Below are 57671 nucleotides of genomic sequence, written 5' to 3'. Positions count from 1 at the left end.
TAAGAGGATTCCTCGTCTCGGGGTCCTGTCGCTGCAGGTATCCCACCGTGCTCGCAAGCTGCGCGCGGTAGGAGCCCTCCTTCCGCGCCACCCCTCGACCAAGATCGTTACCTGTCAAAATTAGGCGGGCCACTGCACTTGGTCAAATAGATCCCCAAAATGCGCTATCTTCTTTCCCCTGGACGTTGACCAAGCTCCTTTTTGGATAGATAGGATAGCATATAATCCAGCATTCTTACGCTCAGTACTCGTTTTAAAAAAACAAATAAATGGGCAGGAAAAGTAACTCGATACTTTGTTTTGGGGGCGTTTGACTCAATAGCATGAATCAATTTACTTATTACCACATCCGTTTTACGAGTAAAGATAGATTGATTTTTTTGCTGCTGGAATCCATTTAACATCACTTCGTATTGATCACGAAAATGACTTTTCTCATGATTAATCTTTTTTAATGAATGATTAATGACGTTGTCTCTAAAACGACTTTCAATAGGACCAGGCTCAATTGTTATAACTTGAATGCCAGAGGGTTTGAGTTCAAGACGCAATGTATCGCTCAACCCCTCCACTGCATATTTAGAAGCATTGTATGCACCCCGAAATGGCATGCTAACTACCCCAAGAATGGAACTAATGTTGATAATGCGTCCGTGTCCTTGCTTGCGCATAACAGGTATTGCCAATCGCGTTAGATCCATAAGACCAAAAACGTTGGTCTCGAACTGAGAGCGCAAGGCATCACGAGGTACATCTTCCAAAGCACCAGCCTGGCCATAGCCTGCATTATTAATCACAATATCCAAACGGCCTGAGGTTTTTTTAATGATGTCATAAAACGCCAAAGCAATGGAATGCGTGTCATCCATATTCATCTGTACCGCTTCAAGGCCTAAAGCTTTAAGTTTTTTGACATCACTTTCCTTGCGACATGCAGCGAAAACATGATGTCCGCGCTGTGCCAAAGCCAGTGCACCATCATAACCAATACCACTTGAACAACCGGTAATTAAAATAACTTTTGGTTTCATGTTTTGTTACCGTTTTATTGTGATAGGAATTATTATCTTAGCAAGAGATGGTATGATAAGCACCCATTCATACGATTCTGATTTTATGACGAAACATGAGCTTGAAATTGATGGTATTTTCATAGAAATACAGCGAAAAGCAATCAAAAATATGCATTTGCGGGTTTATCCTCCTAATGGACAAGTTAAGGTTAGTGCTCCTTTTAAATTTCACTTGGATGACATTCGTCAGCAACTTGAGGCACGACTCCCCTGGATTCATCAGCAACGAAAACGCTTAACAACTCATCAACCACAAACCTTTACTACCGATGAAACGCTCAATTTCATGGGACAACCCTTGCGTTTACTTGTGCACGAGACAACAAAACGCTCCCGCATTTTGGTTGACGGCGAATTTATACACCTTCAAATGAAAACCAACGGGACGATAAAAGAGAAACAACAGCTTTTGCAAAATTGGTATAGACAACAAATGAAAATCATACTACCTGACATGATAAAAAAATGGGAGAGCATTCTCAACGTAGCCGTAAATAGGTGGGGAATAAAAATAATGAAGACAAGGTGGGGTTCATGCAACATACGTTCGCGCCGAATTTGGCTAAACTTAAGTTTAATAACAAAACCGTTATCTTGTTTGGAGTATGTTTTAGTGCATGAAATGATTCATTTATTAGAAACCAATCATACGAAACGATTTTATGCATTAATGGACAAATTCTTGCCAGAGTGGAGGGTACAGCAAAGCCTCCTTAGCATGAGTTGAAATGTATCTCAAGTTACAGCACCCAAAATGGGTTACCACCTAGTGACCATTACTAGTCTATGATTTCTCAAAATTTTTCCCAAAATTCTTACTTTGTTTGAACCCTCATAACCCATGATGATTTTCATTTGATCATGAAGATTAATTTATATTATGATGCCATCTAATTTGTCAATGTAGTCAATCATTATGCCATTTAAGATCGATTTACTCACAAAACAAACCACCAAGATGTGGACTTTCAAAAAAACGGATGCCGCACTTGAGCTACAAGACTTATTAGATAAAGGGAATAGAAAAGGGTATATACAACGCCTGACTGAACTCACCGGGGATGAGACAAACCCACACCAGTTTATTAGAACGAGGGGTGAGGTGTACGAAATGTTCGATGAAGGCGAGACCGCAACGGTGCCAATCAAATTTGAAGTAAAGGGTCCAGTTATTACGTGGTTTTTTATTGCACCAACGGATAGAACTCATCAATCATTTCGTGATTTGGTATTTAATACGGCAGCTAAGGCCCACACCCATGTTAAGAACGCATGTGAAACCTATTATCGCGGTACGGATAGCCTTCATTTCAAGGAGATGCATCTTTATCCAGGAGAAGCACTGTTTAATCATAATCATTACCGCACAGCAGATAATAGCCCCATAACTCCTGTTGAAGTATACGAACATTTGCTTGCTTTTTGTGCACAAATGGAAGGAAAAATATTTATTCCCACTGCAGAGGAAAGAGACGGAATCATTTTAAAGTTCGCTATCTTTTGGGCTGACTACGATTTGGATATCAAATACGTCGCCTTTTCAGGTATAAAAGGAGAAGGTGGATTAGAGAAAATGCTCCTGCAACTTAAAGATATTGCAATCGCAGGAAAACTAACACCCGATCAGGCTGACAGACAATTAGATGAATTTTTTGCCTCTGAATATGGGAAAAGTATGTTCAAATTAGCAGAAGGATTTGGTTTTCCTGAGAACGATAAGAAAAAAGAGGACATAAAAAATTTTCTAAAGAAGAACTACCGCATCTTATATGCACAATTTGCTCCCAAATTAGAACAAGAGATTCTTCTAGACAAGGAACTCGAATCGCCAAAAACATTTCTCTCTTTCAGCTCTGGCTCCAGGAGATCTAGCCCTCGAGAAGAATATTGCAAATCACCTGATCAAATACTCGACGAGATAGATCTCATGGAATATGAGACATTCGCAGCGGATCTTACCAAGCATTGTCGTAGTATTAATAAACAGTTGTTACAGGATTTAGAATTTGAAGATTTCAGAAAGGGAATTTTGCTATACCACGCACTTCGTACTGCTCAGAAAGTAAAAAAACTAACCCCAGAAAAAGGATTGCGTTTTCATCCCGATCTCATTACGCATGAACTGATAGAAAAAATGGTTGAGGAATTGCCCTCACTCCAATTAGGATCAACTGAAGATAATATTGGACCGACATTGCTCAATCGCTTGCTAGAATGGGTCCAAAAAGCACCGCCCGCACTCGATGAATGGATAAAGAGGGTAAAAGTCAATGGTTCACGTGCCTTAGGTGCCGAGTTATCCCAAGTGCGACAAGAAAATGGGGCAGTCGATCTGAGACACGCAATTCCTCAAGGAGACAGAGGCAAGGACAGTAACATTGCTGAAATAGATTTGGACAATGTCGATTTACAGAAGATATTCCTTCCAGATGTTAAAACCCCCAGTACTGGCGAGTTAGAAGAGATTAGACAGTTAAAGGAACATTTATCAAAAGAAATGAAGAAAATCATTCAAAATCAAAGTTCAAAAAATCCATTCAGCAAAGAGGTATTTCAGTCTAAAATGGCAGTGATTGACACGGCGTTTGCCGTATTATCTGGGAAAGCCAACTTGTCTGCACTTAAATGCACCATTGAAAAAAATAAAGGATGGAATAGTGTGTCATTGCAATCGTCAATAAAAAGCTCATTGGAAAAGAGTATTGAAGATGTATTTAGCTTAGGTGCTAAACTTACACAGGAAAATAAAAACACCCACCAAGTTCAACGCACGTTAGCTTTTTATTAAAATAGTAAGGAGTTGTTGGCAATTCATTTATTCATAGAAAGCATTTTAAAAGGAAAAACTTATGAAATTGAAGTGCTTATATAGATATATTATTTATCCCTTCATAATTTTATTTAGCTATTATGAGATAGGATATACTGCAACTCTCCAGACATTACAGCCTGATCAATTGACTGTAGGAACCTATTTCACCAACCCACCTCTAGAATTCTTACAAAAGAATAAGCAAGTTGGTTTTGAAATTGATCTAATGAACGAAATTTCCAAGCGCCTTCATTTAAAGCCTATATATGTTAATACCTCGTGGGAAGTAATTATTCAGCAATTGGAGAATAATAAATATGATGTAATCATGGGGGGTATTACTATTACACCTGCTCGGGAAAAGATTGTACCTTATACCATACCTTATATGACAACGACATTAAGCATTTTAATTAATATTAAGAAGACACCAAACATTAAGTTCATGAATGATTTACAGAATCAAACGATAGGTGTCCAGTCAAAGACGACTGACTATGATATTGCTTTACAAATGCAAAAGTCTGGAAAAATAAAAGAGATAAAAATTTATCCTTTTGCAGATTTCAATGAAGCTATTCAAGATCTAATAACCGGAAAAGTTGGGGCTGTCATGAAAGTATTTCCTGTCGCTAATTATTATACCCAGCTACATCCTGAAATACGTATTCTTACAGCTGTACCCAATCATCCACAACCACTAGGGTTTGGTGTAAATCCGCGCAATAAGCTGCTATTGCAAGTACTGAATAAAACCTTAGAAGAAATCAAAGCAGATGGAACTTATAACAAATTTTACGAAAAATGGTTTACTCAATAAGAGGTTCAGCCGTGCTCTCCGAGCAGAAGTATATATAAGAGCAAAAAGGCTAACTTAGTTAGCCTTTTTATTTAAAAATAATATAATAAAAAGCCAAAACCATTGGTCTGTGAGTTTTAATGACAAAACAAAAGGATGAAAAATTACCGTCAACTATTGAGTTAACTGATAGCCAAGCTCCTTTAATATCTCAAAAAGATACATCAAATCCACAACACCATACTTGGTTATCCCTTCAAGGCGGCAGCTACAATCATGTCTGGAGATCAAATTTTGACTCACCTCAAGCTTTAGTGCCGGGCGAGTCATACCAAGGCCCATGGGTGCTTAAATACGCAATCCCCTCAAAAGATCCAGTATCTAATGCCATGAATAACAAACACAGAGCCGTTCGACTCTGGAATGAAATCAATCCTAAGCTACCCAAAGCTGGATTGTATAAAAGAGGTTGGGTCGCTCCTTATTTAGAGAACAGCAGACCTGCGACAGATGATGAAATTGCGCAAAAACTAGTAGAAATTTTCCGTGACACAAGAAGAATCACGGTTGATGCTGCAACCAAAGGTAATTTTATTACTTTAAAGGATACCGGAGAAGTTGTTTTAGTGGATATGGACTTGGCCCTTAAACGAAGAACTTCACTAGCTAGTATTGATTTTGCTAAAAATTTAAACACCCGCTTTGCTACTTATTGGATAGATCCCCAACTTCATCTCAGCATGCCCAAAACCCTTGAGGTTACTCGAAATTTACTTTATCTAGAAGATAGTTTAGATGATAATGAAATGGATATACTTTGCCAAGACAGCAAAATTTCGCTAAAAAATATCCAAGCATTGACATGGTTTCGAACCAATAAAGTAAAACTTACTTATAATCTATTTCATCAAATAAGCGTACTAAATGATTCTGATGTCCCACTTTCAGAAACGCTCCTCGAAGCACTGAGTGTTTATAGTCAAAAAAGTGTGATTGACCCCGAGATTGAGTCACCCAGGAAACGTGGTTTAAGATATGAATTTTTCTATCCAGAACCGAGAAAAAGGAACCATTTTGATGATGAGTTACCTGAGGCTCAGGCTAGATTAAGTTAATTATTAGAAACTGTAACGAGTAATGAAGTTATGGGTTATGCGCAACAAATTGTGGATGATATTTATGAACAGGGCTTTTACATTAGCGACAATTTCTTAAATCCTCATGATTTTCAAAATTTAGCAGCTACTGCTATGTCGTTATATAGTAACGAACAATTCAAAACAGCCAAAATTGGACGACAGCAAGCTGCAACATTGAATGGAGAAATCAGGCAAGATGAAATTTACTGGCTAGAGAGAAGTAAAGATCAAGCAATCAATACCTACCTCAACAAAATGGACGAGATTGCCAAAATACTTAATCATTCCTTATTCTTGGGGTTGTTCGATTTTGAATCTCATTTTGCGATTTACCAACCTGGTTCATTTTATAAAAAACACATTGATCAATTCACCAGTACCAATGATAGACGGATTTCTTGCGTATATTATTTAAATGAGACTTGGGAAGAGGCTTATGGTGGGGAACTAAAACTTTATGACAAAAATGAAAACTTACTGTCGAGCATCTTACCCGTGGGCAATCGCTTTATCTGTTTTCAGAGCGATCTCCCCCATGAGGTTTGTACCACCCAACAAACACGCTACAGCATTGCTGGATGGATGAAGGCCCGATCGTTGAAGTAAGGCGTAGAATGCGAAAAAACAATATCTCTATCTACCTTGCTGTGTTTTTGATCAGTTTTTCCACATTACTCTTGGAAATTACGCTGACAAAAATTCTGTCTGTAACGCTATGGTACCATTTTTCCTTTTTGGTCATTTCCTTAGCCATGTTTGGCATTGGTTTTGGTGGGTTGCTTGTCTATTTTTTAAAAGAACATTTTCAATGCAACATAAGCGCAAACTTGTGCGCTCTCTCTCTTGCCATGGCGATTAGCATCCCACTCAATTTACATACCACTCTCTCATATTCCTTACCAAACTCATTGAGCATTATCGAGATCCTTCGCATGCTATGGGTCTATCTAATATGTACCGCTCCTTTTGTACTGAGTAGTATGATTTTTTCTATCCTATTTTTAAATTGGACAGAGAAGGCTAGCTTGATTTATGGCGCCGATCTGCAAGGTGCAGCTATAGGATGCTTTGGTTGTATCATTTTAATTAGTTATTTTTCCGGCCCACAAGTCATTTTAATATCAAGTTTGACATGCATCCTAGCAGCCATCTTATTTGATTTTTCACAGATGCGAGTATTGTCGTTATTGCTTTTGCTATGCATAATCTTACTGCTTGCGTTCGGTAATTCCTTATTCAAGGTAACCCAAACAAAAAAATATTCAGAAAAGATCTTTCCGCCTATATTTGAAAAATGGTCCCCTCTTGCACGGATTACCGTATACCCCCAGATTTTTTTCCGCGGTGAAGGTGATGAACCCTTTGGTTGGGGAATGAGTAGCGTTTATAAACCAACCACTCGTTTTAAGCAATTGTGGATTGAGCAAGATGCCTCCGCAGGTACTCCCATTGTGCCTTTTGATGGTGATTACTCCAAGGTTGATTATCTGAAATATGATATTACCGCCTTACCTTATTACTTAAAGAAAAATGCCAAAGTCTTTATCTTAGGTACAGGGGGTGGTCGCGATGTTTTAACCGCTTTGCTCTTTGGAAATAAAGATATCACGGGTGTTGATATCCATCCTATCATTGTTGATTTGGTCAAAAATCGTTTTGCAGCATTCTCAGGGCATATTTTTAACCTTAACCATGTAAAAATTGTGGTAGCCGAAGGCAGGAGCTTTCTTGAGAACACCAAACAGCATTTTGATTTGATACAAATACCACTGATTGACAGCTGGGCAGCTACTGTCTCAGGTGCTTTTGCGATGACAGAAAATAGCCTATATACCCTGGAAGCTTTTGTTACCTATTTGCAACACCTAACAGCAAATGGCATTCTCAGTTTGACAAGATTTTATTACATCCCCGATACGCAAACTATAAAAGTTGCGATTCTTGCACGAGTCGCCTTAGAAAGGCTTGGTGTTTCTTCTCCGGAAAAACATATCATTGCTATTAGAAACACGACAAAAATGGGTGACCATGCGGTGGCAACCATCCTGGTCAAACGCAGCCCCTTCTCTTCAGAGGAGCTAAAGCAAATTAAGCAAATCGCGAAAAAGTTGGTATTCCCTATATTGTATCTGCCGAATAATCAACATAATGAGCCCTCATTTCAAACAGCCTTAACCACAAAAAATTTACACCAATTTCTGCAGCAATCTTATTTTGACCTTCGACCAAACAGCGACGATAGGCCCTTTTTCTTCCAAATGATGTATTTTTCAAAAATAACTGACTTATTCAAGATGAGGGATATAACAGGTCAATATATCAATTTTTTTGGTGTTGGTGTTCTATTTTGGCTGCTCATTTTGTCTGGCGTATTCATTTTATTGTTTTACTTTGCTCCTCTTCTTTTATCCCAAAGAAAACATACAATTTCACTATCCTGGGGAGTTTATTTTATCTTATTAGGCCTAGGCTTTATGTTGCTAGAAATACCATTTATACAACAGGGAGCAATCTATTTAGGAAGTCCTATTTATGGCTTATCTGTTAGTCTATTTAGCTTATTATTTTTTGGTGGTATTGGAAGTATATTCAGTACTCGTTATCAACATAGACAATTAATGAAATTACTTTTCGTGAGCTTAAGCGTTGTGGCTGTAATGGCCTTTTTGTTTCCCTTGGGTTTCTATCTCCTTAGAGAGTATACCTATGAGGCCTCATGGGTTATAAAATGCTTAGCGTTTGTTTTGCTATTATGCCCAACCGCCCTGGCTATGGGAGTAGCCTTACCCTCAGGATTGCGTTTAGCTCAACAAAAATTTGCGTCCAATATCCCTTGGTTTTGGGCATTAAACGGTGCGGCATCCGTTTTGGGATCCATCATTGCCATGGCCTTAGCGATTGCTTACGGCTACAGTGTTACTTTAATTTTAGGCGCAATAGCCTATTTCCTCGCCCTGATGGTTATATCAAATGATGCACAGCTAAATCGTAGCTGTTAGTTGTCCCAACTTATCTGTCAATTTCACGTTTTCTGAATAATCAACAGGACAATCAATTAATACAATTTCATTAGATGACAATGCCGCATTTAAAGTGGGCAACAGCTCCTTGGCCGATCGGATCGAATGGGCTTGAATGCCAAAACTTTGCGCATATTTCACAAAATCAGGATTAGTAAATGTGACATGAGAAGAGTGCCCAAACTCTAAATCTTGCTTCCATTCAATCAAGCCATAAGCGTCATCTCGCCAAATTAAGATAACAAAAGGAATTTTTTCGCGTTTTGCCGTTTCAATTTCTTGCGAATTCATCAGGAAAGAGCCATCTCCCATAACGGCAATTACTTTTTTATCGCGATGCACCAACTTAGCCGCAAGCGCCCCTGGAAGACTAAAGCCCATGGTTGCCAAACTATTAGAGATGATACAGGTATTCGAGTGATAGCAGGGGTATAACCGTGCCATCCACATCTTAAGAGCACCTGTATCACAAAGAACAATGTCTGACTCACCTGCAGCTTTTCGCAGATCCGAAATAATGCGCTGAGGTTTTAGCGGAAAGCTTTCATCCTGCTCGTGCTCACTAATCTCTTTTTCTGTCATCTTTCTTAGGGAACGAGTATGAGAAGCGAGGTGTTCACGTGGTTTAATTTCTTTAGCCAAGGCATCCAGGGCAGCAGTAATACTTCCTTCAATACCTACGGCTAATACGTAATTTGTATCGACTTCCGCCACTGAACCATGGATATGGATTATTTTCTTATCTCCTTTGGGGTTCCAAGATTTAGGAGAATACTCCACGAGGTCATAGCCCACGGTAATCACTACATCAGCCTCATCAAAGCCAAAATTGGTGTAGTCATGACGCATAAAACCTATTGTGCCAATGACTAAGGGATTATGCGATGAGACAACACCTTTTGCCATAAAGGTAGTAGCCACCGGTATTTTAGTTTGATTGACAAAGCGCGTAAGACCTTCTTCTGCTTCTTGCCGATAAATACCTGCCCCCGCCAAAATGATGGCATTTTTGGCATCATTAATATAATTAGCCGCTTTTTTGATTTGATCCTGGTTTGGCATGGTTAATTTGGGCGATTGTGGCTTTAAAGGGAGGGTGGATGGAGTCGGCTCTTTAGCTATATCTTCCGGAATAACTAAAGCCACAGCACCTGTTCGTTCGGCTTGCGCCAATTTGAAGGCTTTACGAACCAATTCAGGGGCCACTGATGGCAGGGAAATCATGGCACTCCATTTCGTCACGGGAGAAAATAAACGTACCAAATCAATGATTTGATGAGACTCCTTATTTAAACGATCGAGTGACGCTTGTGCCATAATGGCGACCAAGGGAGAGCTATCTAAATTCGCATCGGCTGTTCCTAATAAAAGATTAATGGCTCCGGGGCCTAATGTGGCCAAACAAACACCAGCTTTACCGGTTAAACGACCATAAATATCAGCCATGAAGGATGCAGCTTGTTCGTGTCGGGTTAGAATAAACCGGATTTTTTTGGAATGAGATAGTGCCTCAATAAAGTCAATGTTTTCTTCACCGGGCAAGCCAAATATATATTCGACACCTTCCTCTTCCAAACATTTGACAATTAATTCTGCAACCTTCTGCTCATTGAGTTTGTTCATAATATGCCATCCTAACATCCATCGTCCCTTTCTAACATTCTAGATGTTGTACCAGCTTTTACAACTTATTCCTTTTTCATATTTCGAATATACATCTTACTTAAACGCGTACCAAACCACCCCGTCACCCCTCGATAGAGATCGTAGGTAACTTAGAAATTAGACAAGATTCTTTATGGTGTTACTTTATCACTGTATAATGAAGTTTTATTTAAAAACCACCCCTATGTACGCTCTGGAAATTAAACAGTTACGTAAAATTTATGCTAATGGGGTTGAAGCCCTAAAAGGGATTGATTTACTTGTAAGACAAGGCGATTTCTTTGCTTTATTAGGTGCAAACGGAGCCGGGAAATCAACAACGATTGGCTTAATTACTACCCTCCTCACCAAAACATCAGGTAGTATTCATATTTGTGGACATGACCTGGAAGCGAGACCGGATTCGGCTAAATCTTGTTTAGGCTTGGTGCCACAAGAATTTAATCTCAATATTTTTGAATCTTGTGAACAAATCTTGATTAACCAAGCTGGTTACTATGGCATTAGGCGCAAAGAGGCGACCTCTCGCGCAAGAGCGCTACTGGAACAATTGGGTCTATGGGACAAAAGACGAGCCATTGTGCGTCATTTATCGGGCGGTATGAAGCGGCGTTTGATGATAGCTCGCGCTTTAATTCATCGCCCCAAAGTGTTAATTCTTGATGAGCCTACTGCCGGTGTAGACATTGAAATTCGTCGTACCATGTGGGATTTTTTAACACGTACAAATGAAGAGGGCACAACCATTATTCTAACCACTCACTATTTGGAGGAGGCTGAACAGCTTTGTAAGCATATTGCCATCATTGATCAAGGTCAAATTATAGAAAATACGTCGATGAAAAACCTGTTAAAAAACTTACGCCATCAAACATTTATCCTTAATACCATTAAACCAATCAACAAATTACCTGAGATGGAGGCCTTCGTTGCAACGTTAATTGATAACAATAGCTTTGAATTGCGAGTGGACAATCAATGGTCTTTGAATGACGTTTTTGCTGAATTGAGCAAGCATGGGCTAGAAATCTCCAGCATGCGAAATAAAACGAACCGCTTAGAAGAATTATTTCTGGATTTAATTAATCATGGCCATTAAAGAACAAGTCATTGCCCTCTACACGGTTGTACGCAGAGAATTGGTAAGGATGTTTCGTATCGCAAGTCAAGTGTTCTTACCACCTGTTATTACCACAGCCTTATATTTCCTCATTTTTGGTAACCTGATCGGTGAGCGTATTGGTCCAATCCAAGGCGCGACTTATACCCTATTCATAGCGCCTGGACTCATCATGATGTCTGTGATTACCAATGCTTACAGCAATGTTTCTACGTCTTTGTTTAGTACTCGTTTTCAAAAAAGCATTGAAGAAGTATTGATCAGTCCTATGCATGATAGTTTACTGCTCTTAGGCTATGTTTTGGGTGGCGTGCTTCGTGGACTGCTCGTAGCGATATTAGTCTTCTTAGTCTCGTGTTTCTTCCTAAGAATACATTTCACCAATTTACCATTGAGCTTACTCGTTGTTTTATTAGTGTCTGCCCTTTTTTCACTGGCAGGCTTCACTAACGCCATGATAGCCCGTAATTTTGATGATGTGATGATTATCCCAACATTTCTGTTAGCTCCTTTGACGTATTTAGGAGGAGTATTCTACGCAACAGATATGCTTTCGCCTTTTTGGCAAACCATCTCTCATTTAAATCCTGTTCTCTACATGGTTAATGCCTTACGTTATGCGATGATCGGCCAGCAGGAAGTAAGTATATCGGCTGCGATGATCATTATTTGCGCAATGGTTGTTCTACTGGCTTGGCTGAATATGGTTTTATTAAGAAAAGGTGTGGGGCTCCGAGATTAATGAATTATTTTAATTATTTAAAGGACGGACTCATGTTAAGAGGGAACGCTAGTTAATAAAATGTCAACTCAAGACAATGACTTAGTTAAATGTGTCGATAATGCCTTTTGGCAATTTTCTTTGCACGTTTATCAAAACCCCGATGTCAAAGAATGTTGTTTAAACCTACAAAATAGCACAGGAGTAAATGTGAATTTACTCCTGCTGTGCTGTTGGCTTTCTAGTTATACCGAAGCTATTGAACAGGCTGAGTTTATTGCAGCCTGTCGATTAGTTGAAGACTGGCATAAACAGGTTACAGAATCCTTACGCCAAGTCCGTCGATTTTTAAAAAACAAGCAATCAGAGTCTTGGGTCAATCTCTTCTACCATACAATATTGAATGCCGAAATAACGTCGGAGGCTTATCAACAGCAACTCCTCTTTTCTTACTTTAAACACAGAACCGCAGTGGACATGTCAGTAAATAAGAATTCGAGCATCATATCGCAGACACAGTCCTCTGCTGCAATAGAGTTGCGAAAGAAGTCTAATGAAGAAATAGCGCTCGGTTATCTACACTGGCTATTGAACGATATGGATATAGAAATAAATAGCCAGCTTAACAGGCAGCTCGTCGATTTCGTGAAAAATACACTTCGTTCGTGCCACTGTACTAGTTCTTTTATTAAATAACTTATTGACTACCATGATCACAAATCATACCATTTGGACAATTATGATCTTTATGGTGAAATAATGCCTAAAAATACCCTTTACAACTTTCTTGAGCATTGTGTTTATAAAAACAAAAAACTTCATATGGGTAATGATGTTTATCTTATAAAAGCACAGGATAAGACAAAACACCCTTATTTTCGTTTTGATTTACCCATTAAACACCCCATTTCCTTCAAACTTAACGAATTGGAATTAAATTTAGCAAAACACCACATTAGTGTTTATAAGGGTGAAACCTCAGCTAACCCTTCACTAAGCCAATTTCATTATTCTGGTTATTTTAGGGATAAAAATAACCAAGAATATGTGCTACATGTATATTTTAATGACAGAAACCAGTTAACCCAATCACCAATACTTGCCAAAGTGATTAATAATGATGAAAAAACTTCTATAGAAATAGAGGAAGAGTTATCCGATCAATTGATTACTTTAGCAAAAGAGAAAGTCGATCCTATTATCTCTGAGATGCAGCGAAGAAAAAGTGAAAAAATTAAGCAATTAAAAAACCAATATGAGAAAGATGAGCGTCTTGCGTCAGAACTATCAGCAGATTTAAAAGCAAAAAAATCAGAGTACAATAGTATCGTTCAACGCATGATAAAAGTGCTTAAAGAGTTGAACCCATTATTCAAACATGATTCTTATATTAAAATTGCTAAATGGCTTGAATCAACGCCTCAGCTACCACAAGCGTCTAATCATGCTCAAACCAAACATTCAGTACCTGAAACAAAAGAAGCTGAACCACCAAAACAAAAACGCGAGCCAACACGACATAAAACCACAAAAAGGCCATCTAAATCTAAAGTCAAAACATCCTCGAACTTTGAAGCCGACTTGCTAGAAGCTATTGCAAAATTTAACATTCTAGAAAAAGATGACATTAAAGCTGCTAGCGAAATTTGTGATTTATATGCATACGTAAATTCCATTTCGCTTTTAAGTGATAACAATACTGAACTTCCTAAAGGATTTATTGCTAACGTTAATAAATTACAGTTACAAATCGACCACAGAGGTACGTATTTATTGCTTAGCTTACTAACACAAAGACAATTTGAATCTGCAAAGACCCTTTCTCCTTTTCATTATAAGTTAGATGAGAAACTAATTGTTCAGGCCCTTGAACAGGCAGATGCAGAATTGTTGGATTTTTTGTTGAGTTATGGTGAGTATACCCTCGATAATCAACCCATAAGAATAGATGGACAAACTTATAAATCTGCAGTTCACTATTGTTTTAGCACCTGTCAAAAAAAATCAATGGCTCCTTGTTTATCTGTCTTGATTCGCCATGGGGCTTCCATTTTAGTTAAAGGAACAAATGATTTACCAATAGCTCATACAATTCTTTCGACGCCAAAACATCCATTGCTCCCAGCATTAGAAGAAAATAAATCCTCAACGTTACAATCCAGATATTTTTACACTCAATTAGCCAATTTAATGCAAAATTTTCTGGATACTCATGACGTTGATGAAGAAAGAAAGAAGGCGTTAACTAAGCATATTGAGTCTTATCGTAATACAGCCACTTCATTAATTTTATCCAGAGAGCTTGATAATGGACGAGGAAAAGCTCTTCGTGAGCAAATCGGCCAATTTGAACAGGAAATTAAACATCGATCAGGTGTAGAAAATTTACTCGAGGAAGAAGGCTTTCAGCAAGCAATAAATTCTTTGTTTAGCGAAGCACTACGCAGCTCTAAAAAAGCGAGCCATACGCGAAGGATTAATCGAATTTTTAAAGAAGCTACCAAATTTGTCCAAGACGGCAAGGTTGATACCTGGGATAGTGAAAAAAACGAAGAATTAACTAAACTATTTGGTATAAAACCTAGCTAAAGTTAGGTTACGCTTGCTAATATACAACACCTATCCGTCCACAACAAAACCGCGTTTAGCCTAAGACTTGACCCGTATTTTGTGCCATCATGTCAATTAAAAAATATCCCTCTAAACTTGAAAAGAGAATGTATTTTTAGACGCTATAAACTTTAAAAAAGGTGCTTGATGAATATTACGGAGATTCATATTGCGCAATTAACTATTCCATTAATTCGCCCATTCATAACTGCCGTAAGACGTACCGGATGCGTTGAGGATGTGGTGGTAATGATTAAAACGGATAGCGGCAATCTGGGTTATGGTTCAGCAGCCTCAACTCCAGCCATCACTGGAGACAGTACGGAATCTATTGTTACTGCAATTAAAACCATTATTGGTCCACAGTTAATTGGACGAAGTATTTCTGAATTGAATTTATTACTCCAAATGAATAATCAGGCCATAGTAGGAAATACTTCTGCAAAAGCTGCCATTGATATCGCATTGCATGATTTATTTGCCCAATATTGTGGCTTACCTCTTTATAAATTGCTGGGAGGTAATACGAACAGTATTAGCTCGTGTATTACTTTAAGCGTCAAAGAGATTGACGCTATGGTGCAGGATGCTATTGAGCTAGTCAATCAAGGGCACCAAACAATAAAAATAAAATTAGGAGTAAATCCAATTGAAGACATTAAGCGTGTCCATGCTATTCGTCAAGCTGTAGGCAATTCTATTACTTTACTTGTAGATGCCAATCAAGGTTGGTCTTATGAAAGTGCCTTAAAGGTTATTGATTCATTGAAACAACAGCATTTGAACATCGCTTTGGTCGAACAACCTATTAGTGCTCAAGATCTACAGCACTTAAAGGCTATTAGCGAAAAGGTTGACTGTCTTATCATTGCAGATGAGGCTTGTTTTTCCCCTGAAGATACTCTGAATATTGCCAAAATTAATGCTTGTGATGGGGTCAATATTAAGTTGATGAAATCGGGTGGCATTGAGAATGCTCAAGCGATTTATAATATTGCTAAAACAGCACAAATGAAAATAATGGTCGGGTGTATGCTGGAATCACCCATTGGAGTTGCTGCTATAGCCAGTTTTGCTTTAAGTAAGCCTGATATCTTGTATGCGGACCTTGATCCTATTTATTTGATTCGTGACAATTATATTCTGGGCGGCGCACAACGTATCGGCAATAAAATTATTTTGTCAGACAAACCTGGTTTAGGAATTGAAGGTATTACCCAAGGATTAAATCAGATTGGAGTGATCCATTAATGTCTTTTTACATTCAGTTAGCCAGTTTATCCATTATTGTTCTTTATGCCGTGATGTTATTTCGCAATGTTGACCCTTTAGTAGCAACTGCACTCTGTGTTGGACTGGGCTATTTGTGGAATCTAAGCAATCCAATTGACATCGGAAATTCTATGGCTAATGCTTTAGGCTCATTCATGGCCCTAGTTGGTTTTATTATCATGCTAGGGCATGGCTTAGGCGAGATCTTAACGCATACTCAGGTCAGTCATACCTTGGTGCACCAAATTGTTTATGGGATTGGGATTAATACTCAACGACGCGCTAAAATTGGTATTGTGCTTTCATCTTTTATCATTGTAGGTTTGCTTGGCACCTTGGCTGGAGGATTAGCTATTTTAGCACCCAGTTTACGCCCTATTGCAGGTTCTGTTGGACTATCACGCCCCAGTTTGGCTGTATTAATGCAGGCTTCAGCTGAAGAGGCCTTAATTCTTGGACCTTTTGCCCCTCCAGTGGTGGCTTTACTGGGCGTTACAGGACTAAGTTATGAGGCCGTACTTCTTTATGCATCTCTTCCAGTGGCCCTGGTGACTTTAATTACCACATGGGTTATGGCTAACCGATTACAACGACAGTATGCGAATGAATCTTGCGAAGACGAGGACACCTCAGAGCCATTTGCTCCCAATAAACAACAAAAGCGCACCACTTTACTCTTTTTGATCTCCTTTGTGGCTTGTGTAGCCTATGGATTATTTGCTCAGGCAAAAACTACTTATGTTATTTTTGTCATGTTATTTCTAGCGCTTATTACTGGATTGGCGCATAAATTAAGCTTAAATCAAATTTTTAAATTGTTCGTTGAGGGAATGCGAAAAAGCCTGCATATCTTCTTTTTGTTTATTTTATTTGATCCTTTTATGGTTTTAATTCATCAAGCGGGAGGATTTAATGCACTAACAAAACTATTAACCCCATTAATTAATTTAGGTGGAAAACCTGTATTATCGATGTTAATTGGGTTCACTGGAGCTTTTGGCATGCCAGGCGCTGCTGAAGCAACCATTAAAATGCTGCATCAGCTCTTTTTACCTAGTGTGCTTCAGATGCAATTGCCCATGATAACTTTTGCTTTGTGCATGATCTTCGCGACCCGTGTTACTAATTATGCCTATCCTGGTGCTAATATGTTTGCTGCAATGGGTTTTGCTGGAAGCGAGAATGTCAAAGCAATGATACAAAACGGACTAACCGTGACTGTGGTACAAGTCTTATTTCTAATTGTATATAGTTTATTCCTATAATTCTGAGTGTTTACAAGTATAATGGTTGAGATCTTGCCTTTTGCCTATTAATTTAAAAAAGCAAAAGGCAAGGCCTCTCGTTTAAGATCATTACCCATCAGATTAGGTTATCACTGCACGATACTCTTGAAGAAATCGAGCCATTATCTCGATTGAGGAATTTTCAGATACGGAAAATCCATTTGCAGAATTTGTAAGGTTTTGTTCAGTAAAGCCTTGCTTTTCAGAATCAAAACAACGGTATCATCTCCGGCAATACTCCCAAGAATCCCTGAGGTATTTTCCTGATGAAAAGAATAACTAACGTATCTTTTATCAAAATATAGGGCCAGGCTACTCGCATTTCCTGGGTGAGTATGTAAGACGATTAAACCGGAATCAGAAACTTGTAAGTTAAGGATGAGGGGCAGATTCGGGGTCGAAAAGTCAACTACCCTATATACGCCAGCTACCTTCGCAATGTTTAATTTCTTAAGTTTACGAGATAAAGTAGCCTGAGGGATATCATAGCCTCGTTCTTTAAGGCAATTTTGTAAGTCAATTTGTTCAGTAATCTCCTGCGTATGTACAATGCTTAAAATATGAGCATCAAGGTCTCTATCGTAAGACATGCTTTCTCCATTATGAATTCAAAATCATTTTTATGAAATTATATCCATTAGTTGTTGACAACACAACAAAGACTAAGTATAGTCATAAAATGCATAAAAAATGGATACAAAACCATGAGAATATTAATTATCGCTTTATTTTCCCTTGCCGCCATCGGCCTTTCCGGCTGTAATGAAAGCAAAAAAGACGACAATGTCATTCATTTTGCCATTGCCGCAGAATATCCACCTTTTGAATATCAAGAGCAAGGTAAGCTTAAGGGTTTTGACATTGATCTTGCAAACTTGCTAGCCCAGCATTTGGGCAAGCAAGCGGTGTTTGACAATATGCAATTCAGTACTATTTTGCCTGCACTCACATCAAATCAAGTTGATGCGGCTATTTCAACCATAACCATTACCGAGGAGCGCAAAAAAAATTTCGATTTCAGCGAACCTTATTATTTTGAAAAAATGGCCGCTGTTTCCAGAAAAGACAACCCTGTAGCGATTCCTCAGCAATTAGAGGGAAAAAAAACAGCTTGTCAGCTCGGCAGTACAATGGAAATCTGGCTGAAAAAAAATTTCCCAAGTGAAAACACAATCGCGATGGATAATAATAACCAAGCGATAGAAGCTCTAAAAGCAGGTCATGTTGATGCCGTTCTCATGGATGGGGCACAAGCGGTTATCTTCAGTCAAAAAAACCCTGGCTTATCCTACGCCTTTATTGCTCACTCTGATGATGGCTATGGTATCGCATTCAAAAAGCATTCTTTACTCACCGGTCAAATCAACCGTGCTTTAAATACGCTTAAAGCCAACGGTGAAATCGAAAAACTCAAAAACAAATGGTTCCTAGGTGCATGATGATAGAATTAGGACAAACGCTTTTATTTATCGGTCAGGGTACACTTCTAACATTGGAACTTTTAGCAGGGGGGATGTTTATTGGCATTCTCCTTGGAACTTTACTTGCCATCTCCCGTTACAAAGGATTTGCGAAACCCCTCATCAATCGTTTCATTTCTCTGATGCGCGGTACCCCCTTAATTCTACAACTTAGTTTTATTTATTTTGCGCTACCCAGTTTGCTCGGTTTAAGACTTAGTATTCTTATAGCGGGAATATTGACTTTTGGCCTTAATAGCTCTGCTTACATCGCCGAGATCTTAAGATCAGGGATCGAAAATATCCCTAAAGGGCAATTTGAAGCAGCAAGGACATTGCAAATCTCAACATTTTATTTGTGGAAAGATATTATTTTACCGCAAGTGATTAAAAATATTCTTCCTGCATTGATCAATGAAATGATAGCTCTTCTTAAAGAAACCGCTTTAATATCCACCATTGGTGGTATGGATCTAATGCGCAAAGCCCAATCTGTAGCCGCGGAACAATTTACTTATTTTTTGCCCCTTTGTATTGCAGGACTATATTACTACAGCATGGTCTTGCTGATTGAATACCTGGGGAGAAAAATTGAGCAAGGGGGTCAACATGTTGCAAATTAACAACGCCTATAAGAACTTCGGCCCTCAGCGAATCCTGCAAGATATTAATCTGAGCATTCAACCCTCAGCAGTCGTTGGACTGGCAGGTTCCTCAGGTAGTGGTAAGTCCACCTTGCTAAGGTGTATTCAACAGCTAGAAAAATTAGACGCGGGCTCGATTCATTTTGAGGGAACAAGTGGCTTTATGTTTCAAGATTTTCAGCTTTTTCCTCATATGACGGTACTGCAAAACTTAACTTATGCTCCAAAGCTAAAAAATAAATCGCATGATCATGATATCGAAGCATTTTCTTTACTTCACAGTTTAGGTATTGCACAGAAAGCACATGTCTTTCCACAGCAATTATCAGGCGGACAAAAACAGCGTGTGGCTTTGGCCAGGAGCCTGATGATGCGTCCTTCTCTATTACTTTGTGATGAGCCTACCTCAGGTTTGGATTTGGCCGCAATTGAAGATGTCATAACCCTGTTACATTCAATCAAAACAGCGGGAATGATCATGATAATTGCTTCTCACGATCTCGATTTTCTGACTAAAATGACTGAGCGCTTGCTCATCCTCAAACATGGTCAATTAGTAGCTGATGTCAAACCCAAAGACCTCATCCATCCCGTCCAAGCATTAAAAAAATATTATCAGGAGGAATCGATATGACACATGCCATTCACAAAATTGTACTAGCCTATTCTGGTGGACTTGATACGTCGATCATGATCCCTTGGCTTAAAGAACATTATGAACAAGCCGAGATCATCGCTGTAATCTGTGATCTTGGGCAGAAAGAAAATCTGGCTGCCATTAAGCAAAAAGCCCTCAACAGTGGTGCTGCAAAAGCTTATGTCGTTGATGTACAAGATGAATTTGTCACAAACTACCTATGGAAATTGATTAAGGCTGGGGCTCTATATGAGAATCAGTATGTTTTAGGGACCATTTCTAGACCTTTAATTGCGCAAAAATTGGTTCAAATCGCTATAAAGGAAAAAGCAGATGCTGTCGCTCATGGTGCAACTGGTAAAGGAAACGACCAGGTGCGTTTTGAATACACGATTAAAGCCCTGGCGCCTCAACTCACAGTGATTGCTCCCTGGCGAATTTGGACAATAAAATCCCGACAAGCAGCTATAGATTATGCAAAAGATCATGGCATAGAAGTCCCTGTCACCCCCAAATCACCTTATTCACGAGACCATAATATTTGGTATATTTCTCACGAGGGTGGTGTGCTGGAAGATCCAAGCCAGGAGCAGCCTAATGATCTGCTATTAATGACTACGGCACTTGAACATACCCCCGACCACCCTGAAAAGATAAGTCTGCAATTTGAAAAAGGAGTACCTGTAGGACTTAATAATGTAGCTCTCTCCCCGACAGAGCTTTTGCAGACATTGAATCAGAAAGCAGGCGCTCATGGAATTGGCGTTTGCGATATCGTAGAGAATCGCCTTGTCGGAATGAAAATCAGGGGAGTTTATGAAGCACCGGCTGCAGCCGTCCTTTACAAAGCCCACCAAATGCTGGAAAGCCTCTGTTTGGAACGGCAATTGCTGCATCTTAAGCAATCGCTGCAGCAAGCCTATGCCAATTTAGTTTATGAGGGACGCTGGTTTTCTCAAAGCAAAGACGCCCTGGATGCTTTTATCAATGTAACGCAAAAACACATCACAGGCACCATTAACTTAAAACTATTTAAAGGGAATATTATCCCTTGTGGTATGCACTCGCCGTTCAGTCTACACAACCCTGAATTCGCTACCTTTGAAGCGGATACGGTATATGATCAAAAAGATGCGGAAGGATTTATCAATCTTTTTTCGCTATCTGCCAAAATCTACGGCATGGTGCATGAGGAAGAGAAACATGAACAATAAAACCTGGGGAGGACGTTTCCAGAAGCCTTTAGCTGACGAAGTAGTCAAATTTAATGCCTCTTTATCCTTCGATCACATCCTCTATAAATATGACATTACTGGAAGCCAAATTCATGCGAAAATGCTTGCACGTCAAGGGTTAATCACTTCAGATGAAGCAAAAATGATTCATGACGGACTTGCAGCCATTGAAGCAGAAATATCAGCTGGCAAACATGCCTTAGATGCCTCATGTGAAGACATTCATATGTTCATTGAGCAGTTACTTATTAGCAAAATTGGCGACGTTGGCAAAAAATTACATACAGGGAGAAGTCGCAATGACCAAATGGCTCTTGATCTTAGACTGTACACCCGAGATGCAGCTAGTCAGATCAAAGCATTATTACAACAACTAACCGATACCCTAAAGACACTGGCAACCAAACATGACAACGATAAAATGCCTGGGTATACGCATTTACAACAAGCTCAGCCTATTCAATTAAGTTGGTTCTTCAACGCCTATCTTGCTATGTTTAACAGGGATCTTAGTCGCTTAGTTGATTGGCATAAGAGAATGAACGTCTCACCCCTTGGAGCAGGTGCTTTAGCAGGCAGCCGTTTGCCTTTGGACAGAAACTGGGTTGCCCAGGAACTAGGCTTTGATGGTATTGTGGAAAACACGCTGGACGCGGTCAGTGACAGAGATTTTGTTATTGAGTTTATAAGCACTGCCTCGATTATCATGATGCATTTATCCCGGTTATGTGAGGATCTTATCTTGTGGGCGACGCAAGAATTTAATTTTATAACCTTGGACGATGCCTTCGCTACAGGCTCTTCCCTCATGCCGAACAAAAAGAATCCAGATGTTTTAGAGCTCATTCGTGGGAAAACAGGGCGGGTATTTGGTCATCTTTTTGGCTTATTAACGGTTATGAAAGGTTTACCACTTGCTTATAACAAAGACATGCAAGAGGACAAAGAAAGTCTATTTGACACAGTTAACACGCTGATAGCTTGTCTCTCTGTGATCTCCCCTTTTCTACAAAGTGCAACATTCAATACCCATGTTATGCAAGAGAAAACTGAGAACGGCTACTTAAATGCGACCACAATTCTTGAATCACTTGTGTTGCAAGGCATTCCTTTTAGGGATGCACACCATCAGGTGGGACAGTGGGTAAGAGAAGCAATGGACAAGGGATGCTCTCTGTCAGACATTGTCTCTGAAGAGAAAAGCTAGCTATATTTGTCGGGCCAAAGGCCCATAGCCGTCAGGCTAAGAAAGAAATTGTTTGTTTAACTTATTGAAATAATAATAAAAAAAGCTAGAGTACCCTTTTAAATTTTTTCCCGCCAGGAAAACAACCAAAAGGGACTCTATGCTGCTGGATACCCTATCAAATATTCCTCAAGAAATCTTTAAATTTTTTACTTATGAAGCGGATCGGATAGGAAAGGAAACAGGTTTTCAGAAACGCCGTTCAAAATTGACACCTAGTGTTTTTATAAAATCATTGATAACGCTCTGTTTTTCAGAACATTTTAATTTGGAACTTTTCTGTGGATTGGTAAAAACGCAAAAAGTTTATATCAAAAAACAATCATTACATGAGCGATTTAACGAACGAACAGCCGGATTTCTTAAAGCCTTTTCATTATTCTGTTTAAAGCACTTTCAAATGAAAAAGTTACCTCAACTCCAAGGATTGGAGCAATTTAGTAGCCTTAACATCATTGATAGCAGTACTATATCCTTACATCAGGCGCTGAATGAGCTTTTTAAAGGCAGTGGCGGAGCCGCATCCAGTTCCGCTATGAAAATCCAAATGATGTTTGATTATCTTGGTGCGAATTGCCTCAAATTATCTGTTGCCGAAGGATGACGTAAATAAGTCCATAAATTGCTTCGTTGCCTCAATATGGCTGTTGCCGAGCGAGAGGAACAGAAATGGGGCAAGTGAATATGGATTTGTATCTAAAAATACAGCGTATCCGCTATCAACGAGGCAATAGAGCGTTAAAAAAACGCATTCTGGATGAATTTTGCGAGACGCATCATTATCATCGCAAAGCAGCAGCTCGTTTATTAAGACAGTTACCCATTTCTGATAAAAGTCCGAAGAAAGTTGGAAAAAAGAAGACCTATGACCCATCCATATTGCTGGAGCCTTTAAAAAAGATATGGCTTGGCACGGATCAGATGTGTGGTAAACGATTAAAGAGAGCTCTTCCCTTATGGTTACCTCATTATCAAAATCATTATGAGCCTTTAGCGGCGGAGATATCCTCTCAACTGCTAACCATGAGCGCTGCTACAATTGATCGCTTACTCAAGCCTGTTAAAACTCGCTATGGAAAAGGCTTAAGTGGAACAAAGCCTGGAAGTATTCTCAGGAATCAAATTCCAGTCAATACGAATCAGTGGAATACTAACGAAGTGGGTTTTATGGAGGCCGACAGCGTTGCGCATTGTGGAGCATCACTAGCCGGTGATTTTGTTTGGTCTATTACGCTGACGGATATTTTCAGTGGCTGGACAGAAATGCGGGCCACTTGGAATAAAGGAGCTCATGGTGTCTTGGGGGGTATTCAAGACATAGAAAAAAATTTACCTTTTGAAATCAAAGGGTTTGATTGTGATAACGGCTCAGAGTTTCTCAATTGGCATCTCATTCATTATTTTACTGAGCGGGACCCACAAAAAGCGGTTCAATTTACTCGCTCTCGTCCTTATAAAAAAGACGATAATGCACATGTTGAACAAAAGAACTGGACTCATGTGCGTCAACTGTTTGGTTATCATCGTTTTGGTAATCCAAAGCTCGTTGAGCTTATGAATGACTTATATTCTAACGAAGTCTCCTTGTTATTTAATTTTTTCTATCCTTGCATTAAGCTCATTGACAAAGTACGAATTCAATCCCGTGTAATCAAAAAATATGATCAACCCCAAACGCCCTATCAGCGACTGATGACGTCGAATGGTCTTACTCTCGCTCAGAAAACAAAATTACAAGAGACCTTTAATACACTCGACCCGTTTGACTTGCAAAAAAAGATTCAAAAAAAGCTAAAATTAATATTTAGATTAGTGAATATTCAACATGTAAAACAAAGAAAGGCTCTTTAATGAAAGTCTTATTCAATATTGTAAAAAGACAGGAACATAAAGCCTGTGGATATGATGGACGAGTCCTTCGGACCAGCCTGTGCCCTATGGGACGTGTGGACAAAACCATGAATAACAAAAAGACGTTATTCACAGTTATTGCCCACACTCACAGGCTTCTCGCCCACACACCCACCAGGCTCAATAGCAATTATTTTTTAATCGCAACAAAACCTCTCAAAAGCAACACCTATTCTGAGGCAACGACTCAGTATATTTTTTGTCCTTCGGCAACAGGTTCTATTGAGGCAACAGGTGGTGGACAAATAAAAGAGCTTACTCTAACTTCGGGCTGTGATAACGATCAGGGCTTTGATAATTATTTTAATACTATTGAAAAAGGAGCTCTTTATTTAATGGATTTAGGTTATTTTAAACTGAACACGTTTAAGAAAATTATGGAAGAAAACGCTTTCTTCATAAGCCGCTTGCTCACCGGAACTAAACTTCTAACACAAGATAAGAAACCTTTTGATTTACTCGTTACCTTGGAGAATGCTGCACCATTCTTTTCTCAGCAGGTCCTTATGGGAGCAACGCATAAAATTCCTGTCCGCTTGGTCGCTCAACGATTACCACCAGTCATTGCCGAGCAAAGGCGGAGAAGACTTATAAAAGATCATCGTCGCCGTGGTTCCACACCAAACCAGGAATCGTTGGCTTTACAAAGTTGGTCTATTTATATTACCAATACCTCTGAAACTCAAATCAATAATAAAGCAATTCATCAAACGTATGCTTTACGATGGCAGGTAGAACTCCTCTTTAAATTAAGTAAATCCTTAATGCATATTGACTCTATCAAAACTAAAAAGTTTGCTCGAGTGATTATTGAAACCTATGGTAAGTTTATTGCAATGATGCTTTTGTTTTTGCTATGCAATCCCATGCGCAACATAGAAGGCAAACAACTCTCTTTTTATAAAGCCTGTCACCAACTAAGTTCCAAGGCTACTGGATTGATTATCGCCCTCATGTCTCCTTATCGATTAAAGCATTTCTTGAATGATTTCTATGAAAATCTCTCCCTCTTTGCTATCAAAGATTCAAAAAAGAAACCTCTTTTGACCTTTGACTTCTGCGAAGGAGAGTGCTTTTAAACTCTTAGCCTGACGGCTATGGGCCAAAGGCCCGACCTACACTCACTGCGATATGAACTGTTAAACCCTTCAAAAAAACATCTGGATTATCCAAGTCAAGTACGCTAACTTAAAAGACTCATCGCTCAATATTAGGATGATGATGATCACAGCCTATCTAAATCATGGAGCCCTACAAGCCCATGAAATTAACAAGGATAATCTTCCATTACTTGAACAAGCCATTTGGATTGATTTGCTTTGTCCTAGTAATGAAGAAGAACTTATGCTTGAGCATAAGCTAGGCTTGAATATACCAACACGCGAAGAAATGCTTGAGATCGAGTTATCCAGTCGGCTTTACAGAAATAAAGATGCTCTCTTTATGACCGCGAATATGATAGCCCAAGCAGACTCTCCACGTCCTAAGCACGAAGCAGTGAGCTTTGTACTCAGCAAAGAAAAATTAATTACAATTCGCTATATAGAGCCCTCTGCGTTTAAACTGTTTATCGTGCAGTTGCACCAATTTGATTTTGATTATAACCCGGCTCTCTTGCTTATCGCCTTGCTGGAAGCTACTGTCGACAGGCTTGCAGATATCCTTGAAAGCATTGGTCATAACCTCGAAGAAGTCTCTAAAACCATTTTCGCCCCCGAAGAGAGAGAGAAAATCAGCTATCAACAAATTATTCTGCATATCGGTACCCATGCAGATTTAAATACCAATACCAAGGATTGCCTGGTCTCATTCAATCGCCTTGTTGCTTTTTTTAGTCAATCAATAAACGCCCAGATGGATAACGAGGGACAAATTCGCTTAGCTACCTTAAGCAAAGATATCAACTCATTAAGTGACCATGCCACCTTTATTTCTAGTAAAGTTAACTTTTTGCTGGATGCTACGTTAGGGATGATCAATATTGAGCAGAACGCCATTATCAAAATATTTTCCGTAGCAGCTGTCATTTTCCTGCCCCCTACTCTTATTGCCAGTATTTACGGGATGAACTTTAAGTGGATGCCTGAGCTGGATACGAAATGGGGGTATTGGATTGCACTTATTGTCATGTTCCTTTCAGCGCTGCTCCCATATAAATATTTTAAAATGAAAAAATGGTTGTAAACCCAAAACTAAAGTCCGTTGACAAGGAAAATATATGAGGTTACCACATATTCTTTTAGTGTTCTTAGCGGTAGGACTCTCCGCTTGCGAAAAAATGGCTCTGCTATTTACTCCTGCCAAGAAACCTATCCTCTCAACCAGTGAATTAGCAAAAAAAGCAGAGAATTATTTCTGGGATACACTTCATCAGGGACGTTACTATGATATTCCCAAAGCCGACTATTTATTAATGGCAGCTTATCTCGCAAATCCAAACGATCCCAAACTTGCAGCGCGGTTAGGGTTTATCCATATTTGGAAAATCACTGAACGAAAGCGAGAAGCTCAGCAATCGCCAAAAATTACGAATGAGATTGTCTTGGCTAAGAAATATTTCGGTGACGCCGTGCAACTTGCACCCGAAAATCCTATTTATCAAGGTTTTTTTGGTGATAGTCAGTTGATTGAAGGTAAGATTTTTAATGATAAGCGTGAAGAAGTACGAGGATACTACACATTAAAACGTGCAATTAAGCGTTGGCCTGAATTTAATTATTTTACTGCTGGATATCCAATGAGCGACTTGCCTGCAAACTCTGAGCATTTTCAAGAAGCACTAGAATGGCAATGGAAAGTCTTGGATTTATGCGCAGGAGAAAAAGTCAGCCGAGACGCACCCTCATTCAGTAAGTATATGGGTCATCAAACCAAATTAAACCGAGCATGCCAAGATTCATGGATTGCACCCCATAATTTCGAAGGATTTTTTATGAACATGGGCGACATGTTAGTTAAAGCAGGGGATTGGCAAACAGGCATAAAAATCTACCAAAATGCCAAGCTAGCTAAAAATTATTCCTCATGGCCTTACCGACAACTCTTAGAGGCAAAAATAAAAAATGCCAAAGAAAATGTTGGCAATTTTCAGAAAGATTTACCTAATCCTGATAAAACAATCATGTTCAATTCAGGGTACGGTTGTGTGATCTGCCACCAACGTTAAGTACCGATTAAACGGATTTCGCTTTACGTTTAAATCCTAATGCACGTAACCGTTGATCCAAGGTGGGATGCGTTGAAAACGCATTGCTCAAGGATTTGATTGGATCAATGCTTGAGGGATCAAAAAGATAGGAGGCTTGACGAACCTGTTCATGAGGTGTTTCCCCATATTCATGACTATATTGCTCCGCATGTTGTTGATGGTCTTCCGTTATTTTAAGCAAAGCTCGAGCCATAGGCTCATTATCACGCATCAATTCCACAGCTCCAGCATCAGCCATGTATTCACGAGTTCTACTGAGAAAGAGGGCTAGAACGACAGTAATTAAAGGCAATAAATAGCGCAACAACAAAATAACCATGAACAAACGATTACTATTACTATCACGCCTATCGCGTTTATACATCATGGAATAGAACATAGCATCGATAACGATTAATAAAATGTTGCTTAGCACTGCGACAGTTAGGGTTAACTTAATATCATGATGCCTGATATGACTAAGCTCGTGTGACATCACTGCTTGCATCTCTGCACGATCGAGCTTTTCCATTAATCCTCGAGTCATCGCGACCATGGCTGATTTTTCACTATAGCCACTCGCAAAGGCATTCATATAATTGGCTTCAATAAGATAAACCTTAGGCATATACTTCAATCCAGCGGCGACCTTCATTTCTTCTACGACATTATAAAGTTGCTTTTCTTGTAAGCTTTTTGCTGTCTCTGGCGTAATCTGACGATAATTTGTGCCGAGTAACATGATGCGATCATAAAGCGTATAAGTAATCAACAAAGATACGATCCCCAAACCAAGCATCAACAAAGTGGCATAAGGGATAACTCTTAGAGTTATTAAAGCGAAGAAACATTCTTCTATTGACGCAGTTGGGTAGAGATAAACTAGAATCATCGTGTCGGCCAACAAACCAATGCCAAGATATACCCCAAAAAAAATTGCAATAACGAGACGCGTCTTATGCTCATTCTTACGCAATTGCTCTCGCCAATCTCCTGAGGATGCATGATAATCCGCTAAGGCCATAATTTACTCCTACCGTCCTGTCATCCCTAAGAGTTCGCGATGAGAAACTCGCAGGATTCAGGAGATCCTTCGCGCAGCGAGGGATGACAAACTTGCTCTTTACCTTGAAAAGAGACTATGGACATTAGAATTTAACCTTATAATCTTCATGTGCCTTAATTTGTTCTTCAGGCAATGCCCAATACTCATACTCTTTGTCCAATTTGTCAGAAAATAGGTTAACAATCATTGACTCAAAAAAAGATTTTTTCTTTGCATAATAACGCTCGACACTATCGTTATAGGCTTGCTTGGCATAAGATAATTTATTTTCAGTGTTGACTATTTCCTCTTGCAATTGCAAAGCATTGGTGTTGGCTTTTAAGTCAGGATATTGTTCAAAAACAACATTTAAACCAGCGGCGATTTGCGAAATCCCATTCTCAGCTGCAATACGAGCCTTCTCATCACCTGCAGCCTTTGCAGTTTGCGCTTGATTACGTAAAGCCACCACATCTTTCAAGGTGGTTTTTTCGTAATCCATGTATTTTTTGACCGTCTCAATTAGCGATTCAAATACTTTAAAGCGACGATCCAATTGAATATCAATCTGACGTTTATTATTGTTGACGGCTTCAATCATCCCAATTAAGGTATTGAAGATACCAATTGACCAGAAAAAGAGAAGTGCGATGATGACTAAAATTGCGATAAGAAAGGTACTCATTTAATCTTTCCTCCATGATCATTTTGACAAACCTAGCCTAAGTGTTATTGTGCATGAATAACATCTGGATCAGCTTCGGGGGCTTCTACGGGTATAGGCGGTGTTGTATCAAGCTTTTTTGCGACAGGTGACGTAACATAATAGTAGTATATGAAACCAATAATCGCTAAAAGGATAATGATAACCAGAGTAGATATACCTACACTCTTATTCTTTAATTTCTTCATGGTTTACTCCATGTTTTCTTCTACTTTAAGTTTAACTGCAAACAAGCCACAAAAAAACATTAATTAACTCGAATATTGAGGAATTGCCAAGGGTCACTGTGATCTAATTGTTCTTTGAATAATCTTTCCCTATTTTTTAGTGGCGTCCAGTCCGTATAATAACCAGCCACCCTTCCTAAATAAGGAGACGCCACGTCTAAAATAAACTGATAGTCAAGTTCTTCTGGCTCAATCACACCTTGTTTAGGATTTTGGATAGCCCAAGCGACGCCAGCTAGAATTCCTGCAGCAACTTGCAAACTTGTCGCATTATTATGAGGAGCAAGCTTTCGAGCCTCATGAATTGAGAGCTGAGAACCATACCAATAAGCTCCTCGCTTGTTACCCATAAGTAAGACGCCAAGTTCATCCACGCCCTCAATAATTTCAGCAAAAATAATTCGTTTATTTTGCTGTTCATACCACTCATTCCCTTGCAATTCACATAAAGAAAGTCTCGCATCTGGGCAGGGAAGATAAGCATAATGGACAGTGGGCCGATACGCCTCTTTTTCTTCTAGAGTCAGATAATTTCCAATGGAAATAGACTCAGCATGTGTAATCAAAAAACCATGATAAGGTCCGGTTGGTGTCCATGAACGAACCCTCACACTTGCCCCCGGACGGTTAAGATAAACCGCTGTTTTTGTCCCAAATTTATGATGGTTTCCATCGATTGGCCAGTGACGCTCATGAGTACCCCAGCTAAGCTCAGCCGGTTGTCCTCCTTCGGCAATAAGCCCATCAACTGACCAAGTGTTGACAAATTCTCCTTCTGCTTTAATTTTGGAAGCAACCTGACTATCTTTCTCTGCAATATGAATCACCTTAATACCAAGGATTTTAGCTAAATAGGCCCACTCAGAGGTGTTTTGAGGGTGGTTGATAACAAGCTTGGCATTAGTGGCCATGTTCCAAAGTGCCTGTTTCACAAAATGTGAGACCAAGCCAGGGTTAGCCCCATGAGTGAGCACTGCAGTGGGTCCTGATCCTGACTTAAGCTTCAGCGCTTCTTCGCGTAATACGTAATTCGAACGCAGAGAAGGAGGTAAAGAATTATCAACATAACCCCCTATCCATGGTTCCGTGCATGTATCCAGATAAAGGGCACCCTTTTCTTGACAAAGCTTAATAAGTGCAACACTTGAAATACCAACAGTTAAATTTAATAAGAAATCTCCTTCATTGAGTTTACTACCAATTAAATAGCTATAGTTTTCTTTTGTGATGGCACTAATTTGTAGTGTTAAGCCAAATTCTCTCGCTATTTTTTCTCCATCATCATTTTTAGTCATAATAATGACTTGTGATGGCAAAAGTTCAAGATGGCGGAATAATAGGGGTAAGACAGCCTGTCCAATACTTCCAAACCCCAGCATAATAATTTTTTTCGACAAGGCTAAGTATTTATTATTCTTCATGTTTTCCTCATAGCCACAACCATAAGAAATACAATCGTTTTTGTTATGCTGACCTCATGATTTAAGCGTAGAAGAGTTTTCATTAAAACAAAAGAAATGAGGGTAAATCTTGCAGACCTTGATCAGGCGTGTAATGTCCCTAAGTGAGCGTAATAATTGCTCAATATCCTATACTTTCAAATAATACCGCATATTTATTGACATAAACCATGGGAAAAAGATGAAAGTTTTAGGAGCACTGCTAACAGCTATGATTATGACTTTTGCTGGGTATGGAGCATCACCTAGTGCATCGCAAACGCCAAGCTCCAGCGCCCCTAATGCTAGCACAAGTAGTAATACAGGACCGGCAGAAACATCAACCAGCTCCCCTACAGGAGCCGCTGTAAAAACAGTAATTGGTACGACAAGTGGAACTTACACAACTACAACGGATCCTAATGCTCAAACACCCACACCTTCCGTAAATCCTCCCACCACTGGAAGCAAAACAGGTACTACTACCTCTACTGGAACCAGTTCACCTACGGGTGCTGAGGTAACGACGGTAATTGGTACCACAAGTGGAACTTACACAACTACAACAACAGAGCCTCCTACAGGAGCCCCCCCTACGGGAACACCCCCCCCTACGGGAGCAACCACTCCTACGGGAACAACCACTCCTACGGGAACAACCACTCCTACGGGAACAACCACTCCTACGGGAACAACTCAGCCCACAAATCTGGCTCCTTAGATTTTGTCGTGCTCAATACATAAAGCGTTTCAGGTGACCTGTCTTAACGTGCACAAATTATCAATGTAAAACAAAGACTTCCATATATTGAAATGAAAATATAACTTATTTATGATGGTAAGAATTTCTCTTCAAAAATGGACTTTTATCATGCTAAAAAAAGCGATATATCTGGCTCTTTTTTCTTGTGGCCTGTCCTCGGTTTACGCCACTTCTACCCCACCAGCAGAGACAACCTCCAAAGCTCCACCTACCAGTTATATGCCTGTGGTTATTAAAGAATCTTTTCAATCGATCATGGAACGCATGAGTGCGGAAAAAGCAGCTATTAATCAACGGCAACGTGATCTACTCAATCAACGCTATGACTTGAGCAACAAACCATCAACAGACACCAAAATGTCTAATGGCAAGCCCATTCAAGAAGGTGTTCGAATCAAACTTCCAGCAGGCATTACTTGGGAAGAGCTAGGTAAAATGTCGCCTGATGAAATTAAAAAGAAAGGCCTATATCCTCAAGGATTTTTGCCTCTTCCTCATCCTAATCATCCTGAGGGAGGAATGCTATTTCCAAAATTTGCCATTGATGAAATAAACAAGCAGGAAGACCGTGATTTGACGCGTTTTGATTTAGATTTTGATTTACCCGATCACTTCCTGCCCCCTTTTCCCGCTCCCATATTTTTGACCACTCGTCCCGATCTGGGTGATGTTTCTCAAGGTAAACTGGTTACAATTAATAATTTCTTTGAACTGTTCAATGGCATACTTAATCCAAAGCAATTGGAAGGCCTGCGGTTATTGGTTACTCCCTTTCCCCAACAACAATTTAACCAAACGGATGATCGCCGTACAAAAACCCCAAGTCGTGGAGTAGCTTGCTTTGATTGTCATGCCAATGGACATACCAATGCAGGTACCCATCTCGTCGGTGATATTCGCCCACAAGAAATTCGCCATCGTATTGATACACCAAGTTTAAGAGGTGTCAACATTCAACGTCTGTTTGGCTCCCAGCGCGCACTTAAAAATGTTGAGGATTTTACCGAATTTGAACAACGGGCAGCTTATTTTGACGGTGACCCCGTGATTGCGACCAAAAAAGGTGTCAATATTCTTGAGCGTGGAAGCCAGGTACACTTCATGGCAGAGTTTCAAGAACTCTTGGATTTCCCACCAGCACCCAAGTTAGGGATTGATGGACGGTTAGATCCCACAAAAGCCACAGAAGCCGAATTGCGCGGGGAAGCGCTATTTTTTGGTAAGGCAAAATGCTCCATCTGTCATGCACCGCCTTACTATACCGATAATTCGATGCACAACCTAAAAACGGAGCGTTTCTTTAATCCAGTGATGGTCAATAACATGAAAGCGATAGGCGATGGCTCGATAAAAACCTTCCCGCTGCGTGGTATTAAAGATTCTCCACCTTACTTGCATGATGGACGACTTTTAACCTTGGCGGATACTGTGGAATTCTTTAACTTGATTTTACAAACGCAATTGACACAGCAAGAAAAAGAAGACCTCACCGCATTTTTAAAGGTTTTATAAGAAGCCTATCTCCCAAGATTCAGAATGGGCCCCGCGGTCAATGCCGCGGGGATTCGAAATGGACTTAATGGCAGTAGCTCCTACCCCGAGACGAGGAATTCTCTGAGCAACAATTAAAAAGAAACTTTTTTATCTGTCAAAATTAGGCTGTCACTGTACTACCTGTTCAACAGTGGTTTAAGAAATTGCCCGGTATAGGAAACAGCACATCGTGCAACGTCTTCAGGTGTACCTGTAGCAATGATTTGCCCACCTTTATTTCCTCCTTCAGGACCAAGATCAATAATCCAATCAGCGGTCTTAATGACATCCAAGTTATGCTCAATGATAATGACCGTATTGCCTTGTTCTCGTAAACGAAATAAAACATGGAGCAATTGTTTGATATCGTGGAAATGCAAACCTGTCGTTGGTTCATCAAGGATATATAGCGTATTTCCCGTGTCTCGCTTGGATAATTCTCTTGCTAACTTGATCCTTTGTGCCTCTCCTCCAGACAAGGTAGTAGCACTTTGACCTAAACGAATATAAGACAGCCCAACATCAATCAGGGTCTGGCATTTTCGCGCCAAAATGGGGATGGCATCGAAAAATAGTCGAGCATCTTCAACAGTCATGTCCAAGATTTCATGGATATTTTTTCCTTTATACTGAATTTCTAAGGTTTCTCGATTGTAACGTTTTCCCTTGCAAACATCACAGGCAACATAAATATCTGGAAGAAAGTGCATCTCGACCTTAATTAATCCGTCTCCTTGGCAAGCTTCGCAACGACCACCCCTAACATTAAAGCTAAATCGCCCTGGTTGATAACCACGAGCGCGAGCTTCAGGAGTGGATGAAAATAATTCACGAATAGGTGTAAATATCCCAGTATAGGTCGCTGGATTGGAACGTGGGGTTCGGCCGATTGGGCTTTGATCGATGTCAATAACCTTATCACATAGCTCCAAACCTTTAATTTCAGTTACTGAGCCTGGGGTAAGCAGGCTTGCGCGATTAAGCTTGTTCGCAGCAATTGGGTAGAGGGTATCGTTGATTAAACTCGACTTCCCGGAACCTGAGACACCAGTAACGCATGTGATAACGCCTAAAGGAATATCAATCGTAATATTCTTTAAGTTATTGCACTTGACCCCTGACAAACGAAGCATTCGCTTGTTGTTAACTGGTACTCGAGCTGAGGGGACTGGAATAGATTGCACTCCTGCCAAATATTGTCCCGTCAATGATTGCGCATTACTCATGATTTCTTCGGGTGCACCTTTGGCAACAATCCTTCCACCGTGCACCCCGGCACCAGGACCAATATCCAAAACGAAATCAGCGGCACGAATGGCCTCTTCATCATGCTCCACGACAATGACGGTATTGCCTAAATTACGCAAGTGCAGCAGTGTCTTCAATAAGCGATCATTATCACGCTGATGTAAACCGATTGAAGGTTCATCTAGAATATACATGACCCCAACCAAACCTGAACCAATTTGACTTGCTAAACGAATACGTTGGGCCTCACCCCCAGATAGCGTTTCAGCACTACGCGTGAGCGATAAATAATCTAAGCCAACATTGACCAAAAATCCCAAACGCTCAACAATTTCCTTGTTGATTTTAGCCGCGATTTCTCCACGGTAACCAGTCAACTGTAAATTCTGGAAAAACTCATAGGCCTTTTCAATCGAATAAGCAGTAAGTTCCGGCAAGTTTTTATTCGCTACAAAAACATGCCTGGCTTCCTCACGCAACCGAGTTCCCTGGCAAGTTTCACAAGGACGGGAAGATAAATATTTAGCCAGCTCTTCGCGTATCATCGATGAATCCGATTCACGATATCGTCGCTGCATATTAGGTATAACACCCTCGAAAGTATGTCTTTTAGACATAAACCCACCCTGTGGGCGGTAATAATGAAATTCAATGATGTCTTGTCCACTGCCATAGAGGATGATATTCCGTATAGTCTCCGGCAAATCACAAAAAGGGGTTTCTATATCAAAATTGAAATGACGCGCTAATGATTCCAACATGGGATAATAATACGTTGTTTTTCTATCCCAACCACGAATGGCGCCATCAGCTAAACTAGCTGACGGATCATGAACGACACGTTCTGCGTCAAAGAATTGATTGACACCCAAGCCATCACAGGAAGGACATGCTCCCATGGGATTATTAAAAGAGAAAAGCCTGGGTTCTAATTCACTTAAGCTATAGCCACATTCAGAGCAGGCAAATTTTGAAGAGAATACCAAATCAGAAAACGTCTTATCCACCGCTGAAACGATCGCCAAACCATCCGCCAGATTTAAAGCATTCTCAAACGATTCACTCAACCGCTGCGCTAAATCCTCACGCACTTTAAATCGATCCACCACCACTTCAATGGTATGTTTTTGTCGCAAGCTTAATTTCGGTGGCTCATCCAACTCATAAAGTTCGCCATCAATGCGAGCCCGTATATAACCTTGCGCCTGTAATTGCTGCAGCAACTGTACATGCTCTCCTTTGCGCTCACGCACGACAGGAGCAAGAATCATTGCTTTGCTTTCTTTTGGGAGAGCTAAAACCTGATCGACCATCTGACTAATCGTCTGTGCATGCAAACTCACGCCATGCGTAGGACAGCGCGGCTCACCAACCCGAGCAAACAACAAACGTAAATAGTCATATATCTCAGTGATCGTTCCCACTGTTGAGCGTGGATTATGCGAAGTCGCTTTTTGTTCAATGGATATGGCTGGCGATAACCCTTCAATTGCATCCACCTCAGGCTTTTCCATCATGGATAAAAACTGACGAGCATAGGCTGATAGTGATTCTACATAGCGACGTTGTCCCTCTGCATACAATGTATCAAAAGCAAGAGAAGATTTACCGGAACCTGAAAGACCAGTAATAACAGTTAATTGATCACGTGGAATGTCGACATCGATGTTTTTTAAATTGTGTGTTTTTGCACCGCGAATATGAATATGATGCATAGCATTTTGATTCAAAAAAAACCAAATTATAGCTCTGCTATACTTTTTAAACAAATGATTATTTCGTGATTTCTATAGCGTACAAGTCAAATGGAACGCATAAGGAAAGACCATGAATTTTCAGTTTTTGATGCCCTTGATTCTCTCGTTGACTCTTTTTCTTCCTTCCATTAGCCGAGCAGATGATGCTGCTGTGACTGCTTGGGCAGAACAAGTGCTATATTCCACCCTTACCTTTAATTACGCCGTACCAACCTCAGAGGTAAACACTATACGGGCCAATTATTCACCTAACGCCTGGGACGGATTACAGACGTTTTTCAGTCAACAGATTCAAATGTTAAAAGATCAAAAGATCATTCCTGAACCTCAGTCATTAGGTCCAGCAGTGATTGTGGAAAAAGGGATAATTTATGGAACCAATTATTGGCGGGTAAATAAAGACTATTACTTCCCAGCCATCAATAGAGGAGCTTCCTTTTCCCTTTTTATCGTTCAAAGCACTAATCCACCCTATATAATACAAAGTCTAAGCGTAGACCTTAAATAGAACCAGGAATACATAGGCTCACTGTCATTAAGTTAAGGGTTTTTCTATCGTCTCGAATTACCGCGGCTTGACCGCGGTATCCATGTCCAGACTGACATGATGGACCCCGCGGTCGATGCCCCGCGGGGATTCGAGAAGCTTAACTTAATGGCAGTGATGCATATGCTGGGGGTCATAAAAAAGCGATAATGAATAAAGCCATTGAACTTTCAAGATTTTGTAAAATTCCTCAAAGAAACTCTTGGTAGACCATTTTAAAATGATATACTTTCGCCATGTTTTTTTAATTTGACCGTGCATGCGAGCAATATTTAATTTTTTAATCAGTCTCTTACTCATTGTCGGGATTACTGTAGCTCATGCGGATAACAATTTAAAAGAGTTCGAGCAAGACATTAGTGACTCAGTTATCACCACAAAAATAACGGCTAAATACACCAAGAATCGCAATCTGAATCCTTTTAAGATTTATGTCTCAACAAAAGATGGTGTCGTTTGTCTTCGTGGTCACGTAAAAGATCGTCAAGCGTTTGTGGAAGCTTTACGACTTGCTATAACCACCACGGGGGTAAAGGAAGTTGATACCGAGGAACTTATGATCAAGGAAGTTAACACGGGCTTAACGGATGCTTACATCACAGCCAAAGTAGAGGCAGCTGTTTTAAAAGCAAAAGTATTTGATGATGAATCCATCCCTTTAGTAGGGATTAATGCGACAACCACCAATGGAATAGTTACATTATCGGGAAGCCTCAAGAAAGAAAAAGCGATAAGTGCAATCATCAAACGTGTAAGCGCTGTTCGTGGTGTGAAAAAAATTATTTCAAGGTTACAAATTAACAAGGACGCTTAATGCAAACCTTAACCCGATTTAAGTTTTTTCTATGGTACTTTGGTTGTTTCAAGGTACCTTTGATTGGCCACTTACGACCCAAACTCCTCAAACTTGATGAGCAAGATATTATTATTAAGTTGCCTCTTAAACGTCGCAGTAAAAATCATCTTCATTCAATGTACTTTGGAGCATTGGCCGTGGGAGCGGATCTTGCAGGTGGTCTGCATGGCTTTTATCATGCAAAACAGGCCAATCTCAAGGTTTCAATTGTGTTTAAATCGTTTCAAGCACAATTTTTACGCCGTCCTGAGTCGGATGTTTATTTTATGTGCGATCAGGGAATGGTGGTGAGAGCCATGATAGAAGAAGCGAAGAAAACAGAACAACGCATTAATAAACCCATAGAGATTAAAGCATTTGTAAACTACCCTAAAGCACCCGAAGAAGTGGCTAACTTTATCCTGGAATTATCAATTAAAGTTGTTTAAATCAGCGGATTAAAATGAACTTAGGCTATTGGCAACGTGCTGTTCTTTTACTTCTACTATTTACCTATAGTTTGTTGTTTTATTTTATTTACACCCATCAACAAGGCATTGATTTCGCTTCGTTTTACTCCGCTGCTCAGCTGTTAGCTATGGGCGAGAATCCTTATCAGATACTTTTCGCAACTTACCTACCCACTGCTAAAAAAATAGCCGCGAATCTCAATCCACCTATTGTGTTACTGCTTTTGAACCCTTTTGTTCAGCTTACCTATAAAACTGCACTTACTATTTGGTGGTTCTTGTCGCTAGGCTTAGGAGCAATCGGCGCTGGGATTACTTTCCATTATCTATTTCCACATCATTTTCTCAAAAGGAACTGGATAAATTTATATCTTCTCTACTTTTCTTTTTTTGCGACCCTAATGGATACAGCAATAGCCCAAATTGGAGCATTATTACTGTTTACTATTATGCTAGGTTATCATTTTTATTGCCAAAACCGGGATTATGCCGCAGGCATCATGTGGGGATTCATTATCGCTGCCAAATTGTTCCCAGGATTATTATTCTTCTACGTCTTGCTACAAAAACGCTTTAAAGTATTCTGGGTTATGCTTTTCGTGTTTCTGCTGTTAACATTAATGCCTGCTTTCATCTACGGTAGCGATGTTTATTATAAATATATTTCCATGATCGTAAGGGTTTTATGGTATGGAGATAGCTGGAACGCTTCTATTTATGGCTTTTTGTTTCGTTTGTTTATTGACGCTCGCGATCAGACACAGAGTATTCTTTGGATTAAAATACTTTACGTTAGTTTATTTTCAATTTGTCTCTTGTGGTATTTAAGAAAAATAGCACAAATTGGAACGGAAAAAACATACTCCTTTGCTTTAACCCTCGTAATGATGCTAATCATGAGTCCTTTTGGTTGGCTATACTACTTTTCCTTGTTGATTTTTCCTTTAATCTTAACCTGGTTAATTATTTTTGCGACTGATGGCAATAGTAAAGGAAAATGCTTGTGGTTCATAAGTATGTTTATGCTTAATTTTCCCATGGATTATTTGCGATCGACTAAGATATTGACGATACAAAGCAAACTATTTTTTAATTCCTTTTATTTTTATGGTTTGGCGCTATTGTTGTATCTTGTGGTTACGGAAACAAGAATGAAAAAAGTTGAGCTAAATGAAAATAATACTGGTAACAAATACTTGCCTGTTGTCTATGTCATCATCGCTTTCGGGCTCTTAGTTCCTATTCTAAGCTTCCTAGGTCGGCTTTTTCATATCGATTGGCCATCATTAACTCGTTGAAAACAAATATCTTTTTCGACCTCTTTGCAAAACTGATTGTTGACAAATGAAAATGGGAAGTCTAACGTTAACAAATGATGGGTATAAAAATAGTGTTTTACCAACCTGGCCATTATGATCGATCTCACAATACATACGCAACCTGATGACGAAACCTGTGGCCCAACTAGTTTACATGCTATTTATCGCTATTATGGTTTGAATCTCGATCTAGGGGAGGTAATTAAAAATGTGGAACGTTCCCTTTCCGGTGGAACGTTGGCTCCTATGTTAGGTAAACATGCCCTTCTTCATGGTTTTAAGGTAACTATTTATATCAATAATCTTAATATTTTTGATCCTACATGGTTTGATTTTGAGCAAGAAAAAGCTTGTCAACATTTATTAAGAATCAAATTAATTGCCCAAATGAAACATAAAAGAACGAAAGGTATTCTGCAAGCAAGTAAAGCTTATCTTGAATACCTCTCTCTAGGAGGGGAACTCCGTTTCCGCACACTCAGTGTGCAACTACTTAAGGATTATTTCTTACAAAAGATTCCCATCTTAACTGGCTTGAGCGCGACTTATCTCTACCGAAGTTCACGTGAACGATTTATCAACGGTGAATCAATTTATGATGATATTCGCGGGACCCCTTGTGGTCATTTTGTGGTTTTATGCGGTTACGATGACAAGAAAAGGTTAGTCGTTGTTGCAGACCCTCATCGGGAGAATCCTATTTCAGGAGACAACTATTACAAAGTCAGCAGCAACCGCTTAATTAATGCCATCATGGTCGGCGTTTTAACTTATGATGCCAATTTGATAATAATTCAACCTAAAGAGTGCTAAATGGAAACACTAATTGTAACGGATGATCCGTCAGGGTGGGAGTTCTTGAATCCTCTAGCAAGCATAGTACAAGCTTCAGAATACTTGTCGAACGAAAATTACTACCAAAGTAAATCCATCCGGGTAATCAATCTCTGTCAATCCTATAACCATCAAACCATTGGCTACTATGTCTCCCTATTAGCTCATGCTCGAGATCATAAAGCCATACCATCCGTTCACAGCATCCAAGACGCGTTAAACGCAGAGTTGTCCAAGTTTATCTCTCAGGATGTGGATGAGGAAATTCAGCATAGCTTAAATGAGATTAAAGGCGAAGAATTTATTTTGAGCCTCTATTTTGGTCAAAACATGGCCAAGTGTCACGCCAATCTAGCCAAAAAATTGCATGGCTTATTTCCTTTACCTCTTATGCGCTTTACTCTGGAGAAAAAGAAACAGTGGCGGATAAAAACATTACAAGTGTTATCACTAGCCGAGATTCCTGAACACCATCTGACTTTCATGCGTCAAGCTGCGGAAAGCTACCTCTCTAAAAAACGTTTCCATCAATGGCGTAAAAAACAGCGCTATCATGACTTAGCTATTTTGATTGATCCCAGCGAACAGAATGCTCCCTCGAATAAAAAAGCCTTAGATACTTTTGCTGAAACTGGGGAGGCAATGGGCTTAAACGTTGACTTTATCGAAAAAAGTGATACTAAATCACTCGCTGAGTATGACGCTTTATTTATTCGCGCCACCACCGCTGTCAATCATTACACCTACCGCATGGCAAGACGTGCGGCGCAAGAAAATTTAGTGGTCATTGATGATCCACAATCCATTATAAAATGCAGTAATAAAGTATACTTGGCTGAATTGATGCGCAGCCATCAAATCTTAACCCCGGAAACCATCTTTATCAGCAAATTCGACAAAGAAATCCCGAAGATTGAATTTCCTTGCGTTTTAAAACGGCCTGATAGTGCTTTCTCTCATGGAGTGATTAAACTCGATGATGCAAAAGCGTTACAGAAATCATTAAGTCAATTTTTTAAAATTTCTGATTTAGTTTTAATCCAACCCTTTATCCCAACTGAATACGATTGGCGAATTGGCATTTTAGATAATAAACCTATTTTTGCTTGCCGTTATTATATGGCTCAAGATCATTGGCAAATATACAATTGGGGTGCCAGGAAAGATCAACGTGAAGGCGCTCATGAAACGGTTCCCATTCATGAGGTTCCGGAAGCTATCATTAAAACCGCTTTAAAATGCACGCGACTGATTGGTGATGGCTTGTATGGCGTGGACATTAAAAGTCAGGGCGACAAACATTATGTCATTGAAGTAAACGATAACCCGAATATTGACTCTGGCACAGAAGATAAAATTATGGGCGAATCGCTCTATCAACATATCATGGGGGTTTTTTTACAGCGTATTCGCAGGAAACATGGTTATGTCTAATTATCCTATTTTTTCTGTTCTAGGCATCGAAATTGAATACATGCTCGTTGACCGCGATAGCCTGCATGTCCAGCCTCGAAGTGACGAGCTTTTGGAAACGTTGGCCGGAGCACTTGTTAATGAAGTGGTATTGGATGATATTGCAATTAGCAATGAATTGGTCATGCACGTGCTGGAATTAAAAAACAATGGCCCCAAACCACCTTCAAGAGCCATAGCAGAGCAATTTCAAAAAACGATAGAGCAATTGCAACCTCTTCTTGTGCAGCAAAACCTACAATTACTCCCCACAGGAGCCCATCCATGGATGGACCCTTTGCAAGAAACAAAGCGTTGGCCTCATGGCAACCGCGAAATTTATCTTCAATACGATAAAATTTTTAATTGCCAGGGACATGGTTGGGCAAATTTACAGAGCATGCATGTTAATTTACCTTTTGCCAATGATGAAGAATTTAGTCACCTACATAATGCTATCCGCTTAATTTTGCCTTTATTACCTGCTTTGGCAGCGAGTACACCTTTTTTGAACGGCAAAAAAACTGGGTTAAAGGATTCACGCCTATATTTTTATGGCAAAAATCAGCAAGCAATCCCATCGATTAGTGGCGAGATTATCCCTGAATTTATTCGCAGCGAAGAGGAGTATCGACAAAACATTTTAGCGCCAATGTATAAAGCGATCAGTCCTTTTGATCCACAAGGTATCTTGCAATATGAATGGCTGAATTCAAGAGCAGCTATCCCAAAATTCGATTATGGCGCTATTGAAATCCGTATTCTTGATTCGCAAGAGTGTGTGCAAGCAGACATCGCAATTGCTCTTGCCATCCATGCGATTTTGAAAAACTGGCAGAGTAATTCGTCCTACTACTTAGATAAACCCTGTGAAACTCCGCGTTTAAAAACAGTCTATGACAAAACCATTCAAGAGGGTTTTACCGTCTGTGTAGATGATCCCGAATTATATCGACAATGGCAATTACCTACACGAAGCATGACAACCCGTGATATCTGGTCACATCTAATAGAACGCATAAGTCCAGAACTTGATTATGGCAGTCAACAGACACTAGAATTTATTTTGAGCCAAGGAAATTTAAGCGAGCGACTTTTGTATGCTTGTGGTGCTGAAATCAGTCAACAAACACTGACTCGCCTTTACCGCCAACTTTCACATTGCTTGCTCACGAATCAATTGTTTAAAGCAACATGAAACCGCCAGTTCTAGTCTTAAGTTGTGAGCATGCCGTCAATACCGTTCCAGAGAAGTACACAAAGTATTTTGCTGAATATAAGGATGTGCTGCAGACCCATCGAGGCGTTGATTTGGGGGCACTCACTATTGCTAACCATCTGTCACAAGTTTTTGCTTGTGACATAGTATGCGCTCAGGCTACAAGATTGCTCATTGATTGCAATCGTCGTTTGTCAAACCCTTATGTTTTTTCAGAAATCACCCGTAACTTAACTTCGGAGGAAAAAGCACACATTATTCAAGAATATTACCTTCCTTTCAGAGAACAACTTATATCCACAGTGCGAAAACATATCAATGCTGGACAACAAGTCTGGCATTTGTCCATACATAGCTTTACACCGGTTTTCAATGATCTTGTCCGTGATGCTGATATTGGTCTCCTATATGACCCCAAACGCAGTGACGAGCGTATGCTTGCAAAAGAATGGCAATTACGATTGAAGTCTCACTCAAGTGCACTGCGGGTACGCATGAATTATCCTTATCGCGGAGTGACTGATGGTTTTACAAGTTTCTTGCGCCCAGAATTTACAAATGATGAATACCTGGGCTTAGAAGTCGAGGCGAATCAAGCCTTGACCACTCATCCCGAGGCTTCATCTAATCTTTGTGATACCCTAGCTGTAACTCTTAAGACTTTACTCCGCAAATAAATCACCATTAAATTTATTCATTAATAACCTGAATAGGATAGGGCTGTAATTCCTTTTGAGATTTTAAAAAATCAGTAATTTCTTCAGCTTGCTTAACAGTCGCTGAGGAAATAATCCCTGCAGTACAGGTGTTCTTACTGTTTGGACTAATCGCAGGATTGACAACAATCACATAATCTCCTCGATCGTTTACGACATTGCACTCACACTTGGCCTTAGTAGAATCCTTTTTATCAATCAAACAAGGTTTATCAAGACACCATGCCCAAGGCCATTTGAACACTTGATATAACTTTTTATTGGAAAATAACGAGAATAAATTAACTCGCCATCTTTTGTTTGCTTGGCTGGTTGACAAGGTTGGGTCGCGGCAGAATAACCCTCTTTTACATCACAATGACATGAAACAATATTTTCTTTACCTGCCATAGGGGTGCAAGGAGCGGTAGTACACAAAGCATATTTACTCTTACAAGCAACAAAATTATCTGCATGGACTGTTATAATTGATAGAATGAATATTACCAATGCGCTGAGCAAGCTCTTGATCATGTGTGAAAATTCCTTTTTCCATCTATAGAATCGATACAATAGCACATTTTTTAAATCACTAGGGTGTGTTGACAATTGTTCCCCAGCGCCTACGTACCGCGACTTGTTCGCGGTATCCAGTAAATGGTCAAATTTAAAATCAGAACTTTAATAAATTTCTAATGCATTGATTAATAAGAGAAAGATCGCATTATAGCGGTTCTAATGCCAAGTATAAAACAATTTGGGCCCCCTATGTAATCAGAATAACTCAAGTAATATCATCGATGTGCAGTCCAAAAAACTCGATAACAAGGAAGCAAGATGAAATTATTTTATGCCTATATCATGGCGAGCAAGCGTAATGGCACTCTGTACGTCGGTTCCACGTCTGATCTAATTACACGAGTCTGGGAACATAAAAATAAGTTAACTCCAGGGTTTACAGCCAAATATAATGTTCATAGGTTAGTTTATTATGAAATTCATGAAACCTATGTAGGGGCTGCACGTCGTGAGAAACGTTTCAAAAACTGGTCCAGACAGTGGAAGTTGAATTTGATCGAAGATTTAAATCCAGAGTGGCGTGATCTTTATGAAGAAATTTATAGCTGATTAAGATCTATTGGATACCGCGAACAAGTCGCGGTACGTAGGCGCTGGGGAGCAATTGTCAACACCTTAATTTCTGTCATTTCATCAATCATTTCAACGTTTTTTACTAATACCTAATGCAGAGAGAATGGAACGCGTAATATCGCGGATAATTTGTCTTATGATCTGACGGAATAACGTGTTTTTACTGATTTGATCGACTACAGAGGGCTCTTGCACATCGGCTTTACTCTCTTTGGCATTCCTCTGTCCATGGCTTGTCATAGCTACTTCAGCAGCTAAGATCTCCTTTGCCGAACTTCGTTCTATGCGGTGTTCGTATTTGGGTAAGAGCGTAGACATGGCTATCGCCCTATGAATTTCATCAGCATTTAGTACTCCCATCCGTGATTCCGGTGGTCTAATCAAACACTGTACCAGGGGCGTGGGTTGACCTTTTCCATCCAGAGCGCTCACTAGGGCTTCACCAATCCCAAGATTGGTTAATAACTGCTCTGTCTGATAATGCTCAGACGGAGGAAAGTTTTGTGCAACGAGTTTAAGCGCTTTACGATCTTTTGCCGTAAAAGCCCTTAAAGCATGTTGTATCTTTAACCCTAACTGCCCCAACACTGACTCAGGCACATCATCAGGTGTTTGGGTACAGAAAATTAAGCCTACACCCTTGGAACGGATTAATTTAACAATGGTGTCCAACAACTTTAGCAAAGCCTTACTGGCATTATTAAAAATCAAATGCGCTTCATCAATAAATAAGACCAATTTCGGCTTGGGGGGATCACCGAGTTCAGGCAGCAAGCGATAAACATCCGTCAACAACTTCAGCATAAAGGTAGAAAACAGTTTTGGTTTATCCTGCATATCCATGAGGCGTAAAATAGAGATGATTCCTAACCCTTCACTATTCACTCTTACAAGATCCATGACATTAAAGGCAGGTTCGCCAAAAAATTGTTGACCTCCTTCAGCTTCGAGCTCAATGATTTTTCGTACAATCGTTCCCACGGAGGCAGTGGCAATACCACCAAATTGGGCTTCTACTTCTGCTTTTCCTGACTCCGTTTGTACATACTGAAGTAAGGCTTTAAAATCAGCCAAATCAATCAATGGTAGGTCTTTTGTTTTTGCATATTCGAAAAGAACAGTAATCACTCCCGCTTGCGTCTCATTAACATCCAACATTCGCGAAAAGAGAAGAGGTCCGAACTCCGTTACTGTTGCTCGCAGAGGGACACCACCAATTAAGTTACTCAAACTTAACATTTCGACAGGGTATGCTCTTGGACTAAACGTTAAATTCAGTGATTGACAACGGGCTATCAAAGCTTCATTTGCCTCACCCGGAATAGCCAATCCCGAAACATCACCTTTAATATCCATAACAAGGCTAGGTATTCCTTGTAAGGACAATTGCTCGGCCAACACTTGCATCGTCTTTGTTTTTCCACTGCCTGTGGCACCCGCGATTAATCCATGACGGTTAAGTGATTTTAACACCAGATTTACAGGCGAATTAGGGAGTAAATGCTCATTCATCAGTATCCCACCTAATTGTAAAGCTGGGAGATCAGAAGATTGGTAGGGTTTGATTAAGTCATCGTACATGAAAGTAACGTCCTTGTTTGGGAGGGATAATCAATTATAGTAAAAATTGTTTGCTGAATCTTTACCTTAAGATTCCTTCTGACATTCGGGGCAAATGCCGTAAATATTAAGAGCATGATCGGTCATTTTAAACTTAGCTTGCTGGGCAATCATTTGTTGACGTTGCTCGATAACCTCGTCGATGAATTCTTCAACTCTACCACACTTAACACAAACAAGATGATCGTGATGCTCTCCTTGACTGAGTTCAAATACCGAATGTCCTCCTTCAAAATTGTGGCGAGTGACTAATCCAGCTGTTTGAAATTGCGTTAACACACGATAAACAGTAGCTAACCCAACATCTTCACCCATTTCCAATAGCGCTTTATACACCCCTTCTGCGCTTAAATGATGATCACCGGATTGTTCTAATATTTGCAGCACCTTCAAGCGTGGCATGGTAATTTTCAAACCAGCATCTTTTAACTGTTGACTCTCTTCCACCAGAGCACTCCTATAGCTACTTTAGCACCTCTATCCTAGATGTCTTTCTATGGATGACGTGATATTATGGCGAACTTTTTCCTAACAGGCAAAAAAAATGCGAATTAGAACCATTCTCATTCTTTTCATTAGTATAGCGCTCACATTCTGTCTAACAAATTGCATCTCTTATGACTATGCAAGACGAATTGTGCAACAAGGTAACCTATTACCACAATCAAAGATTGAGCGCTTAAAGCTTGGTATGAGTAAGCGCGATGTTGCCATTTTAATGGGAACGAGCCTACTAAGCCCCACCTTTAACAATGACCGTTGGGATTACGCCTACACTTGGCGTCGAGGAGCACGTGCTCTTATAGTACGTAATGTAACTTTGTATTTTTCTCATGGAAAACTGGTACGTATTGAACATAAGCCTTGATGGGTTTCGCTTCCTCAAAGAGATTGTTGCATACGTACATGACACGCCTCATACAAATGTGGGGCGAGTGTTTACCAAACTCTGTCACCCCTTTACCCCATTACCACATAATTTTTTCTTCTTTCTCATTGGGATTCTGCCATCTAGTAAAATGGCTTAATAAATCATGAATTAACCGTTCATCAGCTCTTTTTTTAAGATAATAGGCGCAAAATGGAATCACAACTTCAATATCTCTAACCTTTGGAACCTTTAATTTTTCTGATAGCAAACTATCAGGTAAGAAACTCCAGCCTAGATCATATTCGACCAAAGATCTTATGGCATCTATCGTGCTAATTTCAAAACCTAATTTTAATGATAAATGATGTTCTTCAAATAAACCTTCTATTTTATCGCGAAAGGCCCCTCCTTTTTCAGTTAAAATAGCTGGATAGTCTGCCAATTGTGAAAGTGAAATGGATGAATGGCGCAGGGCAAGTTCATGATTAGCACCGACAACCAAATTTAATTTTTCTTCCCATAGAAAAACAGGTGTTATTAATTTCTCCGGTATCTCTCGCGCTGGGCAGATCACTACATCAACGATTCCATGATTCAAATAATTTCCCACCTCAAGTTCGCTCATGGCTTTAATGTGCGCTTGAATCAAGGCATTCTTTTCTTTTAAGTATTTTAGAAAACCTGGTAGCACATAATGGGAGACATAAACGGAAGCACCTATGACCGCATGCTGACTAAACTCTTGAGTTTTTTTGAGTGTTTGAATCATATTTTGATGTGCGGAAAGCATTTGCCTGGCATGAGGGATAAGATGTTTAGCTGCTTCAGTCAATATTATTTTTGACCCCTCCATGATTAACAACCGAACCCCTAACTCATTTTCGATTTTTTGAATACGTTTACTCATGGCAGATTGCGTAACATGCATTTTTTTAGCTGCCAAAGTAATGGAGCGATATTCAATGACAGCAAAAAAAGATTTTATATCCCGGATGTCCATGTTATTATTTCTCGGTTTTTAAAGAAAAGTATAGAACATATAACGTTCATGACTTAGCTTTTGCACGCTGTCTTCTTTTTTCCTTAGGATCAAGCAAAAGTGGTCTGTAGATTTCAATGCGATCACCTGTTTTTAATACCGTATCCAGAGGCATTTGTTTAGAAAAAATTCCTAGCGGTAGGTTTTTAGCTTCGGGATATGTCTCAAACAATTTAGCTTCATTCAGTGCATCGGCTATGGTTGAACCCGGTTCTAAGGAAAGTTCAAGCTGTACCGTGGCGCCATCTGCTTTGATATAAATGATCTCAACCTTTACCATATAGAGCCTCAGCTCGTTCACAAAAGGCGTCAACCATTTTTTCTGTAACCTGTTCAAAAACAGGCCCCAAAAGCATGGAAAACATCCACCCTGCAAATTCAAATTCCAGGTCGAATGAAATCTTGCAGCCTTCTGGCACCTCGTCGAATCGCCAGAAACCTTCCAAGTGTTTAAAAGGACCATCAACAAGACGAATTTCTATCATCTTATTGGCTTGTAAGCGATTACGCGTGGTAAATGATTTACTCATACCAGCAGCAGAAATGACTAAGGTTGCTTGCACCTCATCTTCATCACGGTGGTGGACTAAACTTTGCGCGCAATAAGGTAAAAATTCAGCATATTCCTCAACCTGATTGACTAAACCATACATTTGTTCACAGGTAAATGGCACCACACGGTTTCTTTTCACGATAGTCATTCGCTCTCTCCCTTGAGGAGATTAGTAAGCCATTGAGAGAGATGTCTTACCTCCTCCATGCAAATGGCATGCTCCATAGGGTACTCATAGAATGTTAAATTGGCATATCCTTTAGCAGTTAACCAGTCTATGGTGAGTTTACTCCAGGTTGGCAAAACAATAGAGTCGTAGGTCCCATAGGCAAAAAAGATAGGTGTGTTATCTGCCAAAACAGGTCTGCATTCAGCCGCTAACGGCAAATACGCAGACAAGGCGATAATGCCCCCAAAAGGCATCGTTAACTTCAATGCCGTGTGTAATGCCATAGCCCCACCCTGGGAAAAACCTGCCAACCAAATTTTATTGGAGGGTATTCCTTTCTCTATTTCAGCATGGACGATTTTGAGAATCTCTGCCTCTGAATTTAAAATTCCATCCCTGTCTTCTTTCTGTGTAAACCCAAAATCATAAATATCGTACCATGCACGCATGTGCATCCCATTATTAATGGTAACTGCTCGGACAGGTGCATCCAAAAAGACATGACGAATCGCGAGTTCATTGAGGAGCAACTGTTGAGCCAACCCTGACATGTCGCTGGCATCCGCACCTAACCCATGCATCCAAATAATACAGGCCTCTGCCTGTTTTTGTGGCTCTTTAATATAAACGTTTAACACCATATCTCCAGCCAAAAACTCTAATTATCACTAAAGCCTATAACTATAGCAAGGTTACTACAGCGAGCCACAATGTTGACGGATCTCTCAGACCCCGGAGTTCTGCTGCAGGTAGAGGCCTCTAATCCAGATTTAAGTATCATCGATTTGCTATACTATATTTGTTAATCCGAGTTTTTGTAATGGCCAAATTTAAAACCATAGGGTCGCAACAAAGTTCCACTGATTTCACGACCCTATCTTCATTCAATTTAAGCACAGATGTTAATGCACGTAAAAAGTCCTATGACGCTTTTCAAACCAATGCGAATTTAAGACAATTAACTGATCAGGATAGAAGTGCAGGGGTAAGGGTTTATAGTTCTCTACCAGAACAAGATATCAGAACCACATTATCTCGAAAAGAAGGGTATGCTATCCCACCTGCCGAACGATATAAAACCAGAGAAAGAGTAATAGCCAGTAAAGCCCATTATATTGCTGACAGTTCTGGGAACTTTGACCCAAATGCTCCGGTCGGTGTCACTATGTTAACTACCTGTACCCCTAATTTAAGAAGAAAACCAAGTGGTGTCCCAGAAAATCCCCAAGATTATAAAGATTTCGTCAAAGCAGACGGTAATTTGAATGATGACGCTTTTAGAGCGGAAATGAAAAAAGTGTGGACACGATACTTTTTTGCCGCAAATGAGGAAGCAAAGCGGACTGGAAAAAAAGTTGATATTATTACCCCTTTAATTGGAGCTGGCGCTTATTTAGAGGATTTGCCACCCTCAGAAAGACAACAGGCAAAACGCATTATAGCAGAAACGATGATAGAGGCAGCCAATAGCCCCTCTTTTCAAAATATAGATGAGATTCATCTTTCTATTCCCAATGGAGCAAGGGGCGAGACTGACGACTTTAAATTAATTGAAGATGTGATGTCTAAATCCACCTCACAAAAATCCATTACCTTAAGTGATACAGATATGCTTACTTTAGGAAGACAAAGGGTTCAATCTGGAAAAGAAATTACCATTTGTAATCCAGGCTCAGATCATGTGCCTGGAGGAGGGGCTTATGACGATCGCGATAAACCGCTAAAAAACGGTGGTCATGCTTATAACCAGGGTAAAGGCGCAGATCCAAATCATCCAGGTAAATTTAATGGGCATCCTAAAGCGTTGGAAGAGCAATTAGGTCAAGTATCCAATTTTTTATATATTCAAAATAAAGATCAAAATCCTCAACATTTTGATTTTGTTAAAATACCCCAATCCGTGGTGACTAGTTCAGCAAAACCACCCGCCCCTCCACATCAGCAGATACCTCCACCTCTAACACCCCATCACTCACCTCCACCATCAACGTCTAAATGGGGAGCTGTAAAAACCCAACATACTCAATCCCCTATTGGAAGCACTCCCTCAGTAGATAGTTTAAAAGAAAGCGCTCCACTTCAATCAAATGCAAAATTGCCTGTACAAGTAATAGAAAATCAACTGCGTCAAGGATCAATCCCGTTAATAGAAGCTGGAAAAACAGCTTTGGATGAATGCATGCAGAGCTTTGATTCTAATAAAAGGAAAGAAGCGGCAGACTTAATCGTTAAGTATGCCGTAAAACATGTATTAGGAAATTTAGATACGAATGTAAAGGTCAGCATGGTTGATAACAGGAGAGCTCATACCGCTGGACATGATGCTACAGCCATGAAAATTCAGTTTAATTCAGATGCTGAAGCACAGCTTTTCGCTAAAAAATTGCTAAATGAATATGGCGTTCATAGTCTGACTTCCGGACAAGGTATCATGAAAAGGGCTCAGAATGGAGCTATTTATTTAACTAAAGGTGATTTAGAAAAAATCGCTGCACATTCTAAAATAACCGCCATACCTGGTTCGGGTGCTACAGCTTATAAGGTTATGGCAGCCTCCTTTGAACAGGCGAAGACCAAAGATATAAATGCCACCACCGAATCAACCAACTCGAACGTTTTTAGAGGTCCGGGATTGCATTAGCAACGCCTAGTTGTTTTAAATATATGCCACCCATATACTTATAATAATTTGCTAAAAAACCGTGTTAACTATGCGTGGATTATTGCTACTTACAATCGCTGTATTGACGTTATCGTCTTGTGGGCAGAAAGGACCTCTATATCTGCCAGACCATACACAACCGCAAAAAAAGTCAACCACAGCCACTAAATGAGTTGGAAATGACTATCCGATTTACAAAAATGCACGGCTTAGGTAACGATTTTATGGTTATCGATGCCGTAAACCAAAAGATTAATTTGCCAGCAACCAAAATTGCTGAGTTGGCTAAACGTGATACGGGAATAGGCTTTGATCAATGTTTAATTATTGAACCTAGCAAAAATAAAGACATTGATTTTTTTTATCGAATTTTTAATGCGGATGGTCAAGAAGTTGGACAATGCGGCAATGGAGCGCGTTGTCTTGCACGCTTCCTTAGTCATTATGGTTTGACGCAACAAAAAATCATTTCTGTTGCAACGATGAGTACACAAATGCGTCTGGAAATTAATCCAGATGATACTGTTACTGTGGATATGGGATATCCTAATTTGAATCCTGCCGATATTCCTTTGCTCGTTCAGGAGCGCTCCTCTTTATATGAATTAACGCTTGCAGATGGCTCCAGCCATCTTATTCATGCGCTTAGTGTCGGCAATCCGCATGCAGTAAGCCTCGTTGACAATGTGGATATCATGGATGTACCACATCTGGGAAAAGAAATCAGTGAGCATCGATTATTTCCTGAACAAACCAATGCTGGCTTTATGCAATTAATGGATAAACATCATATTCGGTTGCGTGTTTATGAAAGAGGCTGTGGAGAAACGAAAGCTTGCGGTAGTGGAGCTGTAGCTGCTGCCGCCGTCGGCAGGCTTTATTATCAGCTGCACCCAGAGATTGAAGTAAGTTTATCCGGCGGTAAGCTGATTGTTCACTGGCCTGATATGGAGGGGCCTATTTACTTGAAAGGACCAGCTACTTTTGTTTATGAGGGGGTATTGATGTCATGAGAATAGTCATTTTAGGGGCAGGACAAGTGGGAGGTACCCTCGCCCGTAGTTTGGCTCGCGAAGACAATGACATTACCCTGGTTGATTTAAATGAAGAACGCTTACGCGAGTTACAGCACCGATTGGATATTCGTACTGTTCACGGCTCAGCGGCGCATCCTAATATTTTGATTGAAGCAGGTATTGAACAAGCGGATATGCTGATAGCAGTCACCAACAGCGATGAAATCAATATGATGGGCTGTCAGATTGCTTATAGTCTGTTTAGAACACCAACTAAAATCGCGCGCATTCGCTCGCGTGATTATTACGACTATCCGCAATTATTTTGTAACGAGCATGTACCAGTAGATGTTTGCATTAGCCCTGAAAAATTGGTCACTGAACATATCGAAAACTTGATTGATTATCCAGGAGTGAGGCAACTTCTCGAATTTGCGGACGGACAGGTGCTATTAGCAACCATTAAACCGCAGCCAGGTGGCATCATGGTTGGTAAAACAATTCAGCAGCTATATGAGCATTTAGCACCTATTGAAGCACGTGTTGTGGCTATCTTTCGTGACAAGGTGGCCATCGAACCCGATGAACATTGTGAGATTGTCATTGGTGACGATGTTCTCTTTATTGCCTCCCCTCATGCCATACAACAGGTTTTAATTGCTTTAGGTCGTTACACTCACCCCAATCGTCGAATCATGATTGCCGGTGGTGGTCATATCGGTTCAAAGCTTGCACAAACTTTGGAAGAAAAATATCGTATCAAGGTCATTGATCACAATTTATCTCGCGCCAGCGATCTTGCCTCTCAGCTTCACAAGGGCACAGTCTTGCAAGGGGATATTGCTGATCGCGACTTACTACTCAATGAGAATATTGAATTTACAGATGTTTTTTGCGCGGTAACGAATGATGACGAAGCCAATATTATGTCTTGCCTGCAAGCCAAACGCTTAGGCGCACGGCACGTCATTTCCCTAGTAAACCGTAATGCATACGTTGATTTAATTGAGGATAGCAATATTGATCATGCCATTTCCCCGCAATTAATTACCATCGGTAGTATTCTTACTAAACTACGGCGAGGAAACATGGTTAAGGTGCACCGCCTGCAAAACGATGAAGCAGAAGCCATTGAGTTGATAACGCATGGGGATCATTTAACCTCGCAAGTCGTTGGTCGCCAACTCTCAGAAATTGAATTGCCCCCTAGCAGTTTCATCGCGGCAGTAATAAGGGAAGAAAAGTTAATCATGCCTGAACCACAATTAGTGATAGAATCAGGTGACCATGTCATATTGTTGTTATTAAAAAGGCGATATGTGCGTCAAGTTGAATCCTTATTCCAAGTCAATTTGACGTTCATGAGTTAAAAAATGCAAATTAAAACGATTCTTCGTCTTTTAGGTCTTCTTCTAATGATGTTTAGTGTGAGCATGCTCACTCCACTTATTATAAATCTAATCTTTCATGAGCAGTTTTGGCTGCCTTTTCTGGCTGCTTTCACCTGCACATTTGCCACCGGGGTTATCTTATGGTTCAGCTTTAGACAGCAGCATCATGAACTCAAAATTCGCGATGGTTTTCTTCTTGTAGTATTGTTTTGGTTTGTTCTTTGTCTTTATGCCTCTTTACCCTTTATCTTTGCAATCAAGCAGCATGATCACAGCATTACTGATGCTATCTTTGAGTCTGTTTCTGGTTTTACAACCACCGGTGCAACTATCATTCGCCATATTGAAGATTTTCCTCATGCGGTATTGTTTTATCGTCAACAGCTTCAATTTCTAGGCGGCATGGGAATTGTTGTTTTAGCCGTGGCTATTTTACCTATGTTAGGGGTCGGGGGCATGCAACTTTTTAGAGCAGAAACCCCAGGCCCAATGAAAGATAGCAAATTAACCCCAAGAATTGCACAAACTGCAAAGGCATTGTGGTTTCTTTATTTACTGCTGACTGTGTTATGTTGGTTTAGTTATTGGGCCGCAGGAATGGATTGGTTTGATGCCTTGGGCGAAAGTTTTGCAACGGTTTCCACTGGTGGATTCTCAATGCATGATGCCAGTTTTGCCTATTACCAAAGTGACACGATTGAATTAATAGCCTGTTTTTTCATGCTCCTCGGTGGAACAAATTTCGCGCTGCATTTTCTAGCCCTTAAGAAAAAGAGTCTTAGACCTTATTGGCAAGATGAAGAGTTCCGTTTCTACCTTGCCTTCCTTTTTTTGGCAAGTCTTGTGATAACTATTTCTCTTGTATTCTACGAGTTTTTTGAGGCCAATCCTCATGCACTGGTTAAAAGTCTTTTTAATGTGATTTCTTTAGCGACCACCACGGGATTTGTGTCTGCTCCTTTTAGCACCTGGCCCACTTATGTGCCGATATTGCTTATGTTGTTGGCGATTGTTGGTGGTTGCGCAGGTTCAACGTGTGGGGGGGTAAAAGTTATTCGTGCTCTGCTTATTTATAAGCAAAGCAAACGTGAGATTGTCCGCTTGCTCCATCCTCATGCATTAATCCCAATTAAATTCGGCAAACACAGTTTACCGGAGCCAGTGTTAGAGTCCATGTGGAGTTTCATCTCTGTGTTTATTGCTCTTTTTTTGGCTTTGATGGTACTGTTTATGGCTATTGGTAACGATTTTGTAACTTCTTTTTCGGCGATCACTGCCAGTATCGCAAATGCTGGTGCTGGGTTAGGCACTATCAGTGATAATTTTGCTGATCTTAACCAAGCAAGCAAATGGATACTCATTTTTTCGATGCTCGCCGGCCGCTTGGAAATATTTTCTCTCCTTATTCTATTTTCACCCCATTTTTGGCAAAAATAACACAAATATTGAAATTTTTTCTCAAGCAGTTATGCTGATGTGACCAAAGGATTGGAACCAAGACAAAGATAGCTTGACTGTCGTTGGTTATTAGACCTCTTGCATAACCGGTAGATTTTATTTGAGTGCAAGACATCAATGTTTTGAGGAGCGGAGTTTACATAAAGTAAATGCGCACGCAGAAACATTGATAACGCAGCAATAAAATAAAAGATACCGTTATGCAAGAGGTCTATTGCAAGACAAGGAGTCAGCAATGGGCAATCATTTTGAGACAGAATTCTTATCTAACATATCCTTTCTCAAAGCTCGTGAATTATTTAATCAAGAAAGACCTGGCTTCGATACCCTAAACAGCGTTATCGATAAGCTCGTTGAGCAGCAAGCTATAGATAAATTATCAATCTTATTCACATTGCTTAAGGAAGAAGAAAACACTGAGGATCATACGCAATTAAAAGCGAGAATTCTTGGTGAATTATTGCTTCATGCACTAGACAACTCGCATCAGGAGAAAATTAAAGCAATACTCAATGACCTCGAAATTTGCCTTATTGAAAAGCAACATTTATGGCAGGGGATCTTATCTTCCATCATCTTATGGATTGAACACCACAATCAGAACGATGATATTATGACGACGCTGTTAACTCATCTTCCCAATACACAGCGAGAACGCTTATACGAACGTTTATTGGAGACAGCACAGGACAATCCTCCCTGGCTTGCATCCCTAATAGCTTACATCCTTTCAAAGCGCAGCAGCAAGAATATTGCCAGTAGTCATCTGGGGAAACTTGCCAGCAGCATTGTACTCTCACCAACAACTTGTTCTAGTGAGAACATGAACTATCTAACCTTGATGCTAACTACCGATCAGCTCGTTAATCTTACTTTTCAGCTAAGAGCAATGGCTGCTACTTACGCATCAGATGGAAGAGAAAAGCATACGCGATTTACGGAACGCCGGCAAAGTTATTTGAACAAATATGATGTTCTAGCCATGGCCTTAACTGTTCGAGCTACCAGTTCAAAAACGGAATATGAGCAATTAGTCACGGGGAATAGTGAGCTTGCTAACATCTTGTTGATGAAGCGTTTGTTGGTGCAAACAAACCCAAGTCAGCAAAAAGATTTAATCATTGAACTGCTCGAAAACCCGAACAAATATGACTTAAGCGACTCTGCTTTTAAAGCGACAGCAACGACATCCCTAGCGACCGTTTTTGCCAATTTACCCACAAATGAGCTCATTCCTTATTTTAAAAAATATTACATTAGATACACCAAGAAAAATTTGGCCGAGGTAATCTGCTTTCTGGATACGTTGTATGATATGTCTTACGACAGAACAAAAATTTTAAGCTGCATCCAAGCGATCGATGATGAAGACAAGACCATCACTATCAATTATATCGCTAAGAGCAAGTCGCGTGATAACGGATTAACTGAGACTTGTCTATCGACTCTAAATGAGAAGCAACTGATCACTTTCTGCGGTCATATTTTGGCTTTAAAACAAGTACTTCGCCAAGAGATCGAACCCTTGTCCTCTGTTTATTTTAGGGTATTGTGTAAAAAAATTAGCCTTTCTCTCACCCCAGATCATCTCGCGAGCTTAGCACAAACGCTTAAATTACTTCCTGAGGAGATAATCAGTGACTCACTAAAAATAATTTTTAGCAATTTTAAGGATAACACCCAGCTTCGTTATCAATGGTTAAACGTCCTATTTGCGGAACAATTCTCAAAGACGATGTTGTTGAGTCCTTGTCAAGAATTACTAAAAATGCTGCGACTTCCAGAGCAGTTATCTT

At 39.9% G+C, this 57671-nt stretch carries 55 protein-coding genes and 1 pseudogene (1 of these 56 running past the window's edge); 40 read left to right on the top strand and 16 right to left on the bottom strand.

Features of this window, described 5'->3' with window-relative positions; genetic code table 11:
- Window positions 1–164: 164 nt before the first annotated feature.
- Window positions 165–1031: an SDR family NAD(P)-dependent oxidoreductase gene (locus CKV79_RS01675; RefSeq protein WP_028373783.1), complete on the bottom strand. Its 867-nt coding sequence runs from the start codon at window positions 1029–1031 to the stop codon at window positions 165–167.
- A 52-nt stretch (window positions 1032–1083) separates the two neighbouring features.
- On the opposite strand from CKV79_RS01675, the gene CKV79_RS01670 reads away from it, so the two are divergent.
- From CKV79_RS01670 to CKV79_RS01645, 6 genes are all read left to right on the top strand, one after another.
- Window positions 1084–1800 carry a M48 family metallopeptidase gene (locus tag CKV79_RS01670; protein ID WP_231950169.1) on the top strand — a complete coding sequence of 239 codons (717 nt, stop codon included), beginning with the start codon at window positions 1084–1086 and terminating at the stop codon, window positions 1798–1800.
- A 189-nt stretch (window positions 1801–1989) separates the two neighbouring features.
- A complete protein-coding gene (locus tag CKV79_RS01665; protein WP_028373785.1) occupies window positions 1990–3861 on the top strand; it encodes a hypothetical protein in 1872 nt (623 codons plus the stop codon).
- Window positions 3862–3922: 61 nt separating this feature from the next.
- Complete coding sequence (locus CKV79_RS01660) at window positions 3923–4705, top strand: ABC transporter substrate-binding protein (RefSeq protein ID WP_051546207.1); 783 nt, start codon at window positions 3923–3925, stop codon at window positions 4703–4705.
- 119 nt (window positions 4706–4824) lie between these two features.
- A complete protein-coding gene (locus CKV79_RS01655) occupies window positions 4825–5799 on the top strand; it encodes a hypothetical protein (protein ID WP_028373786.1) in 975 nt (324 codons plus the stop codon).
- 30 nt (window positions 5800–5829) lie between these two features.
- The gene (locus CKV79_RS01650) at window positions 5830–6429 is read left to right on the top strand and encodes a 2OG-Fe(II) oxygenase (protein ID WP_028373787.1); all 600 of its coding nucleotides are present in this window, start codon (window positions 5830–5832) and stop codon (window positions 6427–6429) included.
- Between the two features lie 8 nt (window positions 6430–6437).
- Complete coding sequence (locus CKV79_RS01645) at window positions 6438–8822, top strand: spermine/spermidine synthase domain-containing protein (RefSeq protein WP_028373788.1); 2385 nt, start codon at window positions 6438–6440, stop codon at window positions 8820–8822.
- Here CKV79_RS01645 and CKV79_RS01640 read toward each other — a convergent pair.
- Window positions 8805–10466 (bottom strand): acetolactate synthase large subunit, encoded by a 1662-nt coding sequence (locus tag CKV79_RS01640; RefSeq protein ID WP_028373789.1) that lies wholly within the window; start codon window positions 10464–10466, stop codon window positions 8805–8807. The two genes, CKV79_RS01645 and CKV79_RS01640, sit on opposite strands and share 18 nt — an antisense overlap.
- 226 nt (window positions 10467–10692) lie before the next feature.
- Here CKV79_RS01640 and CKV79_RS01635 point away from each other — a divergent pair, with 226 nt between their 5' ends.
- From CKV79_RS01635 to CKV79_RS01610, 6 genes are all read left to right on the top strand, one after another.
- On the top strand, window positions 10693–11607 hold the full coding sequence (locus tag CKV79_RS01635; RefSeq protein ID WP_028373790.1) for an ABC transporter ATP-binding protein: 915 nt from the start codon (window positions 10693–10695) through the stop codon (window positions 11605–11607).
- Window positions 11597–12370 carry an ABC transporter permease gene (locus tag CKV79_RS01630; RefSeq protein WP_028373791.1) on the top strand — a complete coding sequence of 258 codons (774 nt, stop codon included), beginning with the start codon at window positions 11597–11599 and terminating at the stop codon, window positions 12368–12370. The genes CKV79_RS01635 and CKV79_RS01630 overlap by 11 nt, the downstream gene beginning before the upstream one ends.
- A 60-nt stretch (window positions 12371–12430) precedes the next feature.
- Window positions 12431–13045, top strand: coding sequence for a TIGR02444 family protein (locus tag CKV79_RS01625; protein WP_051546208.1), 615 nt, complete (start codon window positions 12431–12433; stop codon window positions 13043–13045).
- A 63-nt stretch (window positions 13046–13108) separates the two neighbouring features.
- Window positions 13109–14938, top strand: a complete 1830-nt coding sequence (locus tag CKV79_RS01620; protein ID WP_028373792.1) for a hypothetical protein — start codon at window positions 13109–13111, stop codon at window positions 14936–14938.
- Window positions 14939–15106: 168 nt separating this feature from the next.
- Window positions 15107–16210 carry a dipeptide epimerase gene (locus tag CKV79_RS01615; RefSeq protein ID WP_028373793.1) on the top strand — a complete coding sequence of 368 codons (1104 nt, stop codon included), beginning with the start codon at window positions 15107–15109 and terminating at the stop codon, window positions 16208–16210.
- Window positions 16210–17496: a TRAP transporter large permease subunit gene (locus CKV79_RS01610; RefSeq protein ID WP_028373794.1), complete on the top strand. Its 1287-nt coding sequence runs from the start codon at window positions 16210–16212 to the stop codon at window positions 17494–17496. Before CKV79_RS01615 ends, CKV79_RS01610 begins: the two co-directional genes overlap by 1 nt.
- 143 nt (window positions 17497–17639) lie before the next feature.
- On the opposite strand, the gene CKV79_RS01605 is transcribed toward CKV79_RS01610, so the two are convergent.
- Window positions 17640–18107, bottom strand: a complete 468-nt coding sequence (locus tag CKV79_RS01605) for an arginine repressor (protein WP_028373795.1) — start codon at window positions 18105–18107, stop codon at window positions 17640–17642.
- 114 nt (window positions 18108–18221) lie between these two features.
- Between CKV79_RS01605 and CKV79_RS01600 the strand changes: the two genes are divergently transcribed.
- The 10 genes from CKV79_RS01600 (at window position 18222) to CKV79_RS01555 (ending at window position 27816) form a co-directional block, all read left to right on the top strand.
- Window positions 18222–18956, top strand: coding sequence for an ABC transporter substrate-binding protein (locus CKV79_RS01600; RefSeq protein WP_028373796.1), 735 nt, complete (start codon window positions 18222–18224; stop codon window positions 18954–18956).
- The gene (locus CKV79_RS01595; protein WP_028373797.1) at window positions 18956–19600 is read left to right on the top strand and encodes an amino acid ABC transporter permease; all 645 of its coding nucleotides are present in this window, start codon (window positions 18956–18958) and stop codon (window positions 19598–19600) included. Before CKV79_RS01600 ends, CKV79_RS01595 begins: the two co-directional genes overlap by 1 nt.
- On the top strand, window positions 19587–20255 hold the full coding sequence (locus tag CKV79_RS01590; RefSeq protein WP_028373798.1) for an ATP-binding cassette domain-containing protein: 669 nt from the start codon (window positions 19587–19589) through the stop codon (window positions 20253–20255). The genes CKV79_RS01595 and CKV79_RS01590 overlap by 14 nt, the downstream gene beginning before the upstream one ends.
- The gene (locus tag CKV79_RS01585) at window positions 20252–21472 is read left to right on the top strand and encodes an argininosuccinate synthase (RefSeq protein WP_028373799.1); all 1221 of its coding nucleotides are present in this window, start codon (window positions 20252–20254) and stop codon (window positions 21470–21472) included. Before CKV79_RS01590 ends, CKV79_RS01585 begins: the two co-directional genes overlap by 4 nt.
- The gene (gene argH / locus CKV79_RS01580) at window positions 21462–22700 is read left to right on the top strand and encodes an argininosuccinate lyase (protein WP_028373800.1); all 1239 of its coding nucleotides are present in this window, start codon (window positions 21462–21464) and stop codon (window positions 22698–22700) included. The genes CKV79_RS01585 and argH overlap by 11 nt, the downstream gene beginning before the upstream one ends.
- A 139-nt stretch (window positions 22701–22839) precedes the next feature.
- Window positions 22840–23343, top strand: coding sequence for a hypothetical protein (locus CKV79_RS01575; protein ID WP_095141687.1), 504 nt, complete (start codon window positions 22840–22842; stop codon window positions 23341–23343).
- Between the two features lie 65 nt (window positions 23344–23408).
- Window positions 23409–24590 (top strand): integrase, encoded by a 1182-nt coding sequence (locus CKV79_RS01570; protein WP_095141685.1) that lies wholly within the window; start codon window positions 23409–23411, stop codon window positions 24588–24590.
- Complete coding sequence (locus tag CKV79_RS01565) at window positions 24590–25729, top strand: transposase (protein ID WP_095141683.1); 1140 nt, start codon at window positions 24590–24592, stop codon at window positions 25727–25729. The genes CKV79_RS01570 and CKV79_RS01565 overlap by 1 nt, the downstream gene beginning before the upstream one ends.
- A gap of 142 nt (window positions 25730–25871) precedes the next feature.
- The gene (corA, locus tag CKV79_RS01560) at window positions 25872–26834 is read left to right on the top strand and encodes a magnesium/cobalt transporter CorA (RefSeq protein ID WP_028373351.1); all 963 of its coding nucleotides are present in this window, start codon (window positions 25872–25874) and stop codon (window positions 26832–26834) included.
- Window positions 26835–26868: 34 nt separating this feature from the next.
- Entirely contained in the window at window positions 26869–27816 is a 948-nt protein-coding gene (locus tag CKV79_RS01555) for a hypothetical protein (protein WP_028373350.1), read from the top strand.
- Window positions 27817–27823: 7 nt separating this feature from the next.
- Here CKV79_RS01555 and htpX read toward each other — a convergent pair whose 3' ends face one another.
- From htpX to CKV79_RS01535, 4 genes are all read right to left on the bottom strand, one after another.
- Window positions 27824–28861, bottom strand: coding sequence for a zinc metalloprotease HtpX (gene htpX / locus CKV79_RS01550; RefSeq protein WP_028373349.1), 1038 nt, complete (start codon window positions 28859–28861; stop codon window positions 27824–27826).
- Window positions 28862–28985: 124 nt separating this feature from the next.
- Complete coding sequence (locus tag CKV79_RS01545) at window positions 28986–29567, bottom strand: LemA family protein (protein ID WP_028373348.1); 582 nt, start codon at window positions 29565–29567, stop codon at window positions 28986–28988.
- 44 nt (window positions 29568–29611) lie between these two features.
- Complete coding sequence (locus CKV79_RS01540) at window positions 29612–29794, bottom strand: hypothetical protein (protein ID WP_028373347.1); 183 nt, start codon at window positions 29792–29794, stop codon at window positions 29612–29614.
- Between the two features lie 59 nt (window positions 29795–29853).
- Entirely contained in the window at window positions 29854–31254 is a 1401-nt protein-coding gene (locus CKV79_RS01535; RefSeq protein ID WP_028373346.1) for a homospermidine synthase, read from the bottom strand.
- Window positions 31255–31474: 220 nt separating this feature from the next.
- Here CKV79_RS01535 and CKV79_RS01530 point away from each other — a divergent pair, with 220 nt between their 5' ends.
- Together CKV79_RS01530 and CKV79_RS01525 are read left to right on the top strand one after the other, a co-directional pair.
- Entirely contained in the window at window positions 31475–31993 is a 519-nt protein-coding gene (locus CKV79_RS01530; RefSeq protein WP_028373345.1) for a hypothetical protein, read from the top strand.
- A 150-nt stretch (window positions 31994–32143) separates the two neighbouring features.
- Window positions 32144–33547 (top strand): cytochrome b6, encoded by a 1404-nt coding sequence (locus CKV79_RS01525; RefSeq protein ID WP_028373344.1) that lies wholly within the window; start codon window positions 32144–32146, stop codon window positions 33545–33547.
- Window positions 33548–33705: 158 nt separating this feature from the next.
- Here the strand turns inward: CKV79_RS01525 and uvrA are convergent, their stop codons facing one another.
- A complete protein-coding gene (gene uvrA / locus CKV79_RS01520; protein ID WP_028373343.1) occupies window positions 33706–36531 on the bottom strand; it encodes an excinuclease ABC subunit UvrA in 2826 nt (941 codons plus the stop codon).
- A 112-nt stretch (window positions 36532–36643) separates the two neighbouring features.
- Between uvrA and CKV79_RS01515 the strand changes: the two genes are divergently transcribed.
- From CKV79_RS01515 to CKV79_RS01480, 8 genes are all read left to right on the top strand, one after another.
- Complete coding sequence (locus tag CKV79_RS01515; RefSeq protein WP_028373342.1) at window positions 36644–37081, top strand: DotI/IcmL/TraM family protein; 438 nt, start codon at window positions 36644–36646, stop codon at window positions 37079–37081.
- 298 nt (window positions 37082–37379) lie between these two features.
- Entirely contained in the window at window positions 37380–37934 is a 555-nt protein-coding gene (locus tag CKV79_RS01510; protein ID WP_028373341.1) for a BON domain-containing protein, read from the top strand.
- Window positions 37934–38404, top strand: a complete 471-nt coding sequence (locus tag CKV79_RS01505) for a hotdog family protein (protein WP_028373340.1) — start codon at window positions 37934–37936, stop codon at window positions 38402–38404. The genes CKV79_RS01510 and CKV79_RS01505 overlap by 1 nt, the downstream gene beginning before the upstream one ends.
- Window positions 38405–38418: 14 nt before the next feature.
- Complete coding sequence (locus CKV79_RS01500; RefSeq protein ID WP_028373339.1) at window positions 38419–39723, top strand: glycosyltransferase family 87 protein; 1305 nt, start codon at window positions 38419–38421, stop codon at window positions 39721–39723.
- A gap of 114 nt (window positions 39724–39837) precedes the next feature.
- Complete coding sequence (locus CKV79_RS01495; protein ID WP_028373338.1) at window positions 39838–40557, top strand: cysteine peptidase family C39 domain-containing protein; 720 nt, start codon at window positions 39838–39840, stop codon at window positions 40555–40557.
- Window positions 40558–42012: a RimK family protein gene (locus tag CKV79_RS01490; RefSeq protein ID WP_028373337.1), complete on the top strand. Its 1455-nt coding sequence runs from the start codon at window positions 40558–40560 to the stop codon at window positions 42010–42012.
- Window positions 42005–43228: a glutamate-cysteine ligase family protein gene (locus CKV79_RS01485; protein ID WP_028373336.1), complete on the top strand. Its 1224-nt coding sequence runs from the start codon at window positions 42005–42007 to the stop codon at window positions 43226–43228. The genes CKV79_RS01490 and CKV79_RS01485 overlap by 8 nt, the downstream gene beginning before the upstream one ends.
- The gene (locus tag CKV79_RS01480) at window positions 43225–43926 is read left to right on the top strand and encodes an N-formylglutamate amidohydrolase (protein ID WP_028373335.1); all 702 of its coding nucleotides are present in this window, start codon (window positions 43225–43227) and stop codon (window positions 43924–43926) included. The genes CKV79_RS01485 and CKV79_RS01480 overlap by 4 nt, the downstream gene beginning before the upstream one ends.
- A 13-nt stretch (window positions 43927–43939) precedes the next feature.
- Here the strand turns inward: CKV79_RS01480 and CKV79_RS13705 are convergent, their stop codons facing one another.
- Together CKV79_RS13705 and CKV79_RS01475 are read right to left on the bottom strand one after the other, a co-directional pair.
- Window positions 43940–44098 carry a hypothetical protein gene (locus CKV79_RS13705; protein ID WP_157737121.1) on the bottom strand — a complete coding sequence of 53 codons (159 nt, stop codon included), beginning with the start codon at window positions 44096–44098 and terminating at the stop codon, window positions 43940–43942.
- A 65-nt stretch (window positions 44099–44163) separates the two neighbouring features.
- Complete coding sequence (locus CKV79_RS01475) at window positions 44164–44478, bottom strand: hypothetical protein (protein ID WP_051546161.1); 315 nt, start codon at window positions 44476–44478, stop codon at window positions 44164–44166.
- Between the two features lie 303 nt (window positions 44479–44781).
- On the opposite strand from CKV79_RS01475, the gene CKV79_RS01470 reads away from it, so the two are divergent.
- Window positions 44782–45072, top strand: coding sequence for a GIY-YIG nuclease family protein (locus tag CKV79_RS01470; RefSeq protein ID WP_028373334.1), 291 nt, complete (start codon window positions 44782–44784; stop codon window positions 45070–45072).
- A gap of 93 nt (window positions 45073–45165) precedes the next feature.
- Here the strand turns inward: CKV79_RS01470 and CKV79_RS01465 are convergent, their stop codons facing one another.
- Together CKV79_RS01465 and fur are read right to left on the bottom strand one after the other, a co-directional pair.
- Window positions 45166–46677 carry a helicase HerA-like domain-containing protein gene (locus tag CKV79_RS01465; RefSeq protein ID WP_028373333.1) on the bottom strand — a complete coding sequence of 504 codons (1512 nt, stop codon included), beginning with the start codon at window positions 46675–46677 and terminating at the stop codon, window positions 45166–45168.
- Between the two features lie 66 nt (window positions 46678–46743).
- Complete coding sequence (gene fur, locus CKV79_RS01460; protein WP_028373332.1) at window positions 46744–47163, bottom strand: ferric iron uptake transcriptional regulator; 420 nt, start codon at window positions 47161–47163, stop codon at window positions 46744–46746.
- A gap of 66 nt (window positions 47164–47229) precedes the next feature.
- Between fur and CKV79_RS01455 the strand changes: the two are divergent.
- Window positions 47230–47584: pseudogene (locus tag CKV79_RS01455) on the top strand (outer membrane protein assembly factor BamE).
- A gap of 100 nt (window positions 47585–47684) precedes the next feature.
- Here CKV79_RS01455 and CKV79_RS01450 read toward each other — a convergent pair.
- From CKV79_RS01450 to CKV79_RS01435, 4 genes are read right to left on the bottom strand one after another with little or no spacing between them, the layout of a single operon-like run.
- Complete coding sequence (locus tag CKV79_RS01450; protein ID WP_028373330.1) at window positions 47685–48587, bottom strand: LysR family transcriptional regulator; 903 nt, start codon at window positions 48585–48587, stop codon at window positions 47685–47687.
- 46 nt (window positions 48588–48633) lie between these two features.
- Window positions 48634–48906 (bottom strand): RnfH family protein, encoded by a 273-nt coding sequence (locus tag CKV79_RS01445; RefSeq protein ID WP_028373329.1) that lies wholly within the window; start codon window positions 48904–48906, stop codon window positions 48634–48636.
- A complete protein-coding gene (locus CKV79_RS01440; RefSeq protein WP_028373328.1) occupies window positions 48893–49327 on the bottom strand; it encodes a type II toxin-antitoxin system RatA family toxin in 435 nt (144 codons plus the stop codon). Before CKV79_RS01440 ends, CKV79_RS01445 begins: the two co-directional genes overlap by 14 nt.
- Window positions 49324–49989 (bottom strand): alpha/beta hydrolase, encoded by a 666-nt coding sequence (locus tag CKV79_RS01435; protein WP_081778076.1) that lies wholly within the window; start codon window positions 49987–49989, stop codon window positions 49324–49326. The genes CKV79_RS01440 and CKV79_RS01435 overlap by 4 nt, the downstream gene beginning before the upstream one ends.
- A gap of 179 nt (window positions 49990–50168) precedes the next feature.
- On the opposite strand from CKV79_RS01435, the gene CKV79_RS01430 reads away from it, so the two are divergent.
- From CKV79_RS01430 to CKV79_RS01405, 6 genes are all read left to right on the top strand, one after another.
- Window positions 50169–51989, top strand: coding sequence for a hypothetical protein (locus tag CKV79_RS01430; RefSeq protein WP_028373326.1), 1821 nt, complete (start codon window positions 50169–50171; stop codon window positions 51987–51989).
- Between the two features lie 70 nt (window positions 51990–52059).
- Window positions 52060–52182, top strand: a complete 123-nt coding sequence (lptM, locus tag CKV79_RS14100; protein WP_081778075.1) for an LPS translocon maturation chaperone LptM — start codon at window positions 52060–52062, stop codon at window positions 52180–52182.
- Between the two features lie 7 nt (window positions 52183–52189).
- Complete coding sequence (gene dapF / locus CKV79_RS01420; protein WP_028373325.1) at window positions 52190–53023, top strand: diaminopimelate epimerase; 834 nt, start codon at window positions 52190–52192, stop codon at window positions 53021–53023.
- Window positions 53020–54396, top strand: coding sequence for a Trk system potassium transporter TrkA (gene trkA / locus CKV79_RS01415; protein WP_028373324.1), 1377 nt, complete (start codon window positions 53020–53022; stop codon window positions 54394–54396). The genes dapF and trkA overlap by 4 nt, the downstream gene beginning before the upstream one ends.
- 3 nt (window positions 54397–54399) lie before the next feature.
- Entirely contained in the window at window positions 54400–55854 is a 1455-nt protein-coding gene (locus CKV79_RS01410) for a TrkH family potassium uptake protein (RefSeq protein ID WP_028373323.1), read from the top strand.
- Window positions 55855–56110: 256 nt separating this feature from the next.
- On the top strand, window positions 56111–57671 hold the beginning of the coding sequence (locus CKV79_RS01405) for a hypothetical protein (protein ID WP_028373322.1). 7031 nt of this gene lie beyond the right edge of the window; only the first 1561 of its 8592 coding nucleotides appear in the window; the start codon lies at window positions 56111–56113; its stop codon lies off the right edge, out of view.

This window comes from Legionella lansingensis, from assembly GCF_900187355.1.
Lineage (GTDB): Bacteria > Pseudomonadota > Gammaproteobacteria > Legionellales > Legionellaceae > Tatlockia > Tatlockia lansingensis.
This window is presented reverse-complemented; position numbering and strand designations above follow the sequence as displayed.

Bases quoted from the DNA above. Each gene is read 5' to 3' on its own strand.
- CKV79_RS01630 (WP_028373791.1), top strand. From the start codon at position 11,597: ATGGCCATTAAAGAACAAGTCATTGCCCTCTACACGGTTGTACGCAGA.
- trkA (WP_028373324.1), top strand. From the start codon at position 53,020: ATGAGAATAGTCATTTTAGGGGCAGGACAAGTGGGAGGTACCCTCGCC.
- CKV79_RS01490 (WP_028373337.1), top strand. From the start codon at position 40,558: ATGGAAACACTAATTGTAACGGATGATCCGTCAGGGTGGGAGTTCTTG.
- uvrA (WP_028373343.1), bottom strand. From the start codon at position 36,531: ATGCATCATATTCATATTCGCGGTGCAAAAACACACAATTTAAAAAAC.
- CKV79_RS01590 (WP_028373798.1), top strand. From the start codon at position 19,587: ATGTTGCAAATTAACAACGCCTATAAGAACTTCGGCCCTCAGCGAATC.
- CKV79_RS01545 (WP_028373348.1), bottom strand. From the start codon at position 29,567: ATGAGTACCTTTCTTATCGCAATTTTAGTCATCATCGCACTTCTCTTT.
- CKV79_RS01600 (WP_028373796.1), top strand. From the start codon at position 18,222: ATGAGAATATTAATTATCGCTTTATTTTCCCTTGCCGCCATCGGCCTT.
- CKV79_RS01505 (WP_028373340.1), top strand. From the start codon at position 37,934: ATGCAAACCTTAACCCGATTTAAGTTTTTTCTATGGTACTTTGGTTGT.
- CKV79_RS01585 (WP_028373799.1), top strand. From the start codon at position 20,252: ATGACACATGCCATTCACAAAATTGTACTAGCCTATTCTGGTGGACTT.
- CKV79_RS01675 (WP_028373783.1), bottom strand. From the start codon at position 1,031: ATGAAACCAAAAGTTATTTTAATTACCGGTTGTTCAAGTGGTATTGGT.
- CKV79_RS01535 (WP_028373346.1), bottom strand. From the start codon at position 31,254: ATGAAGAATAATAAATACTTAGCCTTGTCGAAAAAAATTATTATGCTG.
- CKV79_RS01570 (WP_095141685.1), top strand. From the start codon at position 23,409: ATGGGGCAAGTGAATATGGATTTGTATCTAAAAATACAGCGTATCCGC.
- CKV79_RS01445 (WP_028373329.1), bottom strand. From the start codon at position 48,906: ATGGTAAAGGTTGAGATCATTTATATCAAAGCAGATGGCGCCACGGTA.
- argH (WP_028373800.1), top strand. From the start codon at position 21,462: ATGAACAATAAAACCTGGGGAGGACGTTTCCAGAAGCCTTTAGCTGAC.
- CKV79_RS01565 (WP_095141683.1), top strand. From the start codon at position 24,590: ATGAAAGTCTTATTCAATATTGTAAAAAGACAGGAACATAAAGCCTGT.
- CKV79_RS01440 (WP_028373328.1), bottom strand. From the start codon at position 49,327: ATGACTATCGTGAAAAGAAACCGTGTGGTGCCATTTACCTGTGAACAA.
- CKV79_RS01480 (WP_028373335.1), top strand. From the start codon at position 43,225: ATGAAACCGCCAGTTCTAGTCTTAAGTTGTGAGCATGCCGTCAATACC.
- lptM (WP_081778075.1), top strand. From the start codon at position 52,060: ATGCGTGGATTATTGCTACTTACAATCGCTGTATTGACGTTATCGTCT.
- CKV79_RS01660 (WP_051546207.1), top strand. From the start codon at position 3,923: ATGAAATTGAAGTGCTTATATAGATATATTATTTATCCCTTCATAATT.
- CKV79_RS01515 (WP_028373342.1), top strand. From the start codon at position 36,644: ATGAATTTTCAGTTTTTGATGCCCTTGATTCTCTCGTTGACTCTTTTT.
- CKV79_RS01655 (WP_028373786.1), top strand. From the start codon at position 4,825: ATGACAAAACAAAAGGATGAAAAATTACCGTCAACTATTGAGTTAACT.
- htpX (WP_028373349.1), bottom strand. From the start codon at position 28,861: ATGGCCTTAGCGGATTATCATGCATCCTCAGGAGATTGGCGAGAGCAA.
- CKV79_RS01450 (WP_028373330.1), bottom strand. From the start codon at position 48,587: ATGGACATCCGGGATATAAAATCTTTTTTTGCTGTCATTGAATATCGC.
- CKV79_RS01595 (WP_028373797.1), top strand. From the start codon at position 18,956: ATGATAGAATTAGGACAAACGCTTTTATTTATCGGTCAGGGTACACTT.
- CKV79_RS01540 (WP_028373347.1), bottom strand. From the start codon at position 29,794: ATGAAGAAATTAAAGAATAAGAGTGTAGGTATATCTACTCTGGTTATC.
- CKV79_RS01510 (WP_028373341.1), top strand. From the start codon at position 37,380: ATGCGAGCAATATTTAATTTTTTAATCAGTCTCTTACTCATTGTCGGG.
- CKV79_RS01645 (WP_028373788.1), top strand. From the start codon at position 6,438: ATGCGAAAAAACAATATCTCTATCTACCTTGCTGTGTTTTTGATCAGT.
- CKV79_RS01525 (WP_028373344.1), top strand. From the start codon at position 32,144: ATGCTAAAAAAAGCGATATATCTGGCTCTTTTTTCTTGTGGCCTGTCC.
- CKV79_RS01665 (WP_028373785.1), top strand. From the start codon at position 1,990: ATGCCATTTAAGATCGATTTACTCACAAAACAAACCACCAAGATGTGG.
- CKV79_RS01605 (WP_028373795.1), bottom strand. From the start codon at position 18,107: ATGTCTTACGATAGAGACCTTGATGCTCATATTTTAAGCATTGTACAT.
- CKV79_RS01430 (WP_028373326.1), top strand. From the start codon at position 50,169: ATGGCCAAATTTAAAACCATAGGGTCGCAACAAAGTTCCACTGATTTC.
- CKV79_RS01650 (WP_028373787.1), top strand. From the start codon at position 5,830: ATGGGTTATGCGCAACAAATTGTGGATGATATTTATGAACAGGGCTTT.
- CKV79_RS01625 (WP_051546208.1), top strand. From the start codon at position 12,431: ATGTCAACTCAAGACAATGACTTAGTTAAATGTGTCGATAATGCCTTT.
- CKV79_RS01485 (WP_028373336.1), top strand. From the start codon at position 42,005: ATGTCTAATTATCCTATTTTTTCTGTTCTAGGCATCGAAATTGAATAC.
- CKV79_RS01410 (WP_028373323.1), top strand. From the start codon at position 54,400: ATGCAAATTAAAACGATTCTTCGTCTTTTAGGTCTTCTTCTAATGATG.
- CKV79_RS01610 (WP_028373794.1), top strand. From the start codon at position 16,210: ATGTCTTTTTACATTCAGTTAGCCAGTTTATCCATTATTGTTCTTTAT.
- CKV79_RS01470 (WP_028373334.1), top strand. From the start codon at position 44,782: ATGAAATTATTTTATGCCTATATCATGGCGAGCAAGCGTAATGGCACT.
- CKV79_RS01465 (WP_028373333.1), bottom strand. From the start codon at position 46,677: ATGTACGATGACTTAATCAAACCCTACCAATCTTCTGATCTCCCAGCT.
- CKV79_RS01640 (WP_028373789.1), bottom strand. From the start codon at position 10,466: ATGAACAAACTCAATGAGCAGAAGGTTGCAGAATTAATTGTCAAATGT.
- dapF (WP_028373325.1), top strand. From the start codon at position 52,190: ATGACTATCCGATTTACAAAAATGCACGGCTTAGGTAACGATTTTATG.
- CKV79_RS01435 (WP_081778076.1), bottom strand. From the start codon at position 49,989: ATGGTGTTAAACGTTTATATTAAAGAGCCACAAAAACAGGCAGAGGCC.
- CKV79_RS01620 (WP_028373792.1), top strand. From the start codon at position 13,109: ATGCCTAAAAATACCCTTTACAACTTTCTTGAGCATTGTGTTTATAAA.
- CKV79_RS01670 (WP_231950169.1), top strand. From the start codon at position 1,084: ATGATAAGCACCCATTCATACGATTCTGATTTTATGACGAAACATGAG.
- CKV79_RS01500 (WP_028373339.1), top strand. From the start codon at position 38,419: ATGAACTTAGGCTATTGGCAACGTGCTGTTCTTTTACTTCTACTATTT.
- CKV79_RS01555 (WP_028373350.1), top strand. From the start codon at position 26,869: ATGAGGTTACCACATATTCTTTTAGTGTTCTTAGCGGTAGGACTCTCC.
- CKV79_RS01495 (WP_028373338.1), top strand. From the start codon at position 39,838: ATGATCGATCTCACAATACATACGCAACCTGATGACGAAACCTGTGGC.
- corA (WP_028373351.1), top strand. From the start codon at position 25,872: ATGATCACAGCCTATCTAAATCATGGAGCCCTACAAGCCCATGAAATT.
- CKV79_RS01575 (WP_095141687.1), top strand. From the start codon at position 22,840: ATGCTGCTGGATACCCTATCAAATATTCCTCAAGAAATCTTTAAATTT.
- CKV79_RS01615 (WP_028373793.1), top strand. From the start codon at position 15,107: ATGAATATTACGGAGATTCATATTGCGCAATTAACTATTCCATTAATT.
- CKV79_RS01475 (WP_051546161.1), bottom strand. From the start codon at position 44,478: ATGATCAAGAGCTTGCTCAGCGCATTGGTAATATTCATTCTATCAATT.
- CKV79_RS01635 (WP_028373790.1), top strand. From the start codon at position 10,693: ATGTACGCTCTGGAAATTAAACAGTTACGTAAAATTTATGCTAATGGG.
- CKV79_RS01530 (WP_028373345.1), top strand. From the start codon at position 31,475: ATGAAAGTTTTAGGAGCACTGCTAACAGCTATGATTATGACTTTTGCT.